Genomic DNA, 52888 nt, shown 5'->3' on the forward strand with positions numbered 1-52888 from the left:
GGGTGGCGAGAAGCGCCGTGCGGCCATCGTCGAATCGGAGCCGGTCGAACGTCTCCACTCGTGCGGTCAGCCCGGCAGCAGCGAGGGCGGTGAGGGTCTCGCTGATGTCGATCGTGTATCCGAGCCCGAACGGCAGCGACAGCATCGACTGCTCATGCCGGACGGTCTGCACCCACTGCCGGTCAGACATCAGCCGGACCCGCCGCTTCCAGACCACGCCCCACCGCACGAAGCTTCGACAGCGCGTCCATCACCTGTGTCGCTGCTTCCAGCAGCGGGTCAGCAGGATCCGTCAGCGACGCCCCGTTCAGGAGCGTGAACACCCACCCGTCCTCGCTGGTACGGACGTTGACGGACCGTTGCAGGATCTTCGACCCGGTGGAGTTCGTGAACGTCATTCCGGCCAACGTCGGCCAGATCACGGCGTCGAACTTCGCCGACAACGACAGCAGCCGCAACGGCACCGGCTCGAATCGCAGCGCCGCCCCACGCTCAGGCATCGCCAGCCAACCGTGGATCGTCCTCGGACAGCCGCTCGAGCCCGAGCCCGGACGCATCGAGGATCGCGTTCTCAGACTCCTCCGTGGCCACGAACGACCCGATCTGCGCGTTGACCGCGACAAGAGTCCCGATCCGACTCCGCGCGTCCAACACCACCGCCGCGACCTCCTCAGCCGTGCAATCGGACGTTAGCTCCGGCTTCGACGGATGCAGGGCAGGGAACTCGAGCTGCTGCACCGGCGGATGCCACTTCACCCCGACCCGCAGCACCCGGCCGTCGGCGTCGTTGCGGTAGAACATCGACCCGAACGGGTGCCCCAGGTCGAGGGTGAGGTCCGCGCCGAACAGCATCCAACCGTCGGCCGCGTAGGCGGCGTCCCACCGGTGTACGACGAGTGAGCCGATGCCCATCTTGAGGTTTGGGATGAGCGCTTGACCGGCCGCAACGTCGACGTACAGCTCCTGCAACTCAGTCGGCACCTCGTGGCGGAACGTCGACAACGGAACTCGGAAGCGACGCCCCTCCGGGACGGGCTCACCAGGCCGTTTCGGCTCCTCGCAGGAATCCTCTGCTGCTGTCACCGCGCTGCTCCCTTTCCTGACCAACTCCCGCTGATTGTAATCATCGGAGGGAGTAGAAGGAAGAGGAAGATGTCGCAACTCCGCGGGGACCCGTTGCTGCGGCACCGAAGGAAGGCTGTCCGCACGCAGCCACCCGCACCTTCTCGGAGGATCTCGTGTCGAGGCCGCGGCCCAGTCGCCGATGGACCCATGTCCCGAGTTGGCGAAACGGTCTTTAGGCCCTGCCAGGGCGAGCTTTCGGCTCGAAACGGTCTTCGCGCCGCAGTTCCTCGGTGTGGAGCTGCAGGCCAAGCACGCTCATTCCACGCAGTACGACCGCGTTCTGGTCCCCCACGTTGAACAGCGCGTGCGGAGTGGAGGCGTCGAACGAGTACAACTCCCGCTCCTCGAGCCGCACGGCGTCATCGCGGTAGCCGAAGTCGATTTGGACGCTCCCACGACTGACGTACAGCCACTCCACCCCATCGTGCCGAGTCCCGCGCTCACCGGATTCCGGGAGCAACAAGAGTTCGACTGGCCCTGGCGACAGCACGTCAACGTCGACGAGGTTCCATTCGCCATACTCGGCAGCAATCTTCCGGCGCTGGCGCTGGCCGACGGCCGGAGCACGCAACGGGCCGGAGATGTCTTCAAGGGGGCGGCCGATGGCCTGGGCTATGAGGAGCGCTTGAGCGTAGGTGGGCAGCTGTGCGCCATCTGCGATACGCCCGAGCGTCTTCGCCGGCAGTCCGATCGATCGAGCAATCGCTGCGGTTGCGCCTCGCCATCCCAGCCGCCGCAGCCCCGGACCGAAGCCACTGGCACGGCGGGTTGCAGCTTCCATCAGCTCATCACGCTGAGTTGCTTCCTTCGTCATGGCACTGGTCTGCCGGACCACACCCGGCGACAACCGTCGACACGCCGCAACCATGCCCACCGAAGTCGAAGCTGCTGATTACAGTCAGCGCATGGCTGATGCGAACCGTGACCCCCACTCCTACAAACCGAAGATTGAGCCCGCATACTGGGAAGCAATCCGCGACTTCGTGCGCTCCATCGTCACGCAGTGCGAAGGACACGTCCCGTACAGCGTTCTTGACCTCTACCGCGCGACGACAGAGTTCAGCCTCTGGGGGTGGCAGTCCGCAGGCTTGCCGCTGGACATCCCGGGCTTGTTCGACCGGAGCATCATCGCGTACTACGCACAAGTTGGTTGCGGACAGCTGACCGCTGCTGCGCGAGGGAACCGACGATCACTTCTGCTCCGCATGGCCGAGCACCTCTCCAAAGCCCCGTCCACTCGGCTACCCCCGCTCCCAGCGAGCGACCCCTCCGTCCCCTACGACCGACGTGAAGTCGTATCGGTGATGAGCTGGGCACGCGCGCAGTCCACTGCAGACCGCCGGAAGAACGCCCACGTCCTGGTCTGCCTCGGCCTCGGCGCCGGCCTGTCGGCGCAGGAGATCATCGCCGTCCGCAATCAAGACATCACCCGTTACGGTCCCGACATCGACATCGACATCACCGTCGCGTCCGGTCGCCGCCGCCGCGTTCCGATGCTGGGCGAGTTCGCCGGGATCCTCCCCGACACCAGCGAGGATGCGGACGCGTTCGCGTTCCGACCCGGACGACGCACCACCTACACGAACGCCATCTCGAACTTCATCGCGCGCGGCAACAGCAGCGGCGTTCGACCGCACACGCAACGCATGCGTGCGACGTGGCTTGTTCGCCAGCTCAACGCTCGGACCCCGCTGTCCGTGCTCTTTCAAGCCGCGGGCCTGGAGTCGCTCGACGCGCTGGCACGCTTTGAACGGTTCGCAGCTCCTGTCGACCCGGACGCTGCCGCTCGGTTCCTGCGCTTCGCCGCTGACCCCGTCGCGCGCCAACCCCGCCAACCAGACGCCACTTCTTGCTGACAAGATACGAGGACGTAACCGCCGGAATCGTCCACCCAGCGGCAGAAAGACCCACAAAAGTCCACTCAGCGGCACGAGCGTGGAGGGAGGGAGCGGATGGCGATGACGTTCGCAGGCGTGCCCTGCACCCCTCGCGGCTCTGACACGCTCCTCGGCGTGCTAGCGCGGTGCTCAGCTCCCAGAGTCGCTACACTCGGAGTTGACGCGCGCGGAGCAACACAAACGCCGGTCCGCTCTGCTTCCGCAGAAAACGACCGGTACCGCCGCGAGGGTGCAAGCCTCAGAAACTTCCACACCCTCAGACGCCAGCTTGCTGGCAGCTCCGCTATGCGATTGTTCGCTACCGCGGTCACCTCAGGCGACCGCGCGCCCGCCGACGAACGTCGAGCAGCCCAATCATCCCAGGCACTTCCCTGGACGCCGTTTGGGCTCGCCATCGACAACGAACGGACCCGGGCATGAACGAGCCGGACTACAGCGACCCCATCTTCGAGATTCAGTACGCCCTGAAGCGCAACTACGAAGAGGCACGTCGCATCAGACGCATGGTCCTCGAGCAGGTTGAAGCGGGCCGGAGCCAACGCGAGATCGGCAGACGCCTTGGGGTGGGAAACAGCACCCTGACCCACTGGATCAAGACCGCGCGGGCAGAGCGTGACGGGTCACCCGAACGCCGGAACACGGATCACCTTCCAAGCTCCAGAACCACCTAGGGCACACCGGCGCACGCGGCCGACTCCAACGGGGGCTTAAGAGCCTTCACACGTGCATCACGCAGCACCTCTGACAACACCTGCACCAGAAATCTCTATACACGTGTGCCAAAGTTCGGTCAGTTGCGCGTGTCGTCGGAAGAGCTCGCAGTGCGCTTCTTACGGTGCTCGGCATGAAGGAGACCGAATCTGCGCGGTACTATTGCCCGAGAAACAGGGTGCTAAGTACCACTGACATCGTCAGGGTCAGCCCGTGCTGTCTCGCGCCAGAAGCACGCAGCAACGCGAGCAGCACGCTGACCAAATGTCCGGAAATTGGCACGTTGCTTGTACCCGCCGACGCACGCACAGCAAGCGGGAAGCCGCAGTGCTTCCGTCGCAATACTTCCCGGACGACCGCGGACAGGCCTGTGGGTGCACGTCCGGCGGCGCGAGCAGCCCGCGAGTGCGACCAACACGATCACCTGCGGTTAGGGCGGCAGGGGGATGCCGCCGAAGGGGTGAGGAGCGACGGCGCAGATCTCCCCCGGTTCGGGTGGACACGGCCCGACCTCGGGGAGCAATCGTGAGCATCGATGCCGCCGTCAGCCTCGACATTGACGGCGCCATCGACAGATTCACGCCGGAGCGAGAGGTCATCTCCTGGGAGACGATCGCTTCCTTCGTCCGGACCTCGGTCCGCCGCGCACATCCGATGAACGTTCGGAAGGCACGTGAGCTCATGATGATCGGAACTCGCCACGTCGACTGGTGCGTCACCGCTCACGGTCTCGAGCTCGGTGACAACCTCTGGGACCCGTTCCTGGCAGACGCGTTCATCCGCAGTTGGGGCGCCCACCGCCGTCCAAGGACCGTCGCAGCCGGCAAGAGCCAACTCCACGACCTCATCCGCCACATCAACGCAGGCGAAGACCGCACTGCGCTTCGTCAGCGGTCCGGGCACGCATCACGTCCGACCACTCCATACACCGCGAAAGAGATCCCAAAGCTCTACAGCTGGGCAAACACGCGAAGGATGCGCCGAACCGGACGGACCGCCAACGCGATCATCACCCTCGGTCTCGGTTTCGGTCTTAACGCCTCCACGATGACCAAAGTGCGTGCGCACCACTTCACCGACCACGGCACTCAAGGCATCGAACTGACCCTCCCGGACAGGCAGAGCTGGTGCGACCAGGACTTCGAAGAGGACATCCGTTCCTCCCTCCGCCGCCGAACAGCCGATGACCTGCTTATCGAACTCACCAACCGGACGACCCTCGCCGACTTCCTCCGAACCACAAGAAAAGCATCGCGACCCATCGATGCGATCGTCCCAGAACTCGACCGGCTCCGCGCGACGTGGTTCGTGCGGCGCGCAAGCCACTTCACATCGCTCGTGGCGGTCATGGACGCCTACGGCATCCGCCACACCAGCACCCTGCAATCCGTCTTCTCGCGGCTCCCACAACCCACTCCAGACCAGATCCGCACCGCTCTCCGCACGAAAGGACAACCCTGATGCTGCAACCCGCCAACGCACGACCGAACCCATTCGAAGAACACGGCCAAGGCCTCACCGGCACCGAAGACCTCGTCCCCGACCGTCGGGTCAAGATGATCGACCGGATCATCACCGACGCCAACATCCCTCAAACAGTCGACGGCTGGCGTGCCGACGCGTGCAAGTCCAACGCCGGCAGGACCGCTGAACTCAGCCTCAAAGCCGTCATCGTCGTGTTCCTCATCCTCGCCGTCGAAGGATCCCCGCTACTCATCACCACCGGTGCGACGCTGCTGCACCGGCGGCTCTCCCCAGAGTCCCGCGCACGCCTCGGCATCGACGACAACTACACCTGGACGCAGTGGTACCACATGCTGCAGAAAGGACTCACGAGACTCATCGCGCTCGCCGACCCGAAGCCGGCGAAGTACCAGCGGAAGATGACCAGGGCCCAGATGCTCGCGAACCGTGAGGCCCGCGACCCCGAGTCCAGCGCAGCTGCCCTCGTCAGGCTCGACTGGCTCTGCAACCAGCTGCTCTACGCAACCATCGCCGTCTGCCCCGGCGTCCTCGACGGTTGGGAAGGGAACATCACCATCGATGGCACCGCTTATCCGGTGTTCAGCAAGCACGGGCAGACGAAGAACAGCCTGTACGCGAGTATCGAGTCAGACGCCGCGTTCTACATGCGGGACTCCCGTCATAAGGAGACGACGGACCGGAGCGCCGCACGCAAAGTGATGTTCGGCTACGAACTGCACCTCGTCGCTCCCGCCGCGAACATCAGCCCCGACCCCGGGACGTCGTTCGCGCAGCCGGTCATGGGGATCTCACAGTGCCAGCCATCCGAGTCCCCATCAACCTTCGGGCTCAGCGCCATCACCTCGGCGATGAGCCGCTTCGGCGACAGAATGAGGGGCGGTCTCGTCATCGCAGACAAGGGCTACTTCGCGAACGCGAAAGCGGAGGACCTGGCGCTCCCCGTCCGTGCGATGGGGATGGGCATCCTCACCGACTATAAGAAGGACCAGACCGGAGTCGTCGACGGCTACGCCGGCGCCGAGCTCATCGAAGGAACCTTCTACTGCCCGGGCATGCCGGAGGCGCTGAAGTCAGCGACGAAAGACGAGCGGTATGACCGCATCGAGCCCGACGTGTGGCTCAAGCGCATCGACGGGCGAGCACCATACGTTGTGCGCCGGAAGGCGAAGCCCGACGCCGACGGCTACACCCCAATGATGTGCCCGGCCGCGGGACCCAACGCAACTGTCATCTGCCCACTGAAGCCGAAGGACGCGAGCCGCAACAGTGGAAAATCGCTCCTCCCGATCATGCCCGTGAACCTGCCCGAGCACCCCGACAAGATTTGCACCCAAACCTCTGTCGTGTTCCCTCCCACCGCCGGCGCGAAGTTCCGCCAAGACTTGCGGTACGCGACAGCAGCCTGGTTCCGGCTCTACCGCTCTGGCCGCAACTTCATCGAGTCCACCAACGCTTACATCAAGGACGAAGGCAAGCACGCCCTAGCCGTCGCAGGCCGACGACGAGCCCGCGGCCACTCCAAGCAGTACTTCCTCGCCACCACCCTCGTGTTCGCCGCCAACCTGCAGCGCATCAACAGCCACCTCTGGAACGAAGCCAACCCGCTGGCACCCGACCGCACCCGCCGCCGCGACAAGCTCAACAACTACCGCTGGGACCCCACCACCAGACAAGGCACAGCACCCAACGGGCTCTTCGACGGCTACCAGCCCGCCGAAGCGTTCGACGACGACCTCGACAACCTCGAGACCTGCTACCAAGACTGACCCACCCCAAGCAAGAAGGCCGGCCCCCAAGGGGACCGGCCTTCTGTCGCTGCTGGATTCTTCTACATTCCACTCGGAATACTTCGAACAACCCCTGGTGCGCGAGGGGGGACTTGAACCCCCACGCCGTTTCCAGCACACGGACCTGAACCGTGCGCGTCTACCAATTCCGCCACTCGCGCCAGCCCCAGAACACTACCATGCACAGACGGTGCCAGGCGCCAACCACTACCATGCAGAGGTCCGTGACCGAGAACACTGGAGACCGATGGGCCTGTTGGACAGCTTCGAGCGAGGGTTGGAGCGTGCCGTGAACGGCGCGTTCGCCAAGACCTTCCGCTCCGGCGTGCAGCCCGTCGAGATCTCGAGCGCCCTCCGGCGCGAACTCGACACGAAGGCCGCCGTGGTCTCCCGCGAGCGGATCCTCGTGCCCAACGAGTTCACCGTGCGCCTCTCGCCGCCGGACTGCACGCGCATGACGGACATCGGCCAGCCGCTCATCGACGAGCTCCGCCAGATGGTGCAGCAGCACGCGGTCGCGCAGAACTACTCGTTCTCCGGACCGGTGTCGATCACCCTCAAGCAGGACGGCACGCTCTCCACCGGCATCCTGCAGATCGACTCCTCGACCGTGCAGCGCGACCTCGCCTGGGTGGCCGTGCTCGACATCGGTTCGCAGCGCCACAAGCTCCACCGGGGCCGCACCGTCATCGGACGCGGGTCGGACGCCGACATCACGGTCGCCGACACCGGGACGAGCCGGAAGCACGTCGAGGTCATCTGGGACGGCAAGCACGCCCAGGCGAACGACCTCGGGTCCACGAACGGCTCGAAGCTGAACGGCGAGCGCTTCCAGCAGGCGATCGTGGAGCCGGACTCCACCATCGAGATCGGTCGTACCCGTATGGTGTTCCGGGTGATCCCGGACAACGACGGAGGTGCTCGATGACCACGGGGCTGACCCTGCTCGTCCTGCGCTTCGCGTTCCTCGCGGTGCTGTGGCTGTTCGTGTTCGTGATCGTGTTCGCCCTGCGGAGCGACCTCTTCGGCCAGCGCGTGCGCACCATCCCGACCGACCCGAAGGCGGGTCCGTCCGGTCCGACCACCCCGTCGATCCCGACCGCGGCCACCGCGTCGGCGTCCGGGAGCGCCTTCACCGAGCTCCTGAACCAGGGCGGCAGCACGGCGCCGAACACGCCCGTCGCCACCCGTCTCGTCATCACCGAGGGGTCGCGCGAGGGCATGGAGATGCCGCTCGGCGGCGGTCCGATCACGATCGGCCGGTCCAGCGAGTCCAACGTCGTGATCCGCGACGACTACACGTCCACCAACCACGCCCGACTCGATCTGCGTGCCGAGGGCTGGGTCGTGACCGACCTCGAGTCCACCAACGGCACGTTCGTCAACGGTCAGAAGGTCTCCGCCCCGGTGCTCGTCGCCGAGGGGACGCCCATCACGATCGGGACGACGACGTTCGAGCTGCGGCGGTAGGCGCGGATGACGGCACGGACGCTGAGCGCCGCTGTGTCCCACGTGGGGCGCATCCGCGCGAACAACCAGGACTCCGGCTACGCCGGGGCGCACCTGTTCGCGGTGGCGGACGGCATGGGGGGCCATGCCGGCGGTGACGTCGCGTCGGCGATCGCGATCCGCCGCATCCGTGAGGTCGACCGCGAGTTCCCTTCCGCGCACGACGCCGAGTTCGCCCTGCAGTCCGCGCTCATCGCCGCGAACCAGCTCATCACCGAGACGGTCTTCGAGCACCAGGAGCTCACCGGCATGGGCACCACGGTGTCCGCGCTCATCCGGGTCGGCGACCAGATCGCGATCGCACACATCGGCGATTCCCGCATCTACCGCTACCGCGACGGCGAGCTCCAGCAGATCACGTCGGACCACACGTTCGTGCAGCGCCTCGTCGACAGCGGCCGCATCACCCCCGAGGAAGCCGCGGTCCACCCCCGGCGGTCGGTGCTCATGCGCGTGCTCGGCGACGTCGACGCCGCCCCGGAGGTCGACACCGCCGTCATGGACATCCAGCCGGGCGATCGCTGGCTGCTCTGCTCCGACGGACTCTCGTCGTACCTCGCCGAGGAGCGCATCCGGCACGCGCTCGCGTCGAACATGGACGCGAACCAGGCGACGCAGCGGCTCGTGAAGGAGACCCTCGACCACGGGGCCCCGGACAACGTCACGGTCGTCGTCATGGACGTCACCGACGGCGACGTCGTCGACGAGGACGACGCGGCCACGACCGTCGGCTCCGCGGCCGCGCCGCTGACGTTCGAGGCGTCGACCGGCCGGAAGCCGATCCGGCTCCCCACGATCCTCCTGCACCCGCTCAAGGTCACGACGGCTCCCGAGGACTCCCACTTCGAGCCCGAGTCCGACCAGTACTTCGCCGAGCTCATCGCCGAGGACCGCCGACGCCGTGTCCGTCGTCGGGTGGCCTGGAGCATCGCGCTCGTCGTCGCGATCGCCGCCCTGGTCGGCGCGGTCTTCCTCGGCTGGCGCATCACGCAGGACCACTACTACGTCGGGTCCGACCGTGGCACCGTCGCGATCTACAAGGGCGTCCAGCAGTCGATCGGGCCGATCGCGCTCTCCGACGTCTACGAGGACACCGACATCCGCGTCAGCGGCCTGCCCGACTACACCCGCGAGAACGTCCGCTCGACGATCAACGCACAGTCCCTCTCCGACGCACGCGACATCGTCGACCGGCTGCGGAAGGCCGCCGAGACCGGGCAGGACCAGGCAGGCACCGGCGGGTCGTCGCCGTCGGCCACGCCCTCGGCCACGAGCTCGCCGACCCCGACGCCCACCCGCGGGACGAAGCGATGAGCAACGCGACCGCCCAGTCCTTCACGCAGGCGATCACGATCAAGCTGCGCGAACCCGCGCGGGCCCGGAACCTCGAGCTCGTGCTCCTCGTCATCGCCTGCGGCATCTGCGCCGGCGCGATGGTGCTCGTGCAGCTCGGCACCAAGGGCCGGCTGTTCGACACGTCGGTGCTCTGGACCGGCGCGACGATCCTCGGCCTCGCGCTCATCATGCACGTCGTGCTGCGCGTCGTCGCGAAGAACGCCGACCCGTTCGTGCTGCCGGTGGCCCTGGTCCTCAACGGCATCGGCATCGCCGAGATCTACCGCATCGACGTCCACAACGGGCTGACGGGGTGGGCCGCGGTCGGCGTCAAGCAGATCGTCTGGACCATCTTGGCGATGGCGGCGGCGATCGTCGTCCTGCTCGTCGTGCGGAACCACCGGTTCCTGCAGCGCTACCGCTACATCTTCATGCTGCTGACCATCGTGCTGCTCCTGCTGCCGATGCTGCCGATCATCGGCCTCAACGTGAACGGTGCGCGCGTCTGGATCAAGCTCGGGTCCTTCACCTTCCAGCCGGGCGAGCTCGCGAAGATCACGATGGCGCTGTTCTTCGCCGGGTACCTCGTCACCGCCCGGGACTCGCTGTCGATCGTCGGCCGCAAGGTCCTCGGCATGACGCTCCCGCGCGCCCGTGACCTCGGCCCGATCCTCATCATCTGGGCGGCGGCGATGGGCGTCCTGGTGTTCCAGCGCGACCTCGGCACCGCACTGCTGTACTTCGGCCTGTTCCTCGTGATGATCTACGTCGCGACCGCCCGGCTCAGCTGGGTGCTCATCGGCCTCGTCCTCTTCGTCGGCGGTGCCCTGGTCGCCCAGTCCGTCCTCGTGTACGTGCACGGCCGGTTCGAACAGTGGCTCAACCCGTTCGACAACACGATCTACAACGCCGACACGCAGGCCAGCTACCAGCTCGTGCAGGGGTTGTTCGGCTTCGCGAACGGTGGGATCACCGGCACCGGCCTCGGCCAGGGGCGCCCGTACATCACCCCCGTGGCGAACGCGGACTACATCATCGCGTCCCTCGGCGAGGAGCTCGGACTCATCGGGGTCTTCGCGATCCTCGCCCTGTTCATCGTCCTGGCCTCGCGCGGCATCCGCGTCGGGTTCATGGCGCAGGACGACTTCGGCAAGCTGCTCGGCGTCGGCTTCGGCTTCATCATCGCGCTCCAGGTCTTCGTCGTCGTCGGCGGCATCACCCGGGTGATCCCGGTGACCGGTCTGACGACGCCGTTCATGGCCGCGGGCGGGTCATCGCTGATCGCGAACTGGATCATCGCGGCGATGCTGCTGCGACTGACCGACTCGATCCCGGCGGAACAGCGCGTGCAGCAGGGAGCGATCCCGGCCGCACGCGGACGAGGGGCGACCAGGAAGGAGCGCGCGCGGTGAACCGACAACTCCGCGGTGTGTCCACCGTCATCGTGCTCATGTTCGTCGCCCTCTTCGTGTCGACGACCTCGATCCAGTTCTTCTCGGCCGAGCAACTCCGCGCCGACCCGCGGAACTCCCGGACGATCCTCGCGAGCTACTCCACGAAGCGCGGCGCGATCCTCGTCGACGGCAGCCCGATCGCCGAGTCCACCCCGTCGGACGACCAGTACCAGTACCAGCGCAAGTACACGAACGGCGACCTCTACTCGGCCGTCACCGGCTACTTCACGATCGGCCAGGGCAACGCGGGCATCGAGAGTGCGGAGAACGGCGTGCTGTCCGGGAACTCGGACGCCTCGTTCTTCCAGAACCTCAACGCGATCCTGACCGGCCAGGACGTCCAGGGCGACAACGTCAACCTGACGATCGACCCCGACGTGCAGAAAGCCGCGTACGACGCCCTCGGGAACAACACCGGCGCCGTCGTGGCCATCCAGCCGAAGACCGGCAAGATCCTCGCGATGGTCTCGAAGCAGTCGTACGACCCGAACGTCCTGACCTCGCACGACACGTCGCAGGTGGTCGAGAAGTACAAGGCGCTCGAGGCGGACGCCGGACAGCCGCTCAAGAACCGCGCGATCGCCGGCGACCTCTACACGCCCGGGTCGGTGTTCAAGCTCATCGTCGCGTCGGCGGCGCTCGAGGGCGGCAAGTACACGCTCGACTCGACGTTCCCGAACCCGTCGCGGCTGCAGCTGCCGGGCACGAGCACCTACATCAACAACGCCGAGGGCGGCACCTGCGGTGGCGGGGACAAGGTCAAGCTCCGCACCGCGATCCAGAACTCGTGCAACATCCCGTTCGCCGAGCTCGGGCAGAAGCTCGGGTACGACGCGATCAAGAGCATGGCCGACAAGTACGGCTTCGGCGACCAGATCGAGGTCCCGATGCAGGCCACGGCCAGCCAGTACCCCGACGTCAGCGACGACACCGCCCAGCTCATGCTGAGCGCGTTCGGGCAGGCGAGCGTCCGCGTCACTCCGCTCCAGATCGCCATGGTGTCCGCGGGCATCGCGAACGGCGGTACGGTGATGCAGCCCACCCTGGTCGACTCGATCACGACGAGCGACCTCAAGACGGTCCAGTCGTTCTCGCCGAAGGAGTTCAGCAGCCCGCTGTCCTCGTCCGAGGCGGGGGACCTGACCGAGGCGATGCAGAGCGTCGTCAACTCCGGGACCGGCACCAATGCCAAGATCGACGGGGTCGACGTCGCCGGGAAGACCGGCACCGCCGAGGGCGGGACGGGCGATCCCTACACGCTCTGGTTCACGGGCTTCGCTCCGGCGAAGGACCCGGAGGTCGCCGTCGCCGTCGTGGTCGGCAACGGCGGCGGTCTCGGGCAGTCCGGGGTCGGCAACACGGTCGCGGCCCCGGTCGCGAAGAAGGTCATGGAGGCGGTGCTGAACAAATGAGACCCACCAGCGGGCTCACCTTCGGTGGGCGGTACCAGCTCTCGTCCCGCGTCGCGATCGGCGGCATGGGTGAGGTGTGGCAGGCGACCGACCTGGTCATCGGCCGCACCGTCGCGCTCAAGATCCTCAAGGACGAGTACCTCGGGGACCCCGGGTTCCTCGAGCGGTTCCGCGCCGAGGCCCGGCACGCGGCACTCGTGAACCACGAGGGCATCGCCAATGTCTTCGACTACGGCGAGGAGGACGGCAGCGCCTACCTCGTCATGGAGCTCGTCCCCGGCGAGGCCCTGTCCACGATGATCGAGCGCGAGCACACGCTCCCGGTCGACAAGGTGCTCGACATCGTGGCGCAGACCGCGAACGCCCTCCAGGCCGCACACGCGGTCGGTCTGGTGCACCGCGACATCAAGCCGGGCAACCTCCTCATCACGCCCGACGGTCGGGTGAAGATCACCGACTTCGGCATCGCCCGGATCGCCGACCAGGTTCCGCTGACGGCCACCGGCCAGGTGATGGGCACGGTCCAGTACCTCTCGCCCGAGCAGGCGAGCGGCCACCCGGCGTCGCCGTCGACCGACATCTACTCGCTCGGCATCGTCGCGTACGAGTGCCTGGCGGGCCGACGTCCCTTCACCGGCGAGTCGCAGGTCGCGATCGCGATGGCGCACATCAACGAGCAGCCGCCGGCGCTCCCGGCCGACGTCCCGGAGCCGGTGGCAGCGCTCGTCATGTCGTGCATCGCCAAGAAGCCGGCGGACCGTCCCGCCACGGCCGCCAACCTCGCGCGGGCGGCACAGGCACTCCGCCGCGGTGACGTCGCCGCCGCCACCGTCGCGGTCCCGATGCTCGCCGAGGCCGGGACGGTCGCCTTCAACCCGCCGCAGCAACGGGGCGACAATGCCGCGACGGCCCTCATCGGCACACAGGCCGGTGCCGCGGTCGGTGGCCCCCGGACCCCGCCGTCGCCCGTCGAGGACGAGGAGCCGAAGAAGCGGCGCGCCTGGATCTGGTGGGTGGTCGGCGTCGTCGTCCTGCTCGCCGTCGCGGCCGTGGTCGGTGCGCTCGCGCTGAACGGGTCCTCCGACCCGAAGCCGTCCGCGTCGACCAGCTCCGAGCCCCGCCCCTCACAGACCCGGAGCACGCCCAGTGCGACCCCGACGGTGAGCCGGATCGACATCGACTCGTCCGACTACGTCGGCCGTCCGACCAGCGAGGTCCAGGCCGAACTGAGCCAGCTCGGGCTCGCGACGAACGTCGTGGACGGCGACGCGGCGACCGGCACGGACCAGCCGAACACGGTGCAGTCCCTCGACCCGACCGGCAGCCTGCAGCCGGGCGCCACGGTGACGATCCGGCAGTTCACCACGCCGCCCTCCGTCGAGAAGCCGGCGGCGCCGAAGGCCGGTGACGTCTCCGACACGGGGGCGGTCACCTTCAGCTGGGCCGAGGCGACCTGCCCCACCGGCTACACCGTCTCCACCTACACGTGGATCGCGACCGGCGGGAAGGACTCGTCCGGCGCCACGTCCGGCACGATCTCCTCCACCGCGGTGAACATCCAGGCGGACGAGCCCGACCAGCCCGTCACGTTCAAGTACTCCGTGACGTGCGGTGCCGGCGGGAGCAACCTCGCGAAGTCCCCCGGGTCCGACGCGGCGACGGCGACGTGGACGGTCGGCGACACGACGGACCCCGGCGACGGGACCGACCCCAGCGCCGGCATCGACCCGACCTCCGGGCCGCAGGACTGACCCCCGGTCTGGGGCTCGACACCGTTCCGTAACGGTTCGGTCCGAGCCCCCGTCACCAGCGTCTCACCAGGTCCTGCTGCCGTACACTTGCTCGGACGACAGACGGAGGAGTACGTGCCAGAAGGTGTGACCGCGGGGATCACGCTCCTCGCGAACCGCTACGAGATCGGTGACGTCATCGGTCGTGGCGGCATGGCCACGGTGCACCTGGGCAACGACACCCGCCTCGGGCGCAAGGTGGCGGTGAAGCTGCTGAAGCCGAGCCTCGCGAACGACCCTGCATTCCGCACGCGCTTCCGGCAGGAAGCCCAGTCGGCCGCCCGCATGGCCCACCCGACGATCGTGCGCGTGTACGACGCGGGCGAGGAGACCGTCCGGGAGCCCTCCGGCGCCGAGGTGCAGGTCCCGTACATCGTCATGGAGCACGTCGAGGGGCGTCCGCTCTCGGACATCATCTCGGACGGGCCGGTCGCCCCGGCCGAGGCCGTGCGCATCACCGAGGGCATCCTCACCGCCCTCGAGTACTCGCACCGCGCCGGCGTCGTGCACCGCGACATCAAGCCCGCGAACGTCATGGTCACCCACACCGGCCAGGTGAAGGTGATGGACTTCGGCATCGCCCGGGCCATCACCGACACCTCGGCGACGGTCGCGCAGACCACCTCGATCCTCGGGACCGCGTCGTACTTCTCGCCGGAGCAGGCCCGCGGTGAGACCGTCGACGCGCGCACCGACCTGTACTCCACCGGCGTCGTCCTCTTCGAACTCCTCACCGGACGACCGCCGTTCATCGGTGACAGCCCGGTCGCGGTCGCTTACCAGCACGTCAGCGAGCAGCCCGCGGCTCCCTCGACCATCGCGTCCGAGGTCTCGCCCGCGCTCGACGCCGTCACCCTGCACGCCCTCGTGAAGGACAAGACGCGTCGCTTCCAGAGCGCCGCGGAGTTCCGCACGGACCTGCAGCAGGCGGCTGCCGGACAGGTGCCGTCGTCGACGCGCAAGCTGCAGCAGCAGCACGCGAGCGACGCCTCGACCATGCTCTTCGGCGTCAACCCGCGCACGACGTCCAACCCGGCCGTCGCGTTCCGCGAGCTCGACGACGACACCGCCGAGCACCGTCCGCAGCGCACGCAGAACCGCCCCCCGGTCGCGTGGATCTGGGTCGGGATCGTCCTCATCGTCGCGATCATCGCGGCCACCGTGTTCTTCGTCGCCAACCTGCAGCCCGGCAAGGCGCCAGTGTCGTCCTCGGTCACGGTGCCGAACGTCGTCGGCGCGACCTGGTCCTCGGCCTCCGCGACCCTCAAGAAGAGCGAGCTGACGCCGGTCCGTGTGACCGAGGCGTCCGACGACGTCGATCGTGGCCTCGTCATCCGGACGGAACCCGGTGGCGGCTCGGGCAACACGGTCCCGCGGAACTACAAGGTCGACGTCGTCATCTCGACCGGACCCGCGAAGGTCACCGTGCCGAACCTCGCGAACCAGACGCAGGACGCGGCGCAGCAGGCACTCCAGACGGCCGGGCTCGAACTCGGCGCGGTCAGTTCGGACTACTCCGCGACGGTCCCCGAGGGCACCGTCCTGAGTTCCGACCCGGCGGGTGGTGCCACGGCCACGAAGGGCACGGTCGTCAACCTGACGGTCTCCAACGGCAAGGTGCAGCTCCCGGACGTCACCAACCAGCAGTTCACCCAGGCCAACCAGACGCTCACGAACCTCGGACTGACGGTCGGGCAGAACCCGTCGTACTCCTGCACCGGCGGCCTGGTGACCCAGCAGGACCAGCCTGCTGGTGACATCGCGCAGGGCAGCACCGTCACGCTGACCTACTGCGCCGGTTCGACGCAGACGGACAACCCGACGCCCTCCGGTGACAGCAACCACCGGGACCGCAAGCGCAACAACGGCTGACGCACGGCTGGCCACGCAGGCGCGCAGTGTCCGCCCTGGAGGCCCGGGGCGGTTTCCCGAGTCAGCGCACGTGCCCGGACGTGCGGCCCGGGCGCGGGGCGCGGGGCGCCGGGCGTGGTCCGGCCCGCCGGCGTGGACCACGCGTGTGTGCCCGACCCCGAGTGTGCCTGACCCTGCACAGGCCAGACCCGGAGTGGGCCTGACTCAGGGACGGTGCGCTGCGATGAGGGGGTTGAGGCCCGTGGCGCGGTCTGCCGCTCCCGCGAGACCGGTCGTCTCGAGCCAGTTGCCGACCATCCGGTAGCCACCCTCCGTCAGGACGGACTCCGGGTGGAACTGGACCCCGTACACCGGGTGGTCCCGGTGCTCGACGCCCATGATGACTCCGCCGCCGGTGCGTGCCGTGACCGTGAGCTCGTCGGGGACCGTGCCGTCCACGATCGTGAGGGAGTGGTAGCGGGTCGCGGTGAAGGGGTGCGGGACGCCGGCGAAGAGGACGCTGTCGTCGTGGTCCACCTGCGACGTCTTGCCGTGCATGAGCTCGTCCGCGTGGGTGACCGTGGCGCCGAGGGCCTCGGCGATCGCCTGGTGCCCGAGGCACACGCCGAGCAGTGGCTTGTCGGCGGCGATGGCCGCTCGGACGGTGGGGATCGACACTCCGGCGTCCGCTGGGGTGCCGGGGCCCGGGGAGAGCAGCACGCCGTCGTAGTCGGCGATGCGCTCGGCGATCTCGTCCTCCGGGAACGAGTCGTTCCGGACGACGTCCGTGTCGGCGCCCAGCTGCTGGACGTACCCGTTCAGCGTGTAGACGAAGCTGTCGTAGTTGTCGACGACGAGGATCTTGGTCATGAGCGGTCCACCGTACTCCTGGGGCATCTGCACAGTCGGTGCGAGGCCTCTGCACACCTGTGGTGACGGTAGGATACCGGCCATGGCCAAGGACAAGGACCGCACCAAGCCCGCCCGGAGGACCCGAGCCGACTCGGTCGACACTGCGGGGGACAGCCCGAACCCGGTGTGGTTCAAGCCGGTCATGTTCGGCTTCATGCTGGTCGGCCTCGCCTGGGTGATCGTGTTCTACATCTCCCAGGGCTCGCTGCCCGTTCCGTCGCTCGACTCGTGGAACATCCTGATCGGCTTCGGCATCATGTTCATCGGCTTCCTGATGACCACGCGCTGGCGCTGACCACGCCCGTCTCCGTCGACGCCCGTCGTACCCCCGTGGTACGGCGGGCGTCGTCGTTTCTCCACAAGGACGGCACGGCCTCGGTGGCTCCGCAGCGAGCTCTCCACCGCCTGTCGACAGTTCTCCACACTCTCCACACCGCTGTCCACACCTTGGCCCCGGAGTTTTCCACAGGTGAATCCACAGTGGGGATAATCACACCGGTGTAACTCACCGATCTGTCCACAGCTGTGGACAAGTACGGGGCTCGCCTGTGGAAACCGGTGGACGACCGGCAGCGGGAGACCTGCAGAGCACGTGCAGAACGCCCCGCCGCACGGAGCGACGGGGCGTTCAGGACCGGAGTAGGGCGTGGGGTGGACCGCCTAGGCGAAGACGCCCGTGGCGCCGAGCAGGATCCCCACGAGCAGGACCACCGCCTCGGTCACCAGCAGCGCCGTCTGGAGCCCGCGTTGCCGGACGTTCCGCGTCTTCGTGAAGACGAAGCCGGTGATGAACCCGAGGACGATCCCGCCGACGTGCGCCTGCCACGAGATGCTCGTCCCCGGGAGGAACCCGACCACGAGGTTGAGTCCCATGATCACGAGGAGCTGCACGGCGTTGTAGCCGAGACTCCGCTGGATCACGAAGAACGCGGCGAACAACCCGAAGATCGCCCCCGACGCCCCGACGACCGGGGTGTTCGGCGCGAGCAGGGTCACCGCGAGGTCACCGCCGAGACCGGAGAGGAAGAACAACGCGAGGAACCGCCAGGTCCCGAGCATGTTCTCGAGCATCCGCCCGAAGATCCACAGCGCCCACATGTTGAACAGGATGTGGAAGAAGGACGAGTGCACGAACAACCCGGTGATGATCCGCCAGGGCTGCGTGTCCGCCACGGGAGCGAAGTAGAGCATCGCACCCGTCAGTGCTCGACCCGTCACCTGGTCGAGGAGCCAGACCACGACGCTGATCGCCACGAGGACGACCGTTGCCTTCTGGTCGAGCATGGCGAATCGACGCCCCGCGACGGTCAGGCCGCTCGGAGCACCGGACGCACGACGGTTCGCCTGGAACTGCGCCCGCTGCTCACGGACGCACTCCGGGCAGTGCACACCGACCGCCGCCGGCGTCTGGCACTCGGGGCAGATCGTCCGACCGCACCGCTGGCAGAGCACGAAGCTCTGCCGGTCGGGGTGCCGGTAACAGGTGTTCGGGTTGGACGCCGGGTCGGTCAACGGGGTCAGACGTCCTCGACGTCGATGCTCTCGATGACGACGTCCTCGAGGGGCTTGTCGCGACCATCGGTCGGCACACCCTCGATGGCGTCGACGACCGCGCGCGACTCGTCGTCAGCGACCTCACCGAAGATGGTGTGCTTGCCCTGCAGCCACGGCGTGGCCACCGTGGTGATGAAGAACTGCGAGCCGTTCGTGCCGCGGCCGCCCTGGATGCCGGCGTTCGCCATCGCGAAGATGTACGGGTTCTGGAAGGTGAGCTCCGGGTGGATCTCGTCGTCGAACCGGTAGCCGGGGCCGCCGATGCCCTGACCGAGCGGGTCGCCGCCCTGGATCATGAAGTCCTTGATGATGCGGTGGAAGACCACGCCGTCGTAGAGCTTGTCGGTCGAGACCTTGCCCGTGCCGGGGTGCGTCCACTCCTGCTTGCCCGTTGCGAGGTCGACGAAGTTCTTGACGGTCTTGGGGGCGTGGTTGCCGAACAGGTTGACGCGGATGTCGCCCTTGTTCGTGTGGATCGTTGCGACAGCGGTGTGCAGAGACATGTTCCGATTCTCGCATGTACTGCTGACGTACAGACGGTACGCACAGGCAAGCCTCCGTGACCTGTCAGCCGCCGCGGTGGCAGGATGGGCACACGCCGATCCTGTGGAGGTACCAGATGACGATCGAGATCCCGCGCAAGCGCAGGAAGCAGATCAAGAAGCTCAAGGGCAAGACCGCCTCGCTCCTGGGTGAGCAGCGCAAGGTCCTGGAGCACGCGAACGCCATCCTGGCCGAGGCGCGCTCGCACGCTGCCGACGCCGCTCGCAAGGACATCGCACCCCGGGTGCAGAACGCGGTCGACAACGGGATCCGTCCCGCCGTCGCCACGGGGGTGCACGCGACGAAGAGCGCTGCGCAGACCGCTTCGCACCGGTTCCAGACCGAGGTCGTCCCCGGCCTCGTCGCCACCGCCGGCTCCGTGCTGAGCGTCAAGGACCTCGCGAGCGACCCGCGCGTCAAGAAGATCGTCAAGGAGGCCCAGAAGAAGGGCAAGAAGGCGAAGAAGTCGGCGGAGAAGTACGTGCCGCACCAGAAGAAGGGTCTCGGCTTCGGCGGCGTCGCGCTGATCGTCGTCGGTGTCGTCGCGGTCGCCGGTGCGGCCTACGCGGCCTACCAGACCCTCCGCGCGGACGACGACCTCTGGGTCGCGGACGACGCGGACACGGCGGAGAAGCCCGCCGCCTGACCTCCTCGGTTCGTACGGAGGGCCCCGGCACGCGCCGGGGCCCTCCGTCGTCTCCGGGACGGCGCGGGGGCGGCGGCGCGTGTGAACGCAGAACGAAGCCCCTGCGAAGCGACGGAATCGCGACCAGGGGCTTCTGCGAGTGGAGCCTGGGAGAATCGAACTCCCGACATCCTGCTTGCAAAGCAGGCGCTCTACCAACTGAGCTAAGGCCCCGGAACACCGATGATGCTATCCGGTGTGGGTGGAGATGGTGGGGCTACAAGGACTTGAACCTTGGACCTCTTCGTTATCAGCGAAGCGCTCTAACCGCCTGAGCTATAGCCCCTCAGACCAGATGAGAGCCTACCGTACCGACCTCGCAGAACGAAATCGAGCGGTCGGACCCATCCGGCCCGGGTGTGTCAGTTGTTCGTGAACCCGACGAGCAAGCCGCCGGTGATCCGCACACTGAGGTTGTAGAGGACGCTCACGATCGCACCGAGCACGGTGCCGACGACCACGTTGAGGATGCCCACGACGATGGAGAACCCGAGCACCTGCCCCAGCGAGAACTGGTCCATGATCGAGTAGTTGTTCTGCCCCGTGACGTCCTTGAGCAGGGCGTCCACCTGGGTGAACACCCCCGTCTGGTTGAGGATGACCCAGACCAGCGCCGTCGCGACGACGATGACGATCGAACCGGCGAGGGCGATGAGGAAGCTCAGCTTCACCATCGACCAGAAGTCGACGTACACCAGACGCAGGCGGACCTGCCGGGTGCCGACGGGCCGCTTCGCCTTCTTCTGGAGCTTCTCGGCGACACTACTCATTGTTTGACTGGTCCTCTCCGGCCTCGCGGTCGGCGGGCTGGTCGTCGGCTGCTTCGGTCGGGCTGACCGTCTCCACCGGGCCCGCGGGCTCGATCTCGGCGTCGTCCTGGTCGTCCAGGTTCCGCTCACTGTTCCGGGCCACTGCGATGATCCGGTCGTTGTCCGCGAACCTCGCGAAGACGACGCCCATCGTGTCGCGGCCCTTGGCGGGCACCTCGGCCACGGCAGACCTTACCACCTTGCCCGATTGCAGCACGACGAGCACCTCGTCGTCCTCGCCGACGATGAGAGCCCCCACAAGGTCCCCTCGATCGGCGGCCAGCTTGGCGACCTTGATGCCGAGACCGCCACGGCCCTGCACGCGGTACTGGTCGACCGAGGTGCGCTTGGCGTAGCCGCCCTCCGTCATCACCCAGACGTACCCGTCGTCGGACACGACCCGGGCCGCGAGGAGCGAGTCGTCGTCGCGGAACGACATGCCCTTCACACCGGAGGTCGAGCGGCCCATCGGGCGGAGTGCGTCGTTCGAGGCCGTGAACCGCAGCGACATGCCGTGCTTCGACACGAGGAGCAGGTCGTCGTGCTCGTCGACGAGGAGCGCCTGCACGAGGGTGTCCCCGTCGCGGAGGTTGATCGCGATGATGCCGCCGGTGCGGTTCGTGTCGTACTCCGTGAGCGCGGTCTTCTTGATGAGCCCGTGCTGCGTCGCGAGCACGAGGTACTGCGCGGCCTCGTAGTCGCGGATGTCGAGGACCTGCTGGATCTGCTCGTCGGGCTGCATGGCGAGCAGGTTCGCGACGTGCTGGCCCTTCGCGTCGCGGCCGGCTTCCTGCAGCTCGTACGCCTTCGCGCGGTAGACGCGTCCCTTGTCGGTGAGGAACAGGAGCCAGTGGTGCGTCGTCGTCACGAAGAAGTGCTCGACGACGTCGTCCGCACGGAGCTGCGCACCCTTGACCCCGCGACCGCCCCGGTGCTGCGACCGGTAGTTGTCGCTCCGGGTGCGCTTGACGTACCCACCGCGGGTGATGGTGACGACCATCTCCTCTTCGGGGATGAGGTCTTCCATCGACATGTCGCCGTCGAACCCGAGCATGATCTCGCTGCGGCGGTCGTCCCCGAAGCGCGCGACGATCTCGTCGAGCTCCTCGATGATGATCGCGCGCTGCCGCTCCGGCTTGGCGAGGATGTCGTTGAAGTCGGCGATCTTGCGCTCGAGCTCCTCGGCCTCGTCGTGGATCTTCTGGCGCTCGAGCGCGGCGAGACGACGCAGCTGCAGCTCGAGGATCGCACGCGCCTGGATCTCGTCGACGTCGAGCAGTTCCATGAGGCCGGAGCGGGCCTCTTCCGCGTCGGGCGAGCGACGGATGAGGGCGATGACCTCGTCGAGCGCGTCGAGCGCCTTGAGGTAGCCGCGCAGGATGTGTGCGCGCTTCTCGGCCTCGCGCAGCCGGTACTGGGTTCGGCGGACGATGACGTCGACCTGGTGGTCGACCCAGGCGGAGATGAACCCGTCGAGCGCGAGGGTGCGGGGCACGCCGTCGACGATCGCGAGCATGTTCGCGCCGAAGTTCTCCTGCAGTTGCGTGTGCTTGTACAGGTTGTTGAGGACGACCTTCGCCACGGCGTCGCGCTTGAGCACGATGACGAGGCGCTGACCGGTGCGACCCGACGTCTCGTCGCGGATGTCCGCGATGCCGGCGAGCTTGCCGTCCTTGACGCCCTCCGCGATCTTGATCGCGAGGTTGTCCGGGTTCACCTGGTACGGCAGCTCGGTCACGACGAGGCAGGTCCGGCCCTGGATCTCCTCGACGTTGACCACCGCGCGCATCGTGATGGAGCCACGACCGGTCCGGTAGGCGTCCTGGATGCCCTTGGTGCCGAGGATCTGCGCGCCGGTCGGGAAGTCCGGGCCCTTGATCCGCTGCATGAGGGCCGTCAGGAGTTCCTCGCGCGTGGCCTCGGGGTGCTCGAGCGCCCACTTCGCACCCTCGGAGACCTCGCGCAGGTTGTGCGGCGGGATGTTCGTCGCCATGCCGACGGCGATGCCGACCGAACCGTTGACGAGGAGGTTCGGGAAGCGCGCCGGCAGGATCGCGGGCTCTTGCGTGCGGCCGTCGTAGTTGTCCTGGAAGTCGACGGTCTCTTCCTCGATGTCCCGCACCATCTCGAGGGCGAGCGGGGCCATCTTGGTCTCGGTGTACCGCGGGGCCGCGGCGCCGTCGTTGCCGGCCGAGCCGAAGTTGCCCTGGCCGAGCGCGAGCGGGTAGCGCAGCGACCACGGCTGCACGAGGCGGACGAGGGCGTCGTAGATGGCCGAGTCGCCGTGCGGGTGGAACTGGCCCATGACGTCGCCGACGACGCGGGAGCACTTCGAGAACGCGCGGTCGGGGCGGTACCCGCCGTCGTACATCGCGTAGATCACGCGGCGGTGCACCGGCTTGAGCCCGTCACGGACCTCGGGGAGCGCGCGGCCGACGATGACCGACATCGCGTAGTCGAGGTACGACCGCTGCATCTCGAGCTGCAGGTCGACCTGCGAGATGCGGTCGCCGGAGACGACGATGTCCCCGCTGTCGCCGTGGACGATCTCGGGCTGCTCGTCGGCGCCGTTCTCGTTGTCGTCAGCCATGTGGCGTGGTCACCTTTCTGGTGGCCCTCCGGTCGTCGGCCGGGAGGCACTGGTTCCGTCGGTCGCGCCGGGCGCGACCACAGGGGGTCGGGACTGGTCGACGCGGCTGGCACCGCGCCTCCAGGCCGGTACTAGATGTCGAGGAAGCGGACGTCCTTGGCGTTCTGCTGGATGAACTGGCGACGCGCGTCGACGTCCTCGCCCATCAGCGTCGCGAAGACGCTGTCGACGGCCGCGGCGTCCTCGAGCGTGACCTGCAGGAGCGTGCGGGTGTCCGGGTTCATGGTGGTGTCCCAGAGCTCCTTGTAGTCCATCTCGCCGAGACCCTTGTAGCGCTGGATCCCGTTGTCCTTCGGGATCCGCTTGCCGGCCGCGATGCCCGCCTGGAGCAGCGCGTCACGCTCCCGGTCGGAGAACACGTACTCGTGCGCCGAGTTCGACCACTTGAGGCGGTAGAGCGGCGGCTGCGCCAGGTACACGTAGCCGCGCTCGATGAGCGGCCGCATGTAGCGGAACAGCAGCGTCAGGAGCAGGGTCGTGATGTGCTGGCCGTCGACGTCGGCATCCGCCATCAGCACGATCTTGTGGTAGCGGGCCTTCTCCGGGTCGAAGTCCTCGCCGATGCCGGCGCCGAACGCCGTGATCATCGACTGGATCTCCTGGTTGGCCAGCGCGCGGTCGAGACGCGCCTTCTCGACGTTCAGGATCTTGCCCCGGAGCGGGAGGATCGCCTGCGTGAGCGGGTTGCGGCCCTGCACGGCCGAGCCGCCGGCGGAGTCGCCCTCGACCATGAAGATCTCGGAGATCGTCGGGTCCTTCGACTGGCAGTCCTTGAGCTTGCCGGGCATGCCGCCCGACTCGAGGAGCCCCTTGCGGCGGGTGGTCTCGCGCGCCTTGCGGGCCGCGAGCCGCGCCTGCGACGCCTGGATCGCCTTGCGGATGACGTCCCGCGCCTGGGTGGGGTTGCGGTCGAACCAGTCCGCGAGTTCGCTGCCGACGACCTTCTGCACGAAGCCCTTGGCCTCGGTGTTGCCGAGCTTGGTCTTCGTCTGGCCCTCGAACTGCGGTTCGCCGAGCTTGATGGAGATGACGGCCGTCAGGCCCTCACGGATGTCGTCACCGGTGAGGTTGTCGTCCTTCTCCTTGATGATCTTGTTGTCCCGGGCGTACTTGTTGACCAGGTACGTCAGCGCGGCACGGAAGCCCTCTTCGTGGGTGCCGCCCTCGTGGGTGTTGATCGTGTTCGCGAAGGTGTGGACGCTCTCCTGGTAGGAGGTGTTCCACTGCATCGCGATCTCGAGCGCGATCTGACGCTCCTTGTCCTCGGACTCGATCGAGATGACGTCCTCGTGGACCTTGTCCGCCTTCTTCTGTGCGTTGAGGTACTCGACGTAGTCGATGAGCCCGCGCTCGTAGTGGAAGGTGTCCTTGCGGGCTTCTTCGCCCTCGTCCGGGGTGCGCTCGTCACGGAGCTCGATCTTCAGGCCCTTGTTGAGGAACGCCGTCTGCTGGAAGCGGGTGCGGAGCGTCTCGTAGTCGAACTCGACGGTCTCGAAGATCTGGTCGTTCGGCCAGAAGGTGATCGTGGTGCCCGTGCGGTCGGTCTCCTCGCCCTCGACGACCGGGGCGACGGGGACACCGTCCGTGTAGCTCTGGCGGTAGACGTGCCCGTCGCGCGCGACCTCGACGTCGAGCTCGGTGCTCAGCGCGTTGACGACCGACGAGCCGACGCCGTGGAGGCCACCGGACACCGCGTACCCGCCACCGCCGAACTTGCCGCCGGCGTGCAGGACGGTCAGGACGACCTGGAGCGTCGAGACGCCCTCGGTCGGGTGTGTGCTGACGGGGATGCCGCGACCGTTGTCCACGACCCGGATGCCGCCGTCTTCCCGGATGGTGATCGAGATGGTGTCGCAGTAGCCGGCGAGGGCTTCGTCGACCGAGTTGTCGACGATCTCGTAGACCAGGTGGTGGAGACCGCGCGGACCCGTCGAGCCGATGTACATGCCCGGGCGCTTGCGGACGGCCTCGAGGCCCTCCAGCACCTGGATCTGGTCTGCACCGTAGGACGGTTCGTTCTTCTGTGCGTCGTCAGATCCTGATGTCATTCGAGAGAGCTCCTGCCTGCGCGCGGAACGCCCGCACACTGCACTCCCCAGTCTACCGCGTCGCCCGTTCGTTCGAGGCGGAATCCGGCCGCTGACGGGCCTTTTTTCGCCCGGCAGGATGAAATTGCCGCCTCAACCGTAGGTGTCGCGAGGACCGCGCCCCTGGACGGTCCTGGGACCGCGTTTCCAGGTGGGGGCGTCGGGGCCCGAAACCCGGATCGACTCGACCCCTGCCTGCGGGTGCCGTTCGGCGATCGTCGTGGTGATGGTCGAACGCATGAGTCGGAGCTGCGTGGCCCACGCCGTGGAGTCGCACCGGATGACGAGGGCACCGTCGTCGATGGTCACCGGGTGGGAGTGCTTCGCGAGCTCCTCGCCCACCACACCGGGCCAGTCGACGAACAACCCGGAGCGGGCGAGCGGCTCGACCCAGCCGAGCTCGTTCGCGAGGGAGCCGACGACGTCGCCGAGCCCCTTCGGTTCGCGGCCTCGGCCGTAGGGCACGGAGTCCGCGTCGACCTCGCGGGCTCGGCGGCGCCGGGCGTCCACCGTGCGGAGCGACGGGTCGCCGAACACGGCCTTCAGGTGGCGGTAGAACCGGGACGGCTCGGTGGGCTTCCAGGGCTTCGGCATCAGGACGCCGTGTCCGCGCTCGACGGGTCGACGGTCGTGGCCGGCGCGGGCCGGTCGACGATCGTGCCGGCCTCGATGTGCACGGTGTGCGCCGCCAGCTGCTCGGGAACGTCACCGAACACCGCCGCCGTGATGAGCACCTGCTCGTAGTCCGCGACCGCGTTCGCGAGCCGTTCCCGGCGGGACTCGTCGAGTTCGGCGAAGACGTCGTCGAGGATGATGATCGGGTCGCCGAGCGTCGACTCGGCACGCAGCACCGCGGCGCTCGCGAGCTGCACGGCCAACGCGAAGGACCACGATTCCCCGTGACTGGCGTAGCCGCGGGCGGGTAACCCGTTCAGCTGGAAGAGCACGTCGTCCCGGTGGGGCCCGACGAGGGTCAGTCCTCGGTCGAGTTCGTCCCGGCGGCGGCGGTCGAGCGCACTCCGGAACGCCTCGGCCGCAGCGGGGACCGTGACCGGCTCGTCCGGGGTCCCGAGCACGGGGTCCGTCGCTGCCGCGTCCTCCGGGTCACCGCCGCGGACGCTGAGGACGCCGGTGATCGTCGCCTCGTGCCGTTCGCCGGCGACGGTCGCGTACGCCTCCGTCACGAAGGGTGCGAGCCGCCGCGTCAGGTGGTCCCGGGCGGCGATGATCTCGGCGCCGAAGGACACGAGCCGGTCGTCCCAGACGTCGAGCGTGGACAGCGCCCCGGCCTTCGAGCCGGTGGCCCGCGCGGACTTCAGCAGGGTGTTCCGCTGCCGGAGCGTCCGGTCGTAGTCGGCGAGCACGCCCTGCATGCGCGGCGCGATCTGCCCGAGGAGCTCGTCGAGCATCCGCCGGCGCCCGGCCGGTTCGCCGCGGACGAGCGCGAGGTCCTCGGGGGCGAACAGGACGCTCGTGCAGTACCGAGGGAGCTCGCGGGGCTTGATCGCCGCCCGGTTGACCTGCGCCCGGTTCGATCCCGACCGGTTGATCTGCACCTCCGCGAGGATGCTGCGGTCCTCGTGCGCCAGTCGCGCGCGGACGATCGCCGCGTCGCACCCCTGCCGGACGAGCGCGGCGTCCGTCGGCACACGGTGGGAGCCGAGCGTGGACAGGTACCCGATCGCCTCGACCAGGTTCGTCTTGCCCTGGCCGTTGCGGCCCACGAACAGGTTCGGCCCGCGTGCGAGGTCGACCTCCGCCTCCCGGTAGTTCCGGAAGTCGGTGAGTTGCAGGTGGTCGACGTGCACGCGGGCCGGGACGAGCTCAGGTGGTGACCTGAACTACGCCTTCTTGACGGCGTGGCCGCCGAACTGGTTGCGGAGCGCCGCGACGGCCTTCATCGTCGGGGACTGGCTCCCCTGACGCGAGACGAAGCGGGCGAACATCGCAGCCGAGAGCGCGGGCATCGGCACCGCGAGCTCGATCGCCTCTTCGAGGGTCCAGCGACCCTCGCCCGAGTCGTCGACGTAGCCCTCGAGCTCGTCGAGCTTCGGGTCCTCGTTGATGGCGAGCACGAGCAGGTCGAGCAGCCACGAACGCACGACCGTGCCGCGCTGCCACCCGGCGAAGACGGCGGGCACGTCGTGCACGATGTCCTTCGCCTCGAGGAGCTCGTAGCCCTCGCCGTACGCCTGCATGATCGCGTACTCGATGCCGTTGTGGACCATCTTCGCGTAGTGCCCGGCACCGACGCCGCCGGCGTGCGAGAAGCCCTCTTCGCGCGGGCCCTCGGGACGGAGCGCGTCGAACACCGGCATGGCGAACTCGACGTCCTTGACGTCACCGCCGACCATGAGGCCGTAGCCGTTGTCCTTGCCCCAGACGCCACCGGAGACACCGGCGTCCATGTAGCGGATGCCCTCGGCGCCGAGCTGCTCGGCGTGCTTGGTGTCGTCGAGCCACTTCGAGTTGCCACCGTCGATGACCAGGTCGCCCTCGCCGAGGACCTCGGCGAGCTCGGTGATGACGTCGTCGGTGATCTTGCCGTGCGGGACCATGACCCACACGAGCTTCTGGCCCTCGGGCAGCGCGGCCGCGAGGTCCGCGAGGCTGGCGACGTCCGAGACGGCGGGGTTCGCGTCGAACCCGGTGACCTCGATGCCTGCGTTGCGGAGACGGGCACGCATGTTGTTGCCCATGCGACCGAGGCCGACAAGACCGATGTGCATGATTTCCTCTTCTGTTCGTCGTCGCGCTGATGCAGGTGGGGCGCGTCAGCGCAGTGTTCGGCTGTTGCGCTTACCGCAGCAGGAGATTGGGCTGCAGCAGGTACCGGTATCCGTCCGTGGCAGGTGCTTCCTGCGAAGTCTGGCCGGTGAGCAGCACCGGGCCGGGCTTGTTGGGGTTCTCCGTCTTGGTGAAGGAGATGCGGACGAACTCGGAGTGCACCGCGTTCAACCCGTCCAGGAGGAAGGCGGGCTTCAACGAGACCACCGTTTCCTCACCGGTCAGCAACGCATCGATCGACTCTGACGCCTGCGCTTGTTCGGACCCGATCGCCTCGAGCGTGAGCCCGTCGACCGAGAAGGAGAACCGGAGCGCTGCTTCGCGCTCCAGGACGAGGGAGACCCGTCGGACGGCCTCGACGAGTTCCGCGGTGTTGATCACCGCGTGGTCGTCGACCGTCTCGGGGAAGAGCCGGCGGACCGGCGGGTAGTTGCCCTTGATGAGCAGGGAGGTCACCGTCTTGTCGTCGGCGTGGAACGCGATGAGCTCGCGGTCGGACGTTCCGCTGATCGACACGGACACCGTCGACGCGGAGCCGAAGGTGCGGCCGACCTCTTGCAGGGTCCGGGCCGGGACGAGCGCGTGGAGCGGCTCCGAGCCGACGCGGCCCGAGTCCCACGCGATGGTCCGGACGGCGACGCGGTAGCGGTCGGTCGCGATGAGGGAGAGGTCGTTGTCGCCGACCTCGAGCTGCACGCCGGTGATGACCGGGGTGACGTCGTCGCGGCTCGCGGCGACGGCGACCTGCGAGACCGCCTCCGAGAAGGCGTCCCCGGGGATGACACCGGTCTGCGGTCCGATCTCCGGGAGGGTGGGGTACTCCTCGACCGGCATGGACAGCAGCGTGAAGTGCGCGGAGCCGCAGGTCACCGAGATCTTCGTGTCCTCGGTCGTGAACGTGACGGGCGCGTTCGGCAGGCGGCTCGCGATGTCGTTGAGGAGCCGGCCCGAGACGAGGACCGTGCCCGGCTCGTCGATCTGCGCCGTGATCGAGGTCTGCGCGGAGACCTCGTAGTCGAACGACGAGAGCGTCAGACGATCGCCGTCGGCGTGGATCAGCACGCCGGAGAGGATCGGGAGGGTCGTGCGCTGTGGGAGGAGCTTCACCGCGAAGGAGACGGCTTCGGAGAAGACGTCCCGGTTGACCTCGAACTTCACAGCTGGGACCCCTGTCGATCGGTTGGACTGTCCGGCCGCCCCATTGTGGCACAGCGGAGGGGGCGCCGGATTCTTGTCATCCGCCGTCCACAAGGTTGTCCCGCGGAGATTCATCGTTAACCAGGATCAATGGTGTTAACGCCTGTGCACAGTGTGGATAACTCTGTGCATCCCGCTTCTCCACAGGGAACTACACAGGTGTGAGTTGTGAGTGGTGTGTGCACGAGGTCTGGATGAGTGAATCTCAGCTATCCACTTCCATCCACAGTCTCCACAGGTGGGTACCGATCTGTGAACAACCGGGCCGCGTGTCATCCACAGTTATCCACAGGCTTTCCACACTGTGGGAATCTCGCCGCCTGGAACCGTCTCAGATGGTGGACGTGCCTGCATCCACACTGATCGGAGGGCGCGTCGCGTGCATGCGCCGGGTCACCTGCGCGACAGAACGACGCAGCGACGCGACGGAACGACGCGACGGAACGACGCGGCAACGCAGCGACGCAGCGGACGGGAGGCACGGTGCCCGCCCGCACCGTGCCTCCCGTCCGTCCGTCCGTCAGTCGGTCGCGTCCGCGACGCGACCCGCGTCGTCAGCGGTAGCGGCGGTCCTGCTTGATCCGGCTGGTGAGCTCGGTGACCTGGTTGTAGATCGACCGACGCTCCTTCATCAGCTCGGTGATCTTCTTGTTCGCGTACATGACCGTCGTGTGGTCCCGGTTGCCGAAGAGCTGACCGATCTTGGGCAGCGACAGGCTGGTCATCTCCCGGCAGAGGTACATCGCGATCTGGCGCGCGGTCGCGATGGCCTGGGACCGCGAGGACCCGTAGAGGTCGTCGACCGACAGCTTGAAGTACTCCGCGGTGTGGTTGATGATGTCCGTCGGCGCGATCACGTTGTCGTCGTCGAGCGTGATCAGGTCCTTGAGGACGGTCTGCACGAGCGACATGTCGACGGCCGTCCGGTTGAGGCTCGCGAAGGCGGTCACCCGGATGAGCGTCCCCTCGAGCTCCCGGATGTTGCTCGACACCTTCGAGGCCATGAACTCGAGGATGTCGTCCGGCACCTGCAGGTGGTCGGACTGTGCCTTCTTGCGGAGGATCGCGATCCGGGTCTCGAGGTCCGGCGCCTGGACGTCCGTGATGAGGCCCCACTCGAAGCGCGAGCGCATGCGGTCCTCGAAGCCGGTGAGGTGCTTCGGGGCGACGTCCGAGGTGATGACGACCTGCTTGTTGTGGTCGTGCAACGTGTTGAACGTGTGGAAGAAGGCCTCCTGCGTGGAGTCCTTCCCCTGGAGGAACTGGATGTCGTCGATCAGCAGGATGTCGATGTCGCGGTACCGCTGCTGGAACTGGTTCGACCGGTTGTTCGCGATGGAGTTGATGAAGTCGTTCGTGAACTCCTCGCTCGACACGTACCGCACCCGGATCCCCGGGTAGAGGCTCTCGGCGTAGTGGCCGATCGCGTGCAGGAGGTGCGTCTTGCCGAGGCCCGAGTCGCCGTAGATGAAGAGCGGGTTGTAGGCCTTGGCCGGTGCCTCGGCGACCGCGACGGCTGCGGCGTGCGCGAACCGGTTCGACGAGCCGATGACGAAGTTGTCGAAGTTGTACTTCGGGTTGAGTCGGGACTCGGGGCGACCGCCGGTGCCCGGGGAGTCGATCTGGCTCGGGACGAACGGCGCTTCGATGTACTGCCGGGGCGCCGCGCTCTGCTCGACCGCTCCCTGGACGGGTTCGGCGTACTCGGGGACGTGCGTCGGTGCCGGCGCGTCCATCCGAGGCTCCGACGCCATGTCCGGGTTGACGGTGATGGCGAAGTTGGCGACGGCGTCGTCGCCGATGCGCGAGACGGCCTCGGTGATGGGGACGCGGATGCGCTGCTCGAGCATGCCGCGGGTGAGGTCGTTCGGCACCTCGAGGTAGAGCGTGCCGGCGAGGACGCCCTTCGGCTCGACGAGGTTGAGGAAGCCGTGCAGCTGCGGCGTGATGCGGTCGTCCTCGGCGAGGAGTCCGAGCACGGATGACCAGAGGTCCTCGACGGGGTCGGCCGGCATCGTCATGTCGCGCTCGTCTCCAGGTTCGTTCGTGCTCGTGTGCTCGTCGTGTCGCCACGGGAGTCGGGCGGCAGCATGCCGGAGGACCCCCGGTGCCCTCGGTCGCGGACGGCGTCGGCGGCTCCGTCGGCACCGGTGGAGGGCACCGTGTGCGACCATCTGGTCCACAGGGTTGTCCACAGCCTTGTCCACGACCACCCGACCGCGTCTCGAGGGGGGACTCCCCTGTCGTACCGGGCCGTGGGCGGTTCGATCACACCACTGTACGGGACCACAGCGCGTCGCACCGAACCGAAGTTTTCCCCAGTGTGGACAATGGTGCCGCGCGCTCGGTTCCCGGCCGTCGTTTGACCTGCCCGCCGCTGTCACGTACCGTTAACCAGTTGACTGCGGCCGTCAGGTCGCGCCCGTTACGCGTCGTTCGGTGCTCCGAGCGGCACCACACATACATACGTGACGGCTCACACGGACACCCGCACAGTGCACGCTGGCGCGGAGTCCGCGGTGCAGCCGCGTGGAGATCATCATGAGCAAGCGCACCTTCCAGCCGAACAACCGCCGCCGCGCCAAGAAGCACGGCTTCCGCGCCCGCATGCGCACCCGTGCCGGCCGCGCCATCCTCGCCGCGCGCCGCTCCAAGGGCCGCACCGAGCTCAGCGCCTGAGCCGGATCCGCCTGATCGGCCGGCGATCGGTCCGTACGCGGATCGGCCACCGGTAGCGAGCATGCTGGCCCGAGCAAACCGGATCGTCCGAGGGGACGACTACCGGTCCGTCGTGCGCCGTGGACGCAAGAGCGCCACGGCGCACGTCGTCGTATCCGTGGTCCGACGAGCAGTGACCGACGGTGCTCCCGGTGCCGGCCCGACCCGGTTCGGGTTCATCGTCGCGAAGACGGTGGGCAACGCGGTGACGAGGAACCTCGTCCGACGGCGGCTCAAGGCGATCGCGCACGAGCTGCTCGCGCAGACCCCGACCGGGTACGACGTGGTGATCCGCGCACTGCCAGCCGCTGCGCAGGCCGGATGGCCTACCCTGCTCGGAGACGTTTCGCGCTCGTTCGCGCGCGGAGTGGAGAAGGCAGCATGAATCGCAGTCCGCTGGCCCGGGTGGCCTGGGTCCTCGCGTTGCTCCCGCGCAACGCGTGCGTCGTCGTGCTCCGGGCCTACCGGGCCGTGATCTCGCCGCTCTACGGCAACGTCTGCCGCTACCACCCCTCGTGCTCCCGGTACGCACTCGAGGCGATCCAGCAGTACGGGGTCGTCCGAGGCTCGGCGATGGGCGCCTGGCGCATCGCCCGGTGCAACCCCTGGGCCGCCGGCGGCATCGACGACGTGCCGGAACGACGTCGTTCCTACACCGTGAACCGCTTCGGGTTCGTCACCGGCCCGGCCGACGACCCGACCTCGACCCCGCAGACCCAGCAGCCTGCGATCGCCCCGCTGCTGCTCTCCCAGCGAACGCGAAAGGCGTGACCGCCCCCATGGACATCATCGGAACCATCCTCTGGCCGCTCAAGTGGGTGGTGTCGGCCATCCTCGTCGGCTTCCACTGGGTCTTCGAGAACCTCGGGATGGACCCCGGCGCGGGCATCACCTGGGTGCTGTCGATCATCTTCCTGACCTTCGTGGTCCGCGCTGCGCTCATCCCGATCTTCGTGCGGCAGATCAAGTCGCAGCGCCGCATGCTCGAGGTCGCGCCGCAGCTCAAGAAGATCCAGGACAAGTACAAGGGCAAGAAGGACCAGTTCTCGCGTGAGGCCATGAGCCGCGAGACCATGGCGCTCTACAAGGAGACCGGGACGAACCCGTTGAGCTCCTGCCTGCCGCTGCTGATCCAGATGCCGATCTTCTTCTCGCTGTACTCGGTGCTGCACGAGGCGCAGATCAACAAGGCGGGCATCGGCCTGCTGACGAACGACCTCGCGGCCTCCTTCGGCAACGCGTCCCTGTTCGGCGCTCCGCTGCACGAGACCTTCACGAACGCCTCGGGCTGGGAAGTCCGGGTCATCGCTGGCTTCATGATCGTCGTGATGACCGCGTCGCAGTTCATCACGCAGCTGCAGCTCGTCGCGAAGAACATGTCGCCGGAGACCAAGGAGTCTCCGATGTACCGCCAGCAGAAGATGATGCTGTACATCCTCCCGCTGGTCTTCGTCATCTCGGGTCTCTCGTTCCCCCTCGGCGTCATGTTCTACTGGCTCGCCTCGAACATCTGGACCATGGCGCAGCAGTACTTCGTCATCCGCAGCATGCCCACGCCGGGCTCCGAGGCCGCGCTCGCGCGTGAGGCCCGACTCGCGAAGAAGGCCCAGCGCCGGGGTACCCCTGTTCTCGCCGAGGCGGGTGCCGGTGCGACGGCCGTGGAGGTCGAGCCCGTGCGGGTCACGACGCAGCGTCAGCAGCCGGTCGGCAAGAACCGGGCGAAGAAGAACGGGAAGAAGTAAGTGACGGACGACACCACCACGGCCGAGGCACCCGAGGTCGACCAGGACGAGGTCGAGCGCGACGAGGCGGACATCGCCGGCGACTACATCGAGGGTCTGCTCGACATCTGCGACCTCGACGGCGACATCGAGATCGAGGAGCGCGGCGGTCGGGTCTACCTGTCCGTCACGGACGACGGCGAAGGCCTGCGGGTGCTCTCGAAGCCGGAGACGGTCACAGCGCTGCAGGAGCTCACGCGCATCGCGGTGCAGGCCGAGACGGGCGAGTTCAGCCGGCTGATCCTCGACGTCGGTGGCTCCCGTGACGCTCGTGCGTCCGAGCTGCAGCGACTCGTGGACACCGCGATCGAGCGTGTCGAAGGTGGCTCGTCGTCGGCCGCACTCCCCCCGATGTCCTCCTACGAGCGCAAGCTCGTGCACGACCTCGTCGCCGAGAAGGGATTCCACTCGGAGTCCGAGGGCGAGGGTCGGGACCGGCACACCGTCGTCACCCGATGACGGAGGCCGTCACCCCGGAGCTCGAGGCCGAGCCAGCCGTTGCGGCGACGCTCTTCGGTGACCGCGCGGAACTCGCGCGGTCGTTCACGAACGAGCTCGCGCGGCGCGGTGAGGAGCTCGGGCTCATCGGGCCGCTCGAACTCCCGCGGCTCTGGACGCGACACATCCTCAACTCTGTGCTGCTCTCACCCCTCCTGGAGGCTGACGGTCGCGTCGCGGACGTCGGTTCCGGTGCCGGGCTGCCCGGCTTGGTCCTCGCCATCGCGCGGCCCGACGTGCACTTCACGTTGATCGAGCCCATGGAGCGACGGGTCGACTGGCTGACCTCGGAGGTTGAGCGTCTCGGTCTGGACAACGTCGCCGTGGTTCGCGCCCGCGCCGAGGACGTCGCTGACGAGATCACCGTCGACCAGGTGACCGCCCGCGCAGTCAGCGCGCTGTCGAAGCTCATCCCGCTCACCGTGCCCTTGGTCCGCTCCGGCGGGCAGCTGGTGCTCATGAAGGGGGCGCGGGTCGACGACGAGGTCGAGAAGGCTCGCAAGGTCATCCTGCGGAAGCGTCTGAGTGACGTCGAGGTCCTCGAGCTCGGGGACGGTGTGGTCGAGGAGACCACACGCGTCTTCCGGGCTACAGTTGACTGACGCCGGCAGCAGGGCTCCGCGTTCCACGTGAAACATGAACCGGGGAAGAGGGCACTCGTTGAGTTCATCCACCGACTACGACGCGTCGACGCCGCTAGCCCGTGAGATCGCGGACCTGAACCGTCGCCGTCGGGCGATCGCGACGCAGCAGTTCCCACTGCCAGTGAAGACGCGCATCATCACGGTGTCGAACCAGAAGGGCGGGGTCGGCAAGACCACCACCACGGTCAACCTCGCGGCCGCGCTGGCGCACGGCGGCGCCCGAGTCCTCGTGATCGACCTGGACCCGCAGGGCAACGCGTCGACGGCGCTCGGCGTCGACCACCAAGCCGAGGTTGCGAGTATCTACGACGTCATCGTGGACGAAGCGCCGATCGCTGACACCGTCCAACGCTCCCCCGAGTCCGAGACACTGTGGTGCGTGCCGGCGACGATCCACCTCGCCGGGGCGGAGATCGAGCTCGTCTCGCTCGTGGCGCGGGAACAGCGGCTCCGGACGGCCCTCGACCAGTACCTCGGTTCACTCGACGAGCCGTACCACTACGTCTTCATCGACTGCCCGCCCTCGCTCGGCCTCCTGACGATCAACGCGTTCGTCGCGGCCGAAGAGGTGCTCATCCCGATCCAGTGCGAGTACTACGCACTGGAGGGCCTGAGCCAGCTGCTCCGCAACATCGAGCTGATCGAGCGGCATCTCAACCCCAAGCTCCGGGTGTCGACGATCCTGCTGACGATGTACGACGGTCGCACGAACCTCTCGAACCAGGTCGCCAACGACGTTCGCCAGCACTTCGGGGATCAGGTCCTGACGTCGATGATCCCCCGCTCGGTCCGCGTCAGTGAGGCACCGAGCTACGGCCAGAGCGTCGTCGCGTACGACGTGAACTCCACCGGATCGCTCTCCTACTTGGAGGCGGCATCCGAGATCGCAGCACGAGGAGCGCAGGACTGATGGCACCGAAGCGAACCGGACTCGGCCGAGGCATCGGCGCACTCATCCCCACGGTCTCCGAGCAGCAAGATCGACCGGTCGACGTCTTCTTCCCGACGGGCGGTTCACCGGCCTCCGCGCCGACGGCGGACGACCTCGTGGCCGTCCCGGGCGCTCGTCTGGTGAACCTGAACCCGCTCGATGTCGTTCCGAACGCGCAGCAGCCGCGCAAGGAGTTCCGCGAAGAGGAGCTCCAGGAGCTCGTGCACTCGATCCGCGAGATCGGTGTCCTGCAGCCCATCGTGGTCCGGCCGATCGCCGGCGCAGAGGGCAACGCGCCGCAGTACGAGCTCATCATGGGCGAGCGGCGTCTGCGTGCGACGAAAGAGTTGGGTCTCAGCACGATCCCGGCGATCGTCAAGGACACCCCGGACGACGCCATGTTGCGGGACGCACTGCTCGAGAACCTCCACCGGGCCCAGTTGAACCCGCTGGAGGAGGCGTCGGCGTACCAGCAGCTGCTCGCCGACTTCGGGATCACGCAGGAACAGCTCGCGCAGCGTATCGGTCGATCGCGCCCGCAGATCACGAACACGATCCGTCTGCTCCGACTCCCCTCCCCCGTGCAGCGCCGGGTAGCCGCGGGCGTCCTGTCTGCCGGGCACGCGCGCGCGATCCTGGCAGCTCCCGACGCCGAGTCCATGGAGTACCTGGCGGAGAAGATCGTCAATGAGGATCTGTCCGTGCGGACTGCGGAGGCGCTTGCGCAGCAGCTCTCGTCCAAGACGCCGCCGAAGTCGACGCCCCAGCCGTCGAAGCGCCAGGCGCACTTCGACGATCTGGCGGAGCGACTCGGAGATCGCCTCAACACGCGGGTCAAGATCGCTGTGGGCGCACGGAAGAGCTCGGTGACGATCGACTTCGCGAACGGCGACGACCTCAACCGCATCCTCGGAGAACTCGGCATCAACGACATCGCGAACTGACTCACCGGTCGGCGCGTGGTGGGGTGGCTGGACGCGCATCGGAGTGAGGCCGGAATCAGTGTCCTCGGCCTGGTCGCGCTGTGGTCGCCTCGGCGCCGTCAGGTCGAGTCCGTCGTTGCCGATATCGCTCGGCGTCGGCGCGATCGACTCATCGGGAGCCGCTTTTCAGCCCAAGAGGGTTCCGGGGAGGGGTGAGCCCCTTGTTCTTCCGCAGCGCACCGCCCTCGCGGCGTGAAGCAGCGGCCTCGATCCGGGTATCGCCTTGGTCGGTCACGGCGGGGCGGGCTGCCGGGGGACGGGCTGCCGCGGGACGGGTTGCCGCGGGCCGGGCGGCCGCGGGCCGGGCGGCCGCGGAGCGACCGTGGGCGGGCGGCCACGGGACGGGCGTCACGGCGACGATCACGTCCGGGTTGGAGCGTGTTCTGCCGCGCGCCGACGACCCCTGGGGTTGTCGTGTCGTGTCCTCTGCGGCCCGCTACCGGCAGGAACAACCCCGGACGCAGCGCGGGGTCCGTCCTCCCCTGATTCGCGCGCACAACGGCGCCCAGGGCGCCCGGCGCGTTGGGCGTTCCACGTGGAACGCCCAACGCGAATCAAGTCAGGATGCGCCAGGCAGCCGGCTCACCGTTTCACGTGGAACGTCGAAGCCGCGCGAGCTTCCACAGCCCGACCGCTGCGAACAAGGGCTTCACCACCGTCATCTCACCCCATCGATGGTCCGAGCCGGGAACCATCAGCCGTACGAGGTCCGGTCGCTGACGACGAAGGTACGTTCGAGCTTTCTCCGCGTGCAGGCTGCCCGAGGCGAAGACGAGCCACTCGGCATCGCCGAGCAACGGTACGACGTTGGCGACGTTCTCCCAGGTGCTTCGGCTTTTCCGTTCCACGCCGATCGGGCCGGACCACCCCAACCCCTCCCGGAGATAGCGCGCGAGGAGGTCGCCTTCTGCAGTGGTACCCCGCACCGCTCCCCCGCTGCAGATGACCCGTGCGGCTGGGCGTCTCCGAACACTCCGGACCGCCACGCGAGCTCGCCATCGGTTCACCATGTTGATCCTCGTGCCGCGGTTCGCAAACCCGAGTACGACGACAACGCCGGGGCGGTCCGCTGGTACGCCCGCCCGGTTCGTGATCCCTCGTCGCGCTGCACGGGCGTGGATCAGCTCTGACGCCCCGAGGATCGCGGCGAGAACCACGGAGGCGGCACTGATCGTCTCGAGCGTTCCACGTGGAACACGGACGGCGCCGAGCCTGTGCATCCGAGGCCGCGGGTCAGTGGCGTTCGTCGCGGATCGCCTGCTCGGCCAGTTCGGCGTACGTCCATCCAAGGTCGAAACCGGATGCTTAGAGCGCCTGCGGAACCAGCGACGTCTCGGTGAGGCCAGGCAAGACGTTGGCTTCGAGGAACCACGGCGTACCGGCACCGTCGATGATGAGGTCGACCCGCGAAAGGTGTCGCAGACCGAGCGCCCGGTGCGCTGCGACCGCCGCAGCGGAGGCGGCTGCGGCCCGGTCCTCCGAGATACGCGCGGGCGTGTAGAACGTGGTCTCCCCGGCGTTGTAGCGGGCCTCGAACCCGTAGGTGCCGCTGCGTGGGACGATCTCGACGGCGGACAGCGCCACCGGTCCGTCGCCGGTGTCGATGATGCCCACGGCGACTTCGACACCGCGGATCAGCTGCTCGACCACGACGTCGTCGCAGTACGTGTACGCCGTCACCATGGCCCGCGGGAGGTCGTTGACGTCGTCGACCAGTGTCACGCCCTGGGCGCTGCCACCACGTGCGGGCTTCACGGCCAGCGGGACGGGGTGCTCCCCGGCGATCGCGTCGAGGACACCGACGGCGCCGAGTTCGCGGAACACGTCGTGGGACAGCGTGATGGAGCGCGGCGTCCGGACGCCGGCGCGTGCAACGAGTGCCGATGCCGTCGGCTTGTCCCACGCCAGGCGAGCCGACGTGGAGCGTGAACCGACGAACGGGACGTCGAGTGCTTCGAGGATCCCCCGCAGCGCGCCGTCCTCCCCGGAGGCGCCGTGCAACGCGGGCCAGACGACGTCCGGGCGGGACTCCGCGAGCGCAGGCAGGAGCGACGCGTCAGCATCCCGGAGATCGACGCGCCAACCGTAGCCGGTCAGGGAGTCAGCGACCCGCCTGCCCGAGCGGAGCGAGACGTCGCGTTCGTGCGAGATCCCTCCGGCGACGACGACGACGTGGCGGTTGGCAGGCGCGGCCATGCGGGTGGTCCTCCGGGGTGGAACGACGGAAAGTGCTGATCAGGAGATGTTCGGCGGCGGCGCGGACACCGACGACGACATGCGGACGACCGAGTTCGGGCGCGTGGCCGGGCCGAACGTCTCGAGGAGTTCGAGCTCGTCGTTCACGACGGTCGCGAGCCGCTTCACGCCCAGTCGGATATGCTCGGGCGTGGGGTAGCAGAACGAGAGGCGGATGTTGCCGCCCCCTCGACCGTCCGCGTAGAAGGCGGTGCCGGGGGTGTACGCGACGAGCTCCTTCACCGCGCGTGGGAGCATCCCCTTGGAGTCGAGCGACTCCGGGAGGGTCAGCCAGACGAAGAACCCGCCGTTCGGCTTCGTCCACGAGAGGTCCGGGAGGAACTCCCCCAGCGCGGACAGCATGGCGTCGCGTCGTTCGGCGTAGAGGCCGCGGAACGTGTCCACCTGCCCCTTCCAGTCGGCGGCGTCGAGGTAGGCGTTCACGACGTACTGTCCGAACGAGTTCGGGGAGAGCACGGCGGACTCGTTCGCGAGGACGAGCTTCTCGCGGATCGCGTGCGGAGCGAGCGCCCAGCCGACGCGGAAGCCCGGGGCGAGGGTCTTCGAGAAGGACCCGAGGTAGACCACGCCCTCGTCGTCGATCGAACGGATCGCCTGCGGCGCCGCCTCGTCGAACCAGAGCAGGCCGTACGGGTTGTCCTCGAGGACGAGGATCCCGTTCGAGCGGCAGATGTCGACGACCTCGATACGGCGTTCGCGGCTCATCGTGACGCCGGCCGGGTTGTGGAAGTTCGGGATCGTGTAGAGGAACTTCATCCGCTTCCCCTGCGCGCGCAGGTTGGCGATGGTCTCACGGAGCGCCTCCGGGACGAGTCCGTGCTCGTCGGTCGCCACGTGGACCGTCTCGGCCTGGTACGAGCGGAAGACCCCGATCGCGCCGACGTACGACGGGGACTCGGCGAGGACGACGTCGCCCGGATCGATGAACAGTCGCGTGACGAGGTCGAGCGCGTGCTGCGAGCCGGTGGTGACCACGACGTCGTCCGCGGAGGCACGGATGCCCTCGAGGCTCATCACGTCGACGATGTGCTCGCGGAGGGACCGGAGGCCCTGTCCGCCGCCGTACTGGAGCGCCATGGCCGCGTCCTCGGCCATCACGCGGTCGAGCGAGCCGGTGACGAGCTCACGGGGCAATGCGGAGACGTACGGCATGCCGCCGGCGAGCGAGACGACCTCGGGTCGGGACGCGACGGCGAACAGGGCTCGGACCTCGGAGGCGCTCAGCCCGGCGGTGCGCTGGGCGTAGGAGTCGTACCAAGGGTCGAGGCTGGTGCCGTTCGTCATCGTGTGCTCCGTTCACTGAGGCATTCCCGCCACACTACGACATGTGCTGGAGAAACCCGGGGTCCGATCCGGTGCTGGTGGCCTCTGGCGTGAGAGAACGCACCACCGGGTCCCCAGGTGCCCCGGGACGAGAGAACGCCCCGCCTCCCGGAGGGGACGGGGCGTTCTGGTGGTCGCAGGCGACTACGCGAGGAACTCGGCGAGGTCGGCCTCGAGCGCGGGCTTCGGCTTGGCGCCGATGACGGTCTTGACGACCTCGCCGCCCTTGAAGACCTTCATCGCCGGGATCGACGTGATCTGGTAGTTCATCGCCGACTGCGGGTTGTCGTCGACGTTCAGCTTCACGATCTCGATCTTGTCGGCGTGCTCGGCGGCGATCTGGTCGAGGATCGGCGAGACCGCGCGACACGGGCCGCACCACTCGGCCCAGAAGTCGACGAGGATGGTCTTGTCGGACTTCAGGACCTCGTCCGAGAAGGTGGCGTCGGTGACTGCCTTGGCGTTGGACATGTGTGCTCCTTCGTGGATCCCGGTCGCAGCCGAGAAGTCGTTCGGTGGGTACAACGGCCGAGCCGTCGTCGTATTCCCCGGGGTCAGGCCCGAGCGGCCTCGACGTCGATCGTCACCGGGGACTCGAGGGTCGCGCCCTCTGCCGGCCCGGTGAGTGCGTCGTCGAGCTCGGCGAGGTACTTCTCGGCGTCCAGCGCCGCGACCGTGCCGGAGCCCGCAGCCGTGATCGCCTGCCGGTAGGTCGGGTCGATGACGTCGCCCGCGGCGAAGACACCCGGGAGGTTGGTCTTCGACGAGCGACCCTGGACGGCGATCGTGCCTTCCGGTGCGATGTCGATCTGCCCGTGGATGAGATGGGTCCGCGGGTCGTTGCCGATCGCGATGAAGAGACCGTCGAGCTCGAGCGACGAGGTCTCACCGGTGACGGTGTCGCGCAGCTGCACGCCCGTCACGGAGGACTCACCGTCGATGCCGATGACCTCCTTGTTCCACGCGAACTCGATCTTCGGGTCGTTGTGGGCGCGGTCCTGCATGATCTTGGAGGCGCGCAGGGTGTCCTTGCGGTGGATCACCGTCACCTTGTCGGCGAAGCGCGTGAGGAACGTGGCCTCCTCCATCGCGGAGTCGCCACCACCGACGACGGCGATGTTCTTCTGCCGGAAGAAGAACCCGTCGCAGGTCGCGCACCACGAGACACCGTGGCCGGACAGGCGCTCCTCGTCGGGGAGGCCGAGGTGCCGGTACGCCGAGCCGGTGGCGTAGATGACCGCGAGGGCCTCGAACGTCTCGCCGGAGCCGACGGTGACCTTCTTGACCTCACCGGTCAGGTCGACCGACACGGCGTCGTCGTACAGGACCTCGGCTCCGAACTTCTCGGCCTGCTCCTGCATCTTGATCATCAGGTCGGGGCCCTGGATGCCCTCGGGGAAGCCGGGGAAGTTCTCGACCTCCGTCGTCTTGGTGAGCTCGCCGCCCGTCTCGACGCTGGACGCGACGATCAGGGGCTTGAGCTCCGCGCGCGCGGCGTAGATGCCGGCGGTGAACCCGGCCGGACCGGAACCGATGATGATGAGCTGGCGCATGCCTCGCTGCCCTTCCGTTGAGTGCTGACCGGGTCAACACATGCTACCGGCGCGGCATTCCACGGCACCGTGCAGCGCGGTCACCGGCCGAGGCGCGCTCGCACGATGTCGACGGCGCCGCGGATCTCCTGGTTGCGGGCGACGGCGAGCACGCCGAAGTAGACCGCCGCCATGACGACCCCGGTGAGCAGGATCGTGACGACCGCACCGGTGGCGTCCGCCATCGCGAAGCCGCTCGGCGTGAAGGCGCCGAAGAACCACACGACGGCCAGCCCGACGACGCCGGCGATGAGTGCCGCGACGATGAACTGCAGGTGGGACCGGACGACGTTCGGCCCCTCCATGCCCTTGAGTCGGCGGGACACGAGGACGAGCGCGAGGACCGTCTGTGCCGATCCCGCGAGGGTCGTGCAGGCCGCGATCGAGAACCCGATCGCCTGGTCGGGGAGCGTCGACACGGCGAGGGCGCCGATGACGAACAGGACCGACTGCACGCACTGCATCAGGAACGGTGTGCGGTGGTCGTGCATCGCCCAGAAGACCCGCTGGATCACGAACAGCATGCTGAACAGGACGAGCCCGGGCATGTAGGCGAGGAGCACCGCCCCGATCGACAGCGCACCACCGAACGTGCTCGCGAAGATGCGGCCGAACGGGACGGAGACGACCATGAGCGCGACGGACGCGAACACCGTGAACAGCCCGACGATCCGCAGGCTCAGCGAGAGGTTCCGTCGGACGGCGGCGATGTCGCCCCGCTCGGCGTCGTGGCTCATCCGCGTGAAGTACGCCGTCGCGATCGACACCGTGATGATCGAGTGCGGCAGCATGAACAGCAGCCAGGCGTTCTGCAGCACGGCGTTGCCCGCTTCGCCCGTGCCGAGTGACGAGACGCGCGACTGCACGAGGCCGGCGAGCTGCGTGACCAGGATCATCGCGAACAGCCAGCCCGCCGCCGTCCCGGTCGCCTTGAGACCGACGCCCCGCCACCGGAAGTCCGGTCGGAACGTCAGCCCTGCGCGACGCCAGAAGAACGGCAGGAACGCGGCCTGGGCGACGACGCCGAGGGTCGCGCTGCCGGCGAGGACCGCGATCTTCGCCGGGGTCCAGTCGTCGAGTCCGGCGTTCGCGGAGCGGTCGCCGAACAGGGCCATGAAGACGATGAGGCCGCTGACCGCGATGACGTTGTTGATGAGCGGAGCCCAGGTGAACGGACCGAAGACCTGCTTCGCGTTGAGGACCTCACCGAGCAGCGAGTACATCGCGTAGAAGAGGATCTGCGGGAGGCACCAGAAGGCGAACGCGACGGCGAGGTCGGTCTGGGCGGGGGTGAAGCCCTTCGAGCCGTCACCGCCCTGGATGCTGTACAGCCCCACGAGGACCGGAGCCAGCGCGGTCGCGATCACCGTGATGACGAGGAAGACCGAGCCGCCCAGGGTGACGATCTTGTTGACGTACGCCGTCCCGCCGTCCGCGTGCTGCTGCATGGACCGGACGATCTGCGGGATGAGGACCGCGGAGAGCAGGCCGCCCGCGATGAGCGCGTAGATGTTGTTCGGCAGCTGGTTCGACACCGCGAACGCGTCGGCGGACACCGAGCCCTGCTGGCCGATCGCGTAGGCCAGGATGATCGTCTTCGCGAACCCGAGCACGCGGGAGACCATCGTGCCCGCCGCGAGCATCGCGCTCGCCCGGCCGAGGCTGCGCTCGGCGACGGGTTCGGCGTCGACGGCGGGCGGGGGCTGGGTGGCGCTGATGGCGGGCTCCTCGGGGACGGGCTGGTCGGCGGTCGGCTCGGCGTGCTCGTCGCGTCCCCGGGCAGCGGCCTGGAGGCGCGGCTCGGCCCCGGCGGACCCGGCCGCGGAACCGACAGATGCAGCCCCGGCGGCGTCGGCGGACGCGGGCGCGGCACCGGCGGACGCTGGCGCGGCCGCGGACCGGGCGGGGGCCGGGCCGGCCGCCTGCCGGACGGCGGCGGCGTGGCGGACCGGTGCCGTGCCTCCAGGCAGGTCGGGCTGGTCGGCCAGCGGCCGGTTCGGGTCGTCGTCATCGTCGTCGTCGAGCTCACCGCGGCGGCGCCGCACGCGCTTGCGGATGCTGCGGAAGATGCCGAAGCCGAAGATCGCGACGAGAGCGATGCCCGCCACGGCCGTGATCACGGTCTCCCACTGCGCCTGCACGTTCAGTTCGACGACGGCGGGGTCGGAGATGGACTGCCCGGTCGGCGTGGTGAGCGACATGGTGAGCGACACCTTGCCGTTCGCGACGGACTGCACGGGCACGGTGGTGCGGGTCGAGGAGTCCTTCTGGACCTTCACCTCGATGTCGTTGCGGACCACGCGCAGCGCCGAGTTCGACGGCTGCACCGACAGCCGGACCGTCACGGGGAAGTCGGACTCGTTGCGGATCGAGATGGGCAGGGAGGACCGGTCCCCGAGGAGGGTGAGGCTGCTCGAGTCCGCGATCGTGACGGAGCCGGTGGTGACGGCCCACTTCGCCACCCGGTTCGTGATCGCGGCGTCGAGACCGGTGCCGTCGACCCGCCACGCGTTCGAGGCGAGCGCGAGCAGCTGCAGCCGAGCGGGGGCGGTGACCGCTTCCGGGGTGTCGAGCGCCGTGGAGAACGCGCTCACGGAGTCCTCGCCGCGGACGAGTCGTTCGAGCTTGTCGATCCGGGCGTCGCCGTCGGACGAGCTGTCCAGGGTCAGCGAGCCGGGGGTGGCTGCTGCGGTCGTCGTGAGGTCGGTCGGGGCTGCCCAGGGCGTGCGCTCGAGGGCGCTGAGGGTCTCTGTCAGCCGTGTCGTGTCGGACGGCCAGTCGCGGCCCAGGGCGAGCAGGACCGGGGCCGTCGCGGCACCGTCGCGTGCGGCGCTCGCCAGGGTCGCGGTGAGCTCGGACACCGCCGCGTCCCAGGTGCGGTCGTCCGTCGCGGTCACGGCCTCGCGGAGCAGCGAGGACATCGCCTGGTCGGCCACGAGCACGTGGTCGGAGCCGATGCGTTCGGAGGCCGGGATCGTGGTGTCCGCGCCGGCGGAGGTGTTCCCGCTCGAGACGATCGTGGTCTTCGTGCCCGCGGCGCGGAGGGCGGGGAGGTCGTTCTTCGACACCGTGCCCTCGACCGGCCAGGCCAGCGAGTCGATCGAGTAGTCGAAGTCGAGGAGCGACGCGGTCGTCGGCAGGACGGCGGTGCTGTCCGGGTCGGTGCCGTCGGTCGTGCCCGTCGTGCTGGTCGGGGTCGTCGGGTTGTCGGTCGGCGCGGTCGTGGCGGTGTCGCCCGCCGTTGCGCCGGCGCCAGCGGTCGGACCGTCCGTGGGCGTCTCGCCGGACGGTGTGGGGCTCGGGGTCGAGGCGCCGGGGAAGTTCTCCGCGTCGATCCCGGGGTCGAGCGAGATCGGGGCGAGGACGCCGTCCGCTCCCGCCTGGCGGAGCCCCGTGACGTCCGCGTCGGCCCAGGGCAGGGCGAAGGTCTCGTTGCGGAGCCCCTCGAGTTCCTGCAGCCAGGCGATGGCGCTCGACGGGGCGTTCTGTCCGAGGATCCGGATCGACGCGATGATGCGGGGGTCGATGCCGACCGCGACGTTGTGTCCCTCGACCGCCCGGAGCTGCTGGGTGAGCGTGCCGTCGACGGCGGTGGCCGCTGCGAGCTCGTCCGGCGTGACGAACATCGTGGACGACGCCGGCAGGGTGATCGGCATCGCGACCGAGACGCCGACGGGGGTCTGCTCGAAGTCGGGGTACCAGGTGATCGCGGAGCGTGCGATCGCGGTCGTGCCACCCGCGGTGTAGACGGCGGCGATGCGGCGGGGACCGAAGGACCCGTACCCGCCGAGGCCGACGTTGCCCGGGACGATCTGCACGTTCCGGAGGGTCACCGACCGGTGGGCCGGGACGGCCGGGACGTCCACCGTGTCCATCGGGGCGCCCGGGTAACCGGTCGTGCTGGTGTCGGCGAGCCAGTCCGAGAGCTGGTCGCGCGAGCTCACGACGCGGGAGATGTCGAGCTCCGCCGAGCCGGCGGGGAGCGCCTGGTCGGTGTCGTTCGTCACCGTGACGGAGAGGGTGAGGTCCTCGTCGCGGTGCACGATCCCACGGCTCGCGGGCGACACCGTGACGGTCGTCTTGCCCTCCGCGCCGGAGGCGGGGTCGGCTGCCGAGGTCGACACCGCCGACGGGGTCGTCAGGGCGCTCGCGGCCGGGGCTGTCACGGGCGCGACGACGAGACCGAGCGCGACGAGGGACGACGCGGCTGCGGCGAACATGGTGCGGAAGAGCTGCATACAGGGGTGCCCGGCGGATCGACCCGGACCGAGCACGAGTGTATGAGGCCCCACCATGAACACCGCCCGTGCGCGCGCAGGGTGTGGAGAACTCGCGAGCACGATCTGGGAGGATTGGTCCGTCATGCAGTCCGTTGCCCAGGCCGTCGAGCGACTCGACGCACTCGCCGAAACCCTCCCCGTGGACACCCTCGCACGGGCGTTCGCCGACGCCGGACACGAGCTGGCCCTCGTCGGCGGCCCGGTCCGTGACGCCTTCCTCGGGCGCCCGGTGACCGACCTCGACTTCACGACCGACGCCACCCCGGACGAGGTCCTCCGGATCGTCGAGCCGATCGCGAGCGCGACCTGGGACGTCGGGCGGCAGTTCGGCACGATCGCCGCACGGGTGCGCGACGAGCAGGTCGAGATCACGACCTACCGGAGCGACGTCTACGACGGTGAGACCCGCAAGCCCGAGGTCGCGTTCGGCGACACCATCGAGGACGACCTCCTCCGCCGCGACTTCACGGTCAACGCCATGGCGCTCCGACTCCCCCAGCGCGAGCTGGTCGACGTGCACGGCGGCGTCGAGGACCTCCTCGCCGGACGGCTCCGCACCCCGCAGGAGGCGACCGTCTCGTTCCGGGACGACCCACTGCGGATGATGCGTGCGGCCCGGTTCACGTCGCAGCTCGGTTTCACCGTCGCCGACGACGTCCGCGAGGCCATGACCACCCTCGTCGACTCGATCGACATCGTCTCGGCCGAGCGGGTGCGCGACGAGCTCGTGAAGCTGCTGAACACCGCCGATCCGGTGCCCGGACTCCGCCTGCTCGTCGACACCGGGCTCGCCGACCGCTTCCTGCCCGAGCTCCCGGCCATGCGGCTCGAGATCGACGAGCACCACCACCACAAGGACGTCTACGAGCACTCGTTGACGGTGCTCACCCAGGCGATCGGGTACGAGGCCGAGCGTCACCCCGGTGCCGCCCCCGACACCGTGCTCCGGCTCGCCGCGCTCCTGCACGACATCGGCAAGCCCGCGACGCGGAAGCTCGAGCCGGGCGGTGCCGTGAGCTTCCACCACCACGACCTCGTCGGGTCGAAGCTCGCGAAGAAGCGACTCCGTGCGCTCCGGTTCGACAACGACTCGATCGCGGCGGTCGCCCGGCTCATCGAGCTGCACCTCCGTTTCTTCGGCTACACCGACGGCGCCTGGACCGACTCGGCCGTGCGCCGGTACGTCCGCGACGCCGGACCCCAGCTCGAACGGCTGCACGAGCTCACCCGCTCCGACGTCACGACACGGAACCGGCGCAAGGCCGACCGGCTCGGGTTCGCGTACGACGACCTCGAGGCCCGGATCGCGACGCTCGCGGAACAAGAGGAGCTCGACTCGATCCGGCCGGACCTCACCGGCGACGACATCATGCGGATCCTCGGCATCTCGCCCGGTCGAGCCGTGGGCGAGGCCTACCGGTTCCTCCTCGAGACCCGGATGGACGAGGGGCCCCTCGGCGTGGACGAGGCCGAGGTGCGCCTGCGCGCATGGTGGGCGGCGCGCGACGGCGACTGAGCGTCCGCACCACGCGGAGCGCCCCGCGCCCAGGGCGACCGTCCGGGCCCACGCAGCCGGTTCCGGACCGACGCGCCAGCGGCGGGCCGGCCGAGCCGGTGGGGAGAGGCCCGGGGCGGCTTCCACAGGTGGTGGCGCGCCTCCAGGCGGTCCGGTAGGCTACCCAGGTTGTCTCCGCGCGTCTGCGCGCTGACACATGCATCAACCCTCCTGCTCCGGGAACCGCCCGGAGCCGCCGAGACCAAAGGAGGTGGGTTCCGCATGCACCAGTACGAACTGATGGCGATCCTCGACCCCGAGATCGACGAGCGCACTGTCGCTCCCAGCCTGGACAAGTTCCTGGCCGTGATCCGCAACGACGGTGGGACCGTCGACAACGTGGACGTCTGGGGCCGTCGTCGTCTCGCCTACGAGATCGCGAAGAAGTCCGAGGGCATCTACGCCGTCGTGGACTTCACGTCCTCCCCCGAAGCCGCCAAGGAGCTCGACCGCCAGCTCGGTCTCTCCGAGGCCGTCCTCCGCACCAAGGTCCTCCGCGCCGAGGAGGCGATCGCCCAGGTCGCCGCCCAGAAGCAGCGCGACGAGGCCCGCGCGGCCCGCAAGGCCGCGAACGCGACCGCGAGCGCCGAGTAAGTCATGGCCGGCGAAACCGTCATCACGGTGGTGGGCAACCTCACCGCGGACCCGGAGCTGCGCTACACGCAGAACGGTCTCGCGGTGGCGAACTTCACCATCGCCTCCACCCCTCGCACGTTCGACCGTCAGGCGAACGAGTGGAAGGACGGCGACGCGCTGTTCCTCCGTGCGAGCGTGTGGCGCGAGTTCGCCGAGCACGTGGCGGGCTCGCTGACGAAGGGCTCGCGCGTCATCGCGCAGGGCCGTCTGCGTCAGCGCTCCTACCAGGACCGTGAGGGCCAGCAGCGCACGAGCATCGAGCTCGAGGTCGATGAGATCGGCCCCTCGCTCCGCTACGCGACCGCGCAGGTCACCCGTGCAGCGGGTGGCTCGGGCGGCGGTCGTGGCCAGGTCGGCGGCGGAAACGCGTCCGGCGGCAACGGCGGCGGCAGCTGGAACAACAACGGCGGCGGTCAGTCGGACGCGCCCTGGTCCCCCCAGGGTGGCCAGCAGGGTGGCGGCAACGCACAGTCGAACGACGTGTGGAGCACCCCCGGCGGCTCGTACGACGACGAGACCCCGTTCTGATCCCCAGCGGTCTGACGGACACACAACTTCTTCACCTCTAAGGAAAAACAATGGCTGGAAAGAGCACCGGCGACCGCCGGAAGCCTCGCGGCAAGGGCGGCAAGAACGCCGCTCCCGCGAAGTCGATCAAGGTCGGCGTCATCGACTACAAGGACGTCGCGACCCTTCGCAAGTTCATCTCCGAGCGTGGCAAGATCCGCGCCCGTCGCATCACCGGCGTCTCCGTCCAGGAGCAGCGCCTCATCGCCCGTGCCGTGAAGAACGCCCGTGAGATGGCGCTCCTCCCCTACGCCGGCTCCGGCCGCTGATCGGAGGATCTCCCATGTCGAAGCTCATCCTCACCCACGAGGTCTCCGGCCTCGGTTCCGCCGGTGACGTCGTCGACGTCAAGAACGGCTACGCCCGCAACTACCTCATCCCCCAGGGCTTCGCTGTCGCGTGGTCCAAGGGCGGCGAGAAGCAGGTCGAGTCGATCCGCGCCGCGCGCACCGCTCGCGAGCTCGCCACCATCGAAGAGGCCCAGGACCTCAAGATGAAGCTCGAGAACGCCACCATCCAGCTGGCCGTCAAGGCCGGCAAGGACGGCCGTCTCTTCGGCTCGGTCCGCCCGGCGGACGTCGCCGCAGCGGTCGAGGCGCAGGGCGTCGGCTCGCTCGACAAGCGCAAGGTCGAGGTCCCCGCGACCATCAAGACCGTCGGTGACCACGAGGCCACCGTGCGTCTGCGCGAGGACATCACCGCGGTGATCTCCCTCAAGGTCGTCGCCGCCAAGTAAGGCTGCGTCTTCCGCTCACGACGGGCGGGTCTCCTCCGGGAGGCCCGCCCGTCGTCATTCCCGCAGACACCGGTTCGGGGTTGGCTGGTTACCGCTCAGGCTGGCCCGCCGAACCTGGAAGCGGGTTGAGAAAGTTGTCCTCAGGTTTCGGTTTGTCAACTGGTTTTACACACCCGAAACGACCACTTCGGGAACCTTCAACGGGAACTTGAATCCCACTTTTCCACACATGGTGTGAAACAGAAAAGCCCAGGTCAAACCGTCGAACATGTGTTCTAGGGGTGTGTTGTCCACACCCCTGTCCACAGTTGTCCACACGGCACCCCGGCGTGTTCCGCAGGCTCTCCACAGAGTTATCCACAGGTGCCATTTGTGGGGATAACTTGCACCCCATACCGTTGCCCCGCGACCTGGCGATGTCGGTCGCCCGGGGTAGAACTTCGGTGCGGGCAGGGGCTCGCGCCGATTCAAACGACAGGAGTCCGTGTGTCGATCGCGCATCTCGATCCGTCCCCCCGCGACGTCGCCGACCGCGGAGGCATGGAACGGACGCCGCCGCACGACCTCCTCGCCGAACAGTCGACGATCGGCGGCATGCTGCTGTCGAAGGACGCCGTGGCCGACGTCATCGAGACCGCGCGCGGGGTCGACTTCTACATCCCCAAGCACGAGGTCATCTTCGACGCGATCCTCTCGCTGTACTCCCACGGCGAGCCGACCGAAGTCATCGCCGTCACCGACGAGCTCACCAAGACCGGCCTGCTCTCCCGCGCCGGCGGTGCCGAGTACCTGCACAGCGTGACGAGCATGGTGCCGACCGCGGCGAACGCGGGCTACTACGCCGCGATCGTCGCCGAGAAGGCCGTGCTGCGCCGCCTCGTCGACGCCGGCACCCGCATCGTCCAGATGGGCTACGCCTCCGAGGGTGAGGTCACCGACCTCGTCAACAGCGCGCAGGCCGAGGTCTACAACGTCGCCGGCGGCGTCCAGACGGAGGACTACGTCCCGCTCACCGACGCCATCGGTGCCGCCATCGACGAGATCGAGGCCGCCAAGGGCCGCGACGGACAGATGACCGGCGTACCCACCGGGTTCAGCGGGCTCGACGGCCTGACGAACGGCTTCCACCCCGGGCAGCTCATCATCGTCGCCGCACGACCCGCACTCGGCAAGTCGACGCTCGCGCTCGACCTGTGTCGTGCGGCCGCGCTCAAGCACAACCAGACCGCCGCGTTCTTCTCGCTCGAGATGGGGCGCGCCGAGATCGCCATGCGCCTGCTCTCCGCCGAGTCGAGCGTCCCGCTGCAGAACATGCGCAAGGGCACCGTCGACTCCCGGGACTGGACGACCATCGCCCAGACCCGCGGCCGGATCAACGACGCCCCGTTCTTCATCGACGACTCCCCCAACATGACGCTCGTCGAGATCCGGGCGAAGTGCCGACGCCTCAAGCAGCAGCACAACCTCAAGCTCGTCGTCATCGACTACCTGCAGCTGATGACCTCGGGCAAGCGCGTCGAGTCCCGTCAGCAGGAGGTGTCGGAGTTCTCGCGTGCCCTCAAGCTCATGGCGAAGGAACTCGGCGTGCCGGTCATCGCGCTGTCGCAGCTGAACCGTGGTCCCGAGCAGCGTGCGGACAAGAAGCCGATGATCTCCGACCTGCGTGAGTCCGGGTCGATCGAGCAGGACGCCGACATGGTCATCCTGCTGCACCGTGAGTCCGCGTACGAGAAGGACAACCCGCGGCAGGGTGAGGCCGACCTCATCGTGGCGAAGCACCGCAACGGGCCGACGGACACGATCACGGTGGCGTTCCACGGGATGTTCTCGCGGTTCGTCGACATGCCGCAGTAGGGCTGTCTGTTGTGAGTGTCGTCGCAATGTGTCGCAATGAAGCGAAAACTGTCGCAGACAGCCCAGGCGACAAGTTACGACGACAACCGCGCCCTCTAGGCGACACCAAGCGCTGCACTACGGCACTGGCGCGACACTTTGCGCTGCAGAAACTGTCCCTACAGCACCCTGCTGCAGGAGCCGCTTAGTGCCGAACCCGACGCAGCGGCCGCTTCGGATCGGCGACGCCCCCCAACCGCCACGTACGGTACGTCGACTTGCGAAGCCGCTGACCCCCGCGCCTGGCGAGTGGCTGCAAACCGCCATCAGCCGCTGGGCATTCGACGAGTACGAGTGCTCCCGTCGCAACCTCCTTGATGCCCTCGGAGTGAGCAACTTGCACCCGATCGAGATCCAGGGCCTCGGAGTCGCGCTTCGCCCCGAGACGGCGGAGACGATCAGTGCAGCGAGCGGCATACCCTTCCTCCGGCTCTACGCGATGACGCAGTCGATGCGAGATCGCGCTACATGGGACGAGTTCAAGTACGTCCTGCGGGAGGGCTACGCGTTCCCGTTTCGAGAGCGAGACCTTATTGACGTTCCGTTGTTCCGGGAAGTCGTGCACAAATGGTGCCCGGACTGCCTACGCGAACGGCCCGGAGTGCACGAGATGATGTGGCGCCACCCGTGGTTGCACATCTGCTTGAAGCACGCACGCGTCCTCGCCACCACGTGCTCGGCCTGCGGCGAGCAGCCGCGAATCCCCCTCGGCAGAACCGTGCAGGACTGGGATCCACGCTTATGCCCCAACCGGGTACACGGAGCTCAATGCGCCGAGCTCCTCAGCCGGGCCAAGTCCTCGCACATCGAAGTCGGTGGACTGCTCTACGTCACGCAGGGGACTGCTGTCGGTTCGGTTGACTCCTGACCTGTGGGGACGTGGTCCTCGCTGGAAGGATGTCGATCATGGCCAA

The 52888-nt window shown here is 68.2% G+C and carries 48 protein-coding genes, 3 tRNA genes and 1 pseudogene (1 of these 52 running past the window's edge); 28 read left to right on the forward strand and 24 right to left on the reverse strand.

What is annotated here, in order from left to right; genetic code table 11:
* From IEY20_RS13860 to IEY20_RS13875, 4 genes are all read right to left on the reverse strand, one after another.
* Positions 1-190, reverse strand: partial view of a hypothetical protein gene (locus IEY20_RS13860; protein ID WP_175328962.1) — the 5' end (the start) only. Its footprint begins 845 nt before the window's first position; the window shows 190 of its 1035 coding nt (coding positions 1-190); the start codon lies at positions 188-190; the stop codon falls past the left edge of the window.
* Positions 183-500, reverse strand: a complete 318-nt coding sequence (locus IEY20_RS13865) for a hypothetical protein (RefSeq protein ID WP_175328963.1) — start codon at positions 498-500, stop codon at positions 183-185. Before IEY20_RS13865 ends, IEY20_RS13860 begins: the two co-directional genes overlap by 8 nt.
* Entirely contained in the window at positions 493-1002 is a 510-nt protein-coding gene (locus tag IEY20_RS13870; protein WP_175328964.1) for a hypothetical protein, read from the reverse strand. Before IEY20_RS13870 ends, IEY20_RS13865 begins: the two co-directional genes overlap by 8 nt.
* A 295-nt stretch (positions 1003-1297) precedes the next feature.
* Entirely contained in the window at positions 1298-1939 is a 642-nt protein-coding gene (locus IEY20_RS13875) for a cupin domain-containing protein (RefSeq protein ID WP_175328965.1), read from the reverse strand.
* A gap of 91 nt (positions 1940-2030) precedes the next feature.
* Here IEY20_RS13875 and IEY20_RS13880 point away from each other — a divergent pair, with 91 nt between their 5' ends.
* The 4 genes from IEY20_RS13880 to IEY20_RS13895 all read left to right on the forward strand — a co-directional run bounded on the left by IEY20_RS13880 (position 2031) and on the right by IEY20_RS13895 (position 6985).
* Positions 2031-2981: a site-specific integrase gene (locus tag IEY20_RS13880; protein WP_175328966.1), complete on the forward strand. Its 951-nt coding sequence runs from the start codon at positions 2031-2033 to the stop codon at positions 2979-2981.
* Between the two features lie 458 nt (positions 2982-3439).
* Positions 3440-3694 carry a transposase gene (locus IEY20_RS13885; protein ID WP_175328967.1) on the forward strand — a complete coding sequence of 85 codons (255 nt, stop codon included), beginning with the start codon at positions 3440-3442 and terminating at the stop codon, positions 3692-3694.
* 565 nt (positions 3695-4259) lie between these two features.
* Positions 4260-5195, forward strand: coding sequence for a hypothetical protein (locus tag IEY20_RS13890; RefSeq protein ID WP_175328968.1), 936 nt, complete (start codon positions 4260-4262; stop codon positions 5193-5195).
* The gene (locus IEY20_RS13895; protein ID WP_188889238.1) at positions 5195-6985 is read left to right on the forward strand and encodes a hypothetical protein; all 1791 of its coding nucleotides are present in this window, start codon (positions 5195-5197) and stop codon (positions 6983-6985) included. The genes IEY20_RS13890 and IEY20_RS13895 overlap by 1 nt, the downstream gene beginning before the upstream one ends.
* A 95-nt stretch (positions 6986-7080) precedes the next feature.
* Here IEY20_RS13895 and IEY20_RS13900 read toward each other — a convergent pair.
* A tRNA-Leu gene (locus tag IEY20_RS13900) sits at positions 7081-7167 on the reverse strand.
* Between the two features lie 86 nt (positions 7168-7253).
* Between IEY20_RS13900 and IEY20_RS13905 the strand changes: the two genes are divergently transcribed.
* The 7 genes from IEY20_RS13905 to pknB all read left to right on the forward strand — a co-directional run bounded on the left by IEY20_RS13905 (position 7254) and on the right by pknB (position 16378).
* Entirely contained in the window at positions 7254-7934 is a 681-nt protein-coding gene (locus tag IEY20_RS13905; RefSeq protein WP_175328970.1) for an FHA domain-containing protein, read from the forward strand.
* Complete coding sequence (locus IEY20_RS13910) at positions 7931-8476, forward strand: FHA domain-containing protein FhaB/FipA (RefSeq protein WP_031272570.1); 546 nt, start codon at positions 7931-7933, stop codon at positions 8474-8476. Before IEY20_RS13905 ends, IEY20_RS13910 begins: the two co-directional genes overlap by 4 nt.
* A gap of 6 nt (positions 8477-8482) precedes the next feature.
* A complete protein-coding gene (locus IEY20_RS13915; RefSeq protein ID WP_031272569.1) occupies positions 8483-9829 on the forward strand; it encodes a Stp1/IreP family PP2C-type Ser/Thr phosphatase in 1347 nt (448 codons plus the stop codon).
* Positions 9826-11262 carry an FtsW/RodA/SpoVE family cell cycle protein gene (locus IEY20_RS13920; protein WP_022902557.1) on the forward strand — a complete coding sequence of 479 codons (1437 nt, stop codon included), beginning with the start codon at positions 9826-9828 and terminating at the stop codon, positions 11260-11262. The genes IEY20_RS13915 and IEY20_RS13920 overlap by 4 nt, the downstream gene beginning before the upstream one ends.
* On the forward strand, positions 11259-12716 hold the full coding sequence (locus tag IEY20_RS13925; protein ID WP_175328971.1) for a peptidoglycan D,D-transpeptidase FtsI family protein: 1458 nt from the start codon (positions 11259-11261) through the stop codon (positions 12714-12716). Before IEY20_RS13920 ends, IEY20_RS13925 begins: the two co-directional genes overlap by 4 nt.
* Positions 12713-14467, forward strand: coding sequence for a serine/threonine-protein kinase (locus tag IEY20_RS13930; protein ID WP_175328972.1), 1755 nt, complete (start codon positions 12713-12715; stop codon positions 14465-14467). The genes IEY20_RS13925 and IEY20_RS13930 overlap by 4 nt, the downstream gene beginning before the upstream one ends.
* Before the next feature lie 126 nt (positions 14468-14593).
* On the forward strand, positions 14594-16378 hold the full coding sequence (pknB, locus tag IEY20_RS13935) for a Stk1 family PASTA domain-containing Ser/Thr kinase (RefSeq protein ID WP_175328990.1): 1785 nt from the start codon (positions 14594-14596) through the stop codon (positions 16376-16378).
* 204 nt (positions 16379-16582) lie between these two features.
* On the opposite strand, the gene IEY20_RS13940 is transcribed toward pknB, so the two are convergent.
* A complete protein-coding gene (locus IEY20_RS13940) occupies positions 16583-17227 on the reverse strand; it encodes an anthranilate synthase component II (RefSeq protein ID WP_175328973.1) in 645 nt (214 codons plus the stop codon).
* 82 nt (positions 17228-17309) lie between these two features.
* On the opposite strand from IEY20_RS13940, the gene IEY20_RS13945 reads away from it, so the two are divergent.
* Positions 17310-17564 carry a cell division protein CrgA gene (locus IEY20_RS13945; protein ID WP_022904052.1) on the forward strand — a complete coding sequence of 85 codons (255 nt, stop codon included), beginning with the start codon at positions 17310-17312 and terminating at the stop codon, positions 17562-17564.
* Positions 17565-17929: 365 nt separating this feature from the next.
* Here IEY20_RS13945 and IEY20_RS13950 read toward each other — a convergent pair whose 3' ends face one another.
* Both IEY20_RS13950 and IEY20_RS13955 read right to left on the reverse strand, forming a co-directional pair.
* Positions 17930-18781, reverse strand: coding sequence for a rhomboid family intramembrane serine protease (locus IEY20_RS13950; protein ID WP_175328974.1), 852 nt, complete (start codon positions 18779-18781; stop codon positions 17930-17932).
* Between the two features lie 5 nt (positions 18782-18786).
* Positions 18787-19326 (reverse strand): peptidylprolyl isomerase, encoded by a 540-nt coding sequence (locus tag IEY20_RS13955; protein ID WP_022904051.1) that lies wholly within the window; start codon positions 19324-19326, stop codon positions 18787-18789.
* Positions 19327-19442: 116 nt separating this feature from the next.
* On the opposite strand from IEY20_RS13955, the gene IEY20_RS13960 reads away from it, so the two are divergent.
* Positions 19443-20012: a hypothetical protein gene (locus IEY20_RS13960; protein ID WP_175328975.1), complete on the forward strand. Its 570-nt coding sequence runs from the start codon at positions 19443-19445 to the stop codon at positions 20010-20012.
* A gap of 140 nt (positions 20013-20152) precedes the next feature.
* Here IEY20_RS13960 and IEY20_RS13965 read toward each other — a convergent pair.
* From IEY20_RS13965 to dnaA, 10 genes are all read right to left on the reverse strand, one after another.
* Positions 20153-20225 (reverse strand) — tRNA-Ala (locus IEY20_RS13965).
* Between the two features lie 35 nt (positions 20226-20260).
* A tRNA-Ile gene (locus tag IEY20_RS13970) sits at positions 20261-20337 on the reverse strand.
* 76 nt (positions 20338-20413) lie between these two features.
* Complete coding sequence (locus tag IEY20_RS13975) at positions 20414-20821, reverse strand: DUF3566 domain-containing protein (RefSeq protein ID WP_022904049.1); 408 nt, start codon at positions 20819-20821, stop codon at positions 20414-20416.
* Entirely contained in the window at positions 20814-23450 is a 2637-nt protein-coding gene (gyrA, locus tag IEY20_RS13980) for a DNA gyrase subunit A (protein ID WP_217504406.1), read from the reverse strand. The genes IEY20_RS13975 and gyrA overlap by 8 nt, the downstream gene beginning before the upstream one ends.
* A 131-nt stretch (positions 23451-23581) precedes the next feature.
* Entirely contained in the window at positions 23582-25558 is a 1977-nt protein-coding gene (gyrB, locus tag IEY20_RS13985) for a DNA topoisomerase (ATP-hydrolyzing) subunit B (protein WP_175328976.1), read from the reverse strand.
* A gap of 132 nt (positions 25559-25690) precedes the next feature.
* Positions 25691-26191, reverse strand: coding sequence for a DciA family protein (locus tag IEY20_RS13990; protein WP_175328977.1), 501 nt, complete (start codon positions 26189-26191; stop codon positions 25691-25693).
* Positions 26191-27405, reverse strand: coding sequence for a DNA replication/repair protein RecF (recF, locus tag IEY20_RS13995; protein ID WP_175328978.1), 1215 nt, complete (start codon positions 27403-27405; stop codon positions 26191-26193). Before recF ends, IEY20_RS13990 begins: the two co-directional genes overlap by 1 nt.
* A 33-nt stretch (positions 27406-27438) precedes the next feature.
* Positions 27439-28326, reverse strand: coding sequence for a phosphogluconate dehydrogenase (NAD(+)-dependent, decarboxylating) (gene gnd / locus IEY20_RS14000; RefSeq protein ID WP_022904044.1), 888 nt, complete (start codon positions 28324-28326; stop codon positions 27439-27441).
* A gap of 70 nt (positions 28327-28396) precedes the next feature.
* Complete coding sequence (dnaN, locus tag IEY20_RS14005; RefSeq protein ID WP_175328979.1) at positions 28397-29542, reverse strand: DNA polymerase III subunit beta; 1146 nt, start codon at positions 29540-29542, stop codon at positions 28397-28399.
* Between the two features lie 593 nt (positions 29543-30135).
* Positions 30136-31602, reverse strand: a complete 1467-nt coding sequence (dnaA, locus tag IEY20_RS14010; protein WP_175328980.1) for a chromosomal replication initiator protein DnaA — start codon at positions 31600-31602, stop codon at positions 30136-30138.
* A gap of 520 nt (positions 31603-32122) precedes the next feature.
* On the opposite strand from dnaA, the gene rpmH reads away from it, so the two are divergent.
* From rpmH to IEY20_RS14050, 8 genes are all read left to right on the forward strand, one after another.
* Positions 32123-32260, forward strand: coding sequence for a 50S ribosomal protein L34 (rpmH, locus tag IEY20_RS14015; RefSeq protein WP_019181680.1), 138 nt, complete (start codon positions 32123-32125; stop codon positions 32258-32260).
* A gap of 61 nt (positions 32261-32321) precedes the next feature.
* The gene (gene rnpA, locus IEY20_RS14020; protein ID WP_175328981.1) at positions 32322-32684 is read left to right on the forward strand and encodes a ribonuclease P protein component; all 363 of its coding nucleotides are present in this window, start codon (positions 32322-32324) and stop codon (positions 32682-32684) included.
* On the forward strand, positions 32681-33070 hold the full coding sequence (gene yidD, locus IEY20_RS14025) for a membrane protein insertion efficiency factor YidD (protein ID WP_175328982.1): 390 nt from the start codon (positions 32681-32683) through the stop codon (positions 33068-33070). The genes rnpA and yidD overlap by 4 nt, the downstream gene beginning before the upstream one ends.
* An 8-nt stretch (positions 33071-33078) precedes the next feature.
* Positions 33079-34041 carry a membrane protein insertase YidC gene (yidC, locus tag IEY20_RS14030; protein ID WP_022902699.1) on the forward strand — a complete coding sequence of 321 codons (963 nt, stop codon included), beginning with the start codon at positions 33079-33081 and terminating at the stop codon, positions 34039-34041.
* Positions 34042-34539 (forward strand): Jag family protein, encoded by a 498-nt coding sequence (locus IEY20_RS14035; RefSeq protein WP_022902700.1) that lies wholly within the window; start codon positions 34042-34044, stop codon positions 34537-34539.
* Positions 34536-35180 (forward strand): 16S rRNA (guanine(527)-N(7))-methyltransferase RsmG, encoded by a 645-nt coding sequence (rsmG, locus tag IEY20_RS14040; protein ID WP_175328983.1) that lies wholly within the window; start codon positions 34536-34538, stop codon positions 35178-35180. The genes IEY20_RS14035 and rsmG overlap by 4 nt, the downstream gene beginning before the upstream one ends.
* Before the next feature lie 58 nt (positions 35181-35238).
* On the forward strand, positions 35239-36132 hold the full coding sequence (locus IEY20_RS14045; protein ID WP_372379131.1) for a ParA family protein: 894 nt from the start codon (positions 35239-35241) through the stop codon (positions 36130-36132).
* Positions 36132-37097, forward strand: coding sequence for a ParB/RepB/Spo0J family partition protein (locus IEY20_RS14050; protein WP_175328984.1), 966 nt, complete (start codon positions 36132-36134; stop codon positions 37095-37097). Before IEY20_RS14045 ends, IEY20_RS14050 begins: the two co-directional genes overlap by 1 nt.
* 629 nt (positions 37098-37726) lie before the next feature.
* Here the strand turns inward: IEY20_RS14050 and IEY20_RS14055 are convergent.
* From IEY20_RS14055 to IEY20_RS17170, 6 genes and pseudogenes are all read right to left on the reverse strand, one after another.
* The gene (locus tag IEY20_RS14055) at positions 37727-38356 is read right to left on the reverse strand and encodes an ElyC/SanA/YdcF family protein (protein WP_175328985.1); all 630 of its coding nucleotides are present in this window, start codon (positions 38354-38356) and stop codon (positions 37727-37729) included.
* 88 nt (positions 38357-38444) lie between these two features.
* Positions 38445-39332 (reverse strand): annotated as a pseudogene (locus IEY20_RS14060) (D-alanine--D-alanine ligase family protein); the annotation flags it as partial.
* A gap of 39 nt (positions 39333-39371) precedes the next feature.
* A complete protein-coding gene (locus tag IEY20_RS14065; protein WP_188889242.1) occupies positions 39372-40676 on the reverse strand; it encodes an aminotransferase-like domain-containing protein in 1305 nt (434 codons plus the stop codon).
* Between the two features lie 183 nt (positions 40677-40859).
* On the reverse strand, positions 40860-41186 hold the full coding sequence (trxA, locus tag IEY20_RS14070) for a thioredoxin (protein WP_022832611.1): 327 nt from the start codon (positions 41184-41186) through the stop codon (positions 40860-40862).
* Positions 41187-41269: 83 nt separating this feature from the next.
* Positions 41270-42268 carry a thioredoxin-disulfide reductase gene (gene trxB / locus IEY20_RS14075; RefSeq protein ID WP_022902707.1) on the reverse strand — a complete coding sequence of 333 codons (999 nt, stop codon included), beginning with the start codon at positions 42266-42268 and terminating at the stop codon, positions 41270-41272.
* 80 nt (positions 42269-42348) lie between these two features.
* Entirely contained in the window at positions 42349-46545 is a 4197-nt protein-coding gene (locus IEY20_RS17170; protein ID WP_229728062.1) for a DUF6049 family protein, read from the reverse strand.
* A gap of 124 nt (positions 46546-46669) precedes the next feature.
* Between IEY20_RS17170 and IEY20_RS14085 the strand changes: the two genes are divergently transcribed.
* The 7 genes from IEY20_RS14085 to IEY20_RS14115 all read left to right on the forward strand — a co-directional run bounded on the left by IEY20_RS14085 (position 46670) and on the right by IEY20_RS14115 (position 52842).
* Complete coding sequence (locus tag IEY20_RS14085; RefSeq protein WP_175328987.1) at positions 46670-48103, forward strand: CCA tRNA nucleotidyltransferase; 1434 nt, start codon at positions 46670-46672, stop codon at positions 48101-48103.
* A 261-nt stretch (positions 48104-48364) separates the two neighbouring features.
* Complete coding sequence (gene rpsF, locus IEY20_RS14090) at positions 48365-48736, forward strand: 30S ribosomal protein S6 (protein WP_058724526.1); 372 nt, start codon at positions 48365-48367, stop codon at positions 48734-48736.
* Between the two features lie 3 nt (positions 48737-48739).
* Entirely contained in the window at positions 48740-49306 is a 567-nt protein-coding gene (locus IEY20_RS14095) for a single-stranded DNA-binding protein (protein WP_022903873.1), read from the forward strand.
* Between the two features lie 50 nt (positions 49307-49356).
* Positions 49357-49614: a 30S ribosomal protein S18 gene (rpsR, locus tag IEY20_RS14100; protein WP_017887834.1), complete on the forward strand. Its 258-nt coding sequence runs from the start codon at positions 49357-49359 to the stop codon at positions 49612-49614.
* Between the two features lie 14 nt (positions 49615-49628).
* Positions 49629-50081 carry a 50S ribosomal protein L9 gene (gene rplI / locus IEY20_RS14105; RefSeq protein WP_022903726.1) on the forward strand — a complete coding sequence of 151 codons (453 nt, stop codon included), beginning with the start codon at positions 49629-49631 and terminating at the stop codon, positions 50079-50081.
* 540 nt (positions 50082-50621) lie between these two features.
* Positions 50622-51935, forward strand: coding sequence for a replicative DNA helicase (gene dnaB, locus IEY20_RS14110; RefSeq protein ID WP_188889244.1), 1314 nt, complete (start codon positions 50622-50624; stop codon positions 51933-51935).
* Positions 51936-52122: 187 nt separating this feature from the next.
* Entirely contained in the window at positions 52123-52842 is a 720-nt protein-coding gene (locus IEY20_RS14115; protein ID WP_175328988.1) for a TniQ family protein, read from the forward strand.
* The last annotated feature ends 46 nt before the right edge of the window (positions 52843-52888 follow it).

This window comes from Curtobacterium luteum (assembly GCF_014646995.1).
GTDB classification, from domain to species: domain Bacteria; phylum Actinomycetota; class Actinomycetes; order Actinomycetales; family Microbacteriaceae; genus Curtobacterium; species Curtobacterium luteum.

Bases quoted from the DNA above. Each gene is read 5' to 3' on its own strand.
- IEY20_RS13865 (WP_175328963.1), bottom strand. From the start codon at position 500: ATGCCTGAGCGTGGGGCGGCGCTGCGATTCGAGCCGGTGCCGTTGCGG.
- IEY20_RS13875 (WP_175328965.1), bottom strand. From the start codon at position 1,939: ATGACGAAGGAAGCAACTCAGCGTGATGAGCTGATGGAAGCTGCAACC.
- IEY20_RS13880 (WP_175328966.1), top strand. From the start codon at position 2,031: ATGGCTGATGCGAACCGTGACCCCCACTCCTACAAACCGAAGATTGAG.
- IEY20_RS13885 (WP_175328967.1), top strand. From the start codon at position 3,440: ATGAACGAGCCGGACTACAGCGACCCCATCTTCGAGATTCAGTACGCC.
- IEY20_RS13895 (WP_188889238.1), top strand. From the start codon at position 5,195: ATGCTGCAACCCGCCAACGCACGACCGAACCCATTCGAAGAACACGGC.
- IEY20_RS13905 (WP_175328970.1), top strand. From the start codon at position 7,254: ATGGGCCTGTTGGACAGCTTCGAGCGAGGGTTGGAGCGTGCCGTGAAC.
- IEY20_RS13910 (WP_031272570.1), top strand. From the start codon at position 7,931: ATGACCACGGGGCTGACCCTGCTCGTCCTGCGCTTCGCGTTCCTCGCG.
- IEY20_RS13915 (WP_031272569.1), top strand. From the start codon at position 8,483: ATGACGGCACGGACGCTGAGCGCCGCTGTGTCCCACGTGGGGCGCATC.
- IEY20_RS13920 (WP_022902557.1), top strand. From the start codon at position 9,826: ATGAGCAACGCGACCGCCCAGTCCTTCACGCAGGCGATCACGATCAAG.
- IEY20_RS13930 (WP_175328972.1), top strand. From the start codon at position 12,713: ATGAGACCCACCAGCGGGCTCACCTTCGGTGGGCGGTACCAGCTCTCG.
- IEY20_RS13940 (WP_175328973.1), bottom strand. From the start codon at position 17,227: ATGACCAAGATCCTCGTCGTCGACAACTACGACAGCTTCGTCTACACG.
- IEY20_RS13945 (WP_022904052.1), top strand. From the start codon at position 17,310: ATGGCCAAGGACAAGGACCGCACCAAGCCCGCCCGGAGGACCCGAGCC.
- IEY20_RS13955 (WP_022904051.1), bottom strand. From the start codon at position 19,326: ATGTCTCTGCACACCGCTGTCGCAACGATCCACACGAACAAGGGCGAC.
- IEY20_RS13960 (WP_175328975.1), top strand. From the start codon at position 19,443: ATGACGATCGAGATCCCGCGCAAGCGCAGGAAGCAGATCAAGAAGCTC.
- IEY20_RS13975 (WP_022904049.1), bottom strand. From the start codon at position 20,821: ATGAGTAGTGTCGCCGAGAAGCTCCAGAAGAAGGCGAAGCGGCCCGTC.
- gyrA (WP_217504406.1), bottom strand. From the start codon at position 23,450: ATGGCTGACGACAACGAGAACGGCGCCGACGAGCAGCCCGAGATCGTC.
- gyrB (WP_175328976.1), bottom strand. From the start codon at position 25,558: ATGACATCAGGATCTGACGACGCACAGAAGAACGAACCGTCCTACGGT.
- IEY20_RS13990 (WP_175328977.1), bottom strand. From the start codon at position 26,191: ATGCCGAAGCCCTGGAAGCCCACCGAGCCGTCCCGGTTCTACCGCCAC.
- gnd (WP_022904044.1), bottom strand. From the start codon at position 28,326: ATGCACATCGGTCTTGTCGGCCTCGGTCGCATGGGCAACAACATGCGT.
- dnaA (WP_175328980.1), bottom strand. From the start codon at position 31,602: ATGACGATGCCGGCCGACCCCGTCGAGGACCTCTGGTCATCCGTGCTC.
- rpmH (WP_019181680.1), top strand. From the start codon at position 32,123: ATGAGCAAGCGCACCTTCCAGCCGAACAACCGCCGCCGCGCCAAGAAG.
- rnpA (WP_175328981.1), top strand. From the start codon at position 32,322: ATGCTGGCCCGAGCAAACCGGATCGTCCGAGGGGACGACTACCGGTCC.
- yidD (WP_175328982.1), top strand. From the start codon at position 32,681: ATGAATCGCAGTCCGCTGGCCCGGGTGGCCTGGGTCCTCGCGTTGCTC.
- yidC (WP_022902699.1), top strand. From the start codon at position 33,079: ATGGACATCATCGGAACCATCCTCTGGCCGCTCAAGTGGGTGGTGTCG.
- rsmG (WP_175328983.1), top strand. From the start codon at position 34,536: ATGACGGAGGCCGTCACCCCGGAGCTCGAGGCCGAGCCAGCCGTTGCG.
- IEY20_RS14050 (WP_175328984.1), top strand. From the start codon at position 36,132: ATGGCACCGAAGCGAACCGGACTCGGCCGAGGCATCGGCGCACTCATC.
- IEY20_RS14055 (WP_175328985.1), bottom strand. From the start codon at position 38,356: ATGCACAGGCTCGGCGCCGTCCGTGTTCCACGTGGAACGCTCGAGACG.
- IEY20_RS14065 (WP_188889242.1), bottom strand. From the start codon at position 40,676: ATGACGAACGGCACCAGCCTCGACCCTTGGTACGACTCCTACGCCCAG.
- trxA (WP_022832611.1), bottom strand. From the start codon at position 41,186: ATGTCCAACGCCAAGGCAGTCACCGACGCCACCTTCTCGGACGAGGTC.
- trxB (WP_022902707.1), bottom strand. From the start codon at position 42,268: ATGCGCCAGCTCATCATCATCGGTTCCGGTCCGGCCGGGTTCACCGCC.
- IEY20_RS17170 (WP_229728062.1), bottom strand. From the start codon at position 46,545: ATGCAGCTCTTCCGCACCATGTTCGCCGCAGCCGCGTCGTCCCTCGTC.
- IEY20_RS14085 (WP_175328987.1), top strand. From the start codon at position 46,670: ATGCAGTCCGTTGCCCAGGCCGTCGAGCGACTCGACGCACTCGCCGAA.
- rpsF (WP_058724526.1), top strand. From the start codon at position 48,365: ATGCACCAGTACGAACTGATGGCGATCCTCGACCCCGAGATCGACGAG.
- IEY20_RS14095 (WP_022903873.1), top strand. From the start codon at position 48,740: ATGGCCGGCGAAACCGTCATCACGGTGGTGGGCAACCTCACCGCGGAC.
- rpsR (WP_017887834.1), top strand. From the start codon at position 49,357: ATGGCTGGAAAGAGCACCGGCGACCGCCGGAAGCCTCGCGGCAAGGGC.
- rplI (WP_022903726.1), top strand. From the start codon at position 49,629: ATGTCGAAGCTCATCCTCACCCACGAGGTCTCCGGCCTCGGTTCCGCC.
- dnaB (WP_188889244.1), top strand. From the start codon at position 50,622: ATGGAACGGACGCCGCCGCACGACCTCCTCGCCGAACAGTCGACGATC.